At 72.1% G+C, this 57,450-nt stretch carries 49 protein-coding genes, 1 tRNA gene and 1 other RNA gene (2 of these 51 only partly in view); 31 read left to right on the top strand and 20 right to left on the bottom strand.

What is annotated here, in order from left to right; translation table 11 throughout:
- On the bottom strand, positions 1-331 hold the 5' portion of the coding sequence (locus ASD16_RS05200) for an RDD family protein (protein ID WP_055913712.1). It extends 170 nt beyond the left edge of the window; 331 of the gene's 501 nt are visible here — the first part of the coding sequence; its start codon is at positions 329-331; the stop codon falls past the left edge of the window.
- Positions 332-464: 133 nt separating this feature from the next.
- Here ASD16_RS05200 and ASD16_RS05195 point away from each other — a divergent pair, with 133 nt between their 5' ends.
- The 5 genes from ASD16_RS05195 (at position 465) to ASD16_RS05175 (ending at position 7,862) form a co-directional block, all read left to right on the top strand.
- Positions 465-2,639 carry a glutamine synthetase III gene (locus ASD16_RS05195; RefSeq protein ID WP_055913710.1) on the top strand — a complete coding sequence of 725 codons (2,175 nt, stop codon included), beginning with the start codon at positions 465-467 and terminating at the stop codon, positions 2,637-2,639.
- Positions 2,640-2,806: 167 nt separating this feature from the next.
- Positions 2,807-4,231 (top strand): type I glutamate--ammonia ligase, encoded by a 1,425-nt coding sequence (gene glnA / locus ASD16_RS05190; protein WP_055913707.1) that lies wholly within the window; start codon positions 2,807-2,809, stop codon positions 4,229-4,231.
- Positions 4,232-4,796: 565 nt separating this feature from the next.
- On the top strand, positions 4,797-6,653 hold the full coding sequence (locus ASD16_RS05185; RefSeq protein WP_055913704.1) for a carboxypeptidase-like regulatory domain-containing protein: 1,857 nt from the start codon (positions 4,797-4,799) through the stop codon (positions 6,651-6,653).
- Positions 6,654-6,793: 140 nt separating this feature from the next.
- Positions 6,794-7,003 carry a hypothetical protein gene (locus tag ASD16_RS05180; RefSeq protein ID WP_055913701.1) on the top strand — a complete coding sequence of 70 codons (210 nt, stop codon included), beginning with the start codon at positions 6,794-6,796 and terminating at the stop codon, positions 7,001-7,003.
- A 91-nt stretch (positions 7,004-7,094) separates the two neighbouring features.
- Entirely contained in the window at positions 7,095-7,862 is a 768-nt protein-coding gene (locus ASD16_RS05175) for a hypothetical protein (protein ID WP_055913698.1), read from the top strand.
- 10 nt (positions 7,863-7,872) lie between these two features.
- Here ASD16_RS05175 and ASD16_RS05170 read toward each other — a convergent pair whose 3' ends face one another.
- Positions 7,873-8,415 (bottom strand): NUDIX hydrolase, encoded by a 543-nt coding sequence (locus ASD16_RS05170; RefSeq protein ID WP_055913695.1) that lies wholly within the window; start codon positions 8,413-8,415, stop codon positions 7,873-7,875.
- Positions 8,416-8,519: 104 nt separating this feature from the next.
- Between ASD16_RS05170 and ASD16_RS05165 the strand changes: the two genes are divergently transcribed.
- Together ASD16_RS05165 and ASD16_RS05160 are read left to right on the top strand one after the other, a co-directional pair.
- Positions 8,520-10,502 carry a hypothetical protein gene (locus ASD16_RS05165; RefSeq protein WP_055913692.1) on the top strand — a complete coding sequence of 661 codons (1,983 nt, stop codon included), beginning with the start codon at positions 8,520-8,522 and terminating at the stop codon, positions 10,500-10,502.
- 117 nt (positions 10,503-10,619) lie between these two features.
- On the top strand, positions 10,620-12,164 hold the full coding sequence (locus tag ASD16_RS05160; RefSeq protein ID WP_082570599.1) for a DUF4153 domain-containing protein: 1,545 nt from the start codon (positions 10,620-10,622) through the stop codon (positions 12,162-12,164).
- Between the two features lie 7 nt (positions 12,165-12,171).
- Here the strand turns inward: ASD16_RS05160 and ASD16_RS05155 are convergent, their stop codons facing one another.
- On the bottom strand, positions 12,172-13,827 hold the full coding sequence (locus ASD16_RS05155; protein WP_200942845.1) for a hypothetical protein: 1,656 nt from the start codon (positions 13,825-13,827) through the stop codon (positions 12,172-12,174).
- Between the two features lie 171 nt (positions 13,828-13,998).
- Between ASD16_RS05155 and ASD16_RS05150 the strand changes: the two genes are divergently transcribed.
- Entirely contained in the window at positions 13,999-15,180 is a 1,182-nt protein-coding gene (locus ASD16_RS05150; RefSeq protein ID WP_055913689.1) for an AI-2E family transporter, read from the top strand.
- Here the strand turns inward: ASD16_RS05150 and ASD16_RS05145 are convergent.
- Complete coding sequence (locus ASD16_RS05145; protein WP_055913686.1) at positions 15,171-18,212, bottom strand: bifunctional [glutamine synthetase] adenylyltransferase/[glutamine synthetase]-adenylyl-L-tyrosine phosphorylase; 3,042 nt, start codon at positions 18,210-18,212, stop codon at positions 15,171-15,173. The two genes, ASD16_RS05150 and ASD16_RS05145, sit on opposite strands and share 10 nt — an antisense overlap.
- Positions 18,209-19,546 carry a type I glutamate--ammonia ligase gene (glnA, locus tag ASD16_RS05140; protein ID WP_055913683.1) on the bottom strand — a complete coding sequence of 446 codons (1,338 nt, stop codon included), beginning with the start codon at positions 19,544-19,546 and terminating at the stop codon, positions 18,209-18,211. Before glnA (ASD16_RS05140) ends, ASD16_RS05145 begins: the two co-directional genes overlap by 4 nt.
- Positions 19,547-19,627: 81 nt before the next feature.
- Here glnA (ASD16_RS05140) and ASD16_RS05135 point away from each other — a divergent pair, with 81 nt between their 5' ends.
- Genes ASD16_RS05135 through ASD16_RS05125 form a run of 3 tightly spaced genes read left to right on the top strand, consistent with a single transcriptional unit; the run spans position 19,628 to position 23,117 of the window.
- Positions 19,628-21,313, top strand: a complete 1,686-nt coding sequence (locus ASD16_RS05135; RefSeq protein ID WP_055913680.1) for an NAD+ synthase — start codon at positions 19,628-19,630, stop codon at positions 21,311-21,313.
- 23 nt (positions 21,314-21,336) lie between these two features.
- Positions 21,337-22,149: a 3-methyl-2-oxobutanoate hydroxymethyltransferase gene (panB, locus tag ASD16_RS05130; RefSeq protein WP_055913677.1), complete on the top strand. Its 813-nt coding sequence runs from the start codon at positions 21,337-21,339 to the stop codon at positions 22,147-22,149.
- Positions 22,146-23,117 carry an endonuclease/exonuclease/phosphatase family protein gene (locus tag ASD16_RS05125; protein ID WP_055913674.1) on the top strand — a complete coding sequence of 324 codons (972 nt, stop codon included), beginning with the start codon at positions 22,146-22,148 and terminating at the stop codon, positions 23,115-23,117. The genes panB and ASD16_RS05125 overlap by 4 nt, the downstream gene beginning before the upstream one ends.
- 69 nt (positions 23,118-23,186) lie before the next feature.
- On the opposite strand, the gene ASD16_RS21675 is transcribed toward ASD16_RS05125, so the two are convergent.
- Positions 23,187-23,360, bottom strand: coding sequence for an SPOR domain-containing protein (locus tag ASD16_RS21675; RefSeq protein WP_157453795.1), 174 nt, complete (start codon positions 23,358-23,360; stop codon positions 23,187-23,189).
- A gap of 80 nt (positions 23,361-23,440) precedes the next feature.
- Here ASD16_RS21675 and map point away from each other — a divergent pair, with 80 nt between their 5' ends.
- The 6 genes from map (at position 23,441) to ASD16_RS05095 (ending at position 27,570) form a co-directional block, all read left to right on the top strand.
- Positions 23,441-24,313: a type I methionyl aminopeptidase gene (map, locus tag ASD16_RS05120; RefSeq protein WP_055913670.1), complete on the top strand. Its 873-nt coding sequence runs from the start codon at positions 23,441-23,443 to the stop codon at positions 24,311-24,313.
- On the top strand, positions 24,310-25,086 hold the full coding sequence (gene ppgK / locus ASD16_RS05115) for a polyphosphate--glucose phosphotransferase (protein ID WP_055913667.1): 777 nt from the start codon (positions 24,310-24,312) through the stop codon (positions 25,084-25,086). Before map ends, ppgK begins: the two co-directional genes overlap by 4 nt.
- Positions 25,052-25,858: an MBL fold metallo-hydrolase gene (locus tag ASD16_RS05110; protein WP_055913664.1), complete on the top strand. Its 807-nt coding sequence runs from the start codon at positions 25,052-25,054 to the stop codon at positions 25,856-25,858. The genes ppgK and ASD16_RS05110 overlap by 35 nt, the downstream gene beginning before the upstream one ends.
- Before the next feature lie 5 nt (positions 25,859-25,863).
- A complete protein-coding gene (locus ASD16_RS05105) occupies positions 25,864-26,163 on the top strand; it encodes a DUF6191 domain-containing protein (protein ID WP_055913661.1) in 300 nt (99 codons plus the stop codon).
- A gap of 40 nt (positions 26,164-26,203) precedes the next feature.
- Positions 26,204-26,614, top strand: a complete 411-nt coding sequence (locus ASD16_RS05100; RefSeq protein ID WP_055913658.1) for a VOC family protein — start codon at positions 26,204-26,206, stop codon at positions 26,612-26,614.
- A 71-nt stretch (positions 26,615-26,685) separates the two neighbouring features.
- A complete protein-coding gene (locus tag ASD16_RS05095) occupies positions 26,686-27,570 on the top strand; it encodes a hypothetical protein (protein WP_055913656.1) in 885 nt (294 codons plus the stop codon).
- Here ASD16_RS05095 and ASD16_RS05090 read toward each other — a convergent pair.
- The gene (locus ASD16_RS05090; RefSeq protein ID WP_055913654.1) at positions 27,563-28,012 is read right to left on the bottom strand and encodes a GatB/YqeY domain-containing protein; all 450 of its coding nucleotides are present in this window, start codon (positions 28,010-28,012) and stop codon (positions 27,563-27,565) included. The genes ASD16_RS05095 and ASD16_RS05090 overlap by 8 nt on opposite strands.
- A gap of 259 nt (positions 28,013-28,271) precedes the next feature.
- Entirely contained in the window at positions 28,272-29,870 is a 1,599-nt protein-coding gene (locus ASD16_RS05085; protein ID WP_055913651.1) for a hypothetical protein, read from the bottom strand.
- A 428-nt stretch (positions 29,871-30,298) separates the two neighbouring features.
- Between ASD16_RS05085 and ASD16_RS05080 the strand changes: the two genes are divergently transcribed.
- Complete coding sequence (locus tag ASD16_RS05080) at positions 30,299-30,511, top strand: hypothetical protein (protein WP_055913648.1); 213 nt, start codon at positions 30,299-30,301, stop codon at positions 30,509-30,511.
- An 87-nt stretch (positions 30,512-30,598) separates the two neighbouring features.
- On the opposite strand, the gene rnpB is transcribed toward ASD16_RS05080, so the two are convergent.
- An RNA gene (gene rnpB, locus ASD16_RS08760) (RNase P RNA component class A) lies at positions 30,599-30,980 on the bottom strand.
- 70 nt (positions 30,981-31,050) lie between these two features.
- On the opposite strand from rnpB, the gene ASD16_RS22430 reads away from it, so the two are divergent.
- On the top strand, positions 31,051-31,341 hold the full coding sequence (locus ASD16_RS22430; RefSeq protein WP_082570597.1) for a LuxR C-terminal-related transcriptional regulator: 291 nt from the start codon (positions 31,051-31,053) through the stop codon (positions 31,339-31,341).
- On the opposite strand, the gene ASD16_RS05070 is transcribed toward ASD16_RS22430, so the two are convergent.
- Complete coding sequence (locus ASD16_RS05070) at positions 31,323-31,706, bottom strand: tautomerase family protein (RefSeq protein WP_055915735.1); 384 nt, start codon at positions 31,704-31,706, stop codon at positions 31,323-31,325. The genes ASD16_RS22430 and ASD16_RS05070 overlap by 19 nt on opposite strands.
- Positions 31,707-31,753: 47 nt before the next feature.
- On the opposite strand from ASD16_RS05070, the gene ASD16_RS05065 reads away from it, so the two are divergent.
- Complete coding sequence (locus ASD16_RS05065; RefSeq protein ID WP_055913645.1) at positions 31,754-32,533, top strand: YaaA family protein; 780 nt, start codon at positions 31,754-31,756, stop codon at positions 32,531-32,533.
- On the top strand, positions 32,534-33,703 hold the full coding sequence (locus ASD16_RS05060; RefSeq protein ID WP_055913642.1) for an SLC13 family permease: 1,170 nt from the start codon (positions 32,534-32,536) through the stop codon (positions 33,701-33,703). It begins immediately after the preceding gene.
- Positions 33,704-33,707: 4 nt separating this feature from the next.
- Here the strand turns inward: ASD16_RS05060 and ASD16_RS05055 are convergent, their stop codons facing one another.
- From ASD16_RS05055 to ASD16_RS05030, 6 genes are read right to left on the bottom strand one after another with little or no spacing between them, the layout of a single operon-like run.
- Positions 33,708-34,451: a histidine phosphatase family protein gene (locus ASD16_RS05055; RefSeq protein ID WP_235523111.1), complete on the bottom strand. Its 744-nt coding sequence runs from the start codon at positions 34,449-34,451 to the stop codon at positions 33,708-33,710.
- A gap of 45 nt (positions 34,452-34,496) precedes the next feature.
- Positions 34,497-35,243, bottom strand: coding sequence for a zinc ribbon domain-containing protein (locus ASD16_RS05050; protein ID WP_055913640.1), 747 nt, complete (start codon positions 35,241-35,243; stop codon positions 34,497-34,499).
- A 34-nt stretch (positions 35,244-35,277) separates the two neighbouring features.
- Positions 35,278-36,447, bottom strand: a complete 1,170-nt coding sequence (locus ASD16_RS05045) for a Nif3-like dinuclear metal center hexameric protein (protein ID WP_055915730.1) — start codon at positions 36,445-36,447, stop codon at positions 35,278-35,280.
- A 10-nt stretch (positions 36,448-36,457) separates the two neighbouring features.
- Complete coding sequence (locus ASD16_RS05040; protein WP_055913637.1) at positions 36,458-37,330, bottom strand: MOSC domain-containing protein; 873 nt, start codon at positions 37,328-37,330, stop codon at positions 36,458-36,460.
- Positions 37,331-37,388: 58 nt separating this feature from the next.
- Positions 37,389-39,944 carry a multicopper oxidase domain-containing protein gene (locus ASD16_RS05035; protein WP_055915728.1) on the bottom strand — a complete coding sequence of 852 codons (2,556 nt, stop codon included), beginning with the start codon at positions 39,942-39,944 and terminating at the stop codon, positions 37,389-37,391.
- A complete protein-coding gene (locus tag ASD16_RS05030) occupies positions 39,941-41,089 on the bottom strand; it encodes a hypothetical protein (RefSeq protein WP_200942842.1) in 1,149 nt (382 codons plus the stop codon). The genes ASD16_RS05035 and ASD16_RS05030 overlap by 4 nt, the downstream gene beginning before the upstream one ends.
- 106 nt (positions 41,090-41,195) lie before the next feature.
- Between ASD16_RS05030 and ASD16_RS05025 the strand changes: the two genes are divergently transcribed.
- The 7 genes from ASD16_RS05025 to ASD16_RS04995 all read left to right on the top strand — a co-directional run bounded on the left by ASD16_RS05025 (position 41,196) and on the right by ASD16_RS04995 (position 50,588).
- Positions 41,196-41,921 (top strand): metalloregulator ArsR/SmtB family transcription factor, encoded by a 726-nt coding sequence (locus ASD16_RS05025; protein WP_055913634.1) that lies wholly within the window; start codon positions 41,196-41,198, stop codon positions 41,919-41,921.
- A 112-nt stretch (positions 41,922-42,033) separates the two neighbouring features.
- A complete protein-coding gene (locus tag ASD16_RS05020) occupies positions 42,034-43,341 on the top strand; it encodes an MFS transporter (protein ID WP_055913631.1) in 1,308 nt (435 codons plus the stop codon).
- An 11-nt stretch (positions 43,342-43,352) separates the two neighbouring features.
- Positions 43,353-47,123, top strand: a complete 3,771-nt coding sequence (locus ASD16_RS05015; RefSeq protein WP_055915724.1) for a nitrate reductase subunit alpha — start codon at positions 43,353-43,355, stop codon at positions 47,121-47,123.
- A 13-nt stretch (positions 47,124-47,136) separates the two neighbouring features.
- A complete protein-coding gene (narH, locus tag ASD16_RS05010) occupies positions 47,137-48,822 on the top strand; it encodes a nitrate reductase subunit beta (protein WP_055913628.1) in 1,686 nt (561 codons plus the stop codon).
- On the top strand, positions 48,819-49,511 hold the full coding sequence (gene narJ / locus ASD16_RS05005) for a nitrate reductase molybdenum cofactor assembly chaperone (RefSeq protein WP_055913622.1): 693 nt from the start codon (positions 48,819-48,821) through the stop codon (positions 49,509-49,511). Before narH ends, narJ begins: the two co-directional genes overlap by 4 nt.
- Entirely contained in the window at positions 49,508-50,257 is a 750-nt protein-coding gene (gene narI, locus ASD16_RS05000; RefSeq protein WP_055913619.1) for a respiratory nitrate reductase subunit gamma, read from the top strand. Before narJ ends, narI begins: the two co-directional genes overlap by 4 nt.
- A gap of 28 nt (positions 50,258-50,285) precedes the next feature.
- Entirely contained in the window at positions 50,286-50,588 is a 303-nt protein-coding gene (locus ASD16_RS04995) for a DUF2249 domain-containing protein (protein WP_055913616.1), read from the top strand.
- A gap of 53 nt (positions 50,589-50,641) precedes the next feature.
- On the opposite strand, the gene ASD16_RS04990 is transcribed toward ASD16_RS04995, so the two are convergent.
- From ASD16_RS04990 to ASD16_RS04980, 3 genes are all read right to left on the bottom strand, one after another.
- Positions 50,642-50,715, bottom strand: a tRNA-Val gene (locus ASD16_RS04990).
- Between the two features lie 60 nt (positions 50,716-50,775).
- Positions 50,776-51,255, bottom strand: a complete 480-nt coding sequence (locus ASD16_RS04985) for a peroxiredoxin (RefSeq protein ID WP_055913613.1) — start codon at positions 51,253-51,255, stop codon at positions 50,776-50,778.
- Between the two features lie 54 nt (positions 51,256-51,309).
- Positions 51,310-51,732 carry a DUF3052 domain-containing protein gene (locus ASD16_RS04980; RefSeq protein WP_055913610.1) on the bottom strand — a complete coding sequence of 141 codons (423 nt, stop codon included), beginning with the start codon at positions 51,730-51,732 and terminating at the stop codon, positions 51,310-51,312.
- 321 nt (positions 51,733-52,053) lie between these two features.
- On the opposite strand from ASD16_RS04980, the gene aceE reads away from it, so the two are divergent.
- Positions 52,054-54,798 (top strand): pyruvate dehydrogenase (acetyl-transferring), homodimeric type, encoded by a 2,745-nt coding sequence (gene aceE, locus ASD16_RS04975; RefSeq protein WP_055913607.1) that lies wholly within the window; start codon positions 52,054-52,056, stop codon positions 54,796-54,798.
- A gap of 71 nt (positions 54,799-54,869) precedes the next feature.
- Here aceE and ASD16_RS04970 read toward each other — a convergent pair whose 3' ends face one another.
- Positions 54,870-55,556 (bottom strand): hypothetical protein, encoded by a 687-nt coding sequence (locus ASD16_RS04970; protein ID WP_055913604.1) that lies wholly within the window; start codon positions 55,554-55,556, stop codon positions 54,870-54,872.
- 134 nt (positions 55,557-55,690) lie between these two features.
- On the opposite strand from ASD16_RS04970, the gene ASD16_RS04965 reads away from it, so the two are divergent.
- Together ASD16_RS04965 and ASD16_RS04960 are read left to right on the top strand one after the other, a co-directional pair.
- Entirely contained in the window at positions 55,691-57,001 is a 1,311-nt protein-coding gene (locus ASD16_RS04965) for a CdaR family transcriptional regulator (RefSeq protein ID WP_082570595.1), read from the top strand.
- 111 nt (positions 57,002-57,112) lie between these two features.
- Positions 57,113-57,450 carry the 5' end (the start) of an ACP S-malonyltransferase gene (locus ASD16_RS04960; protein ID WP_055913601.1) on the top strand. It continues 640 nt past the right edge of the window, so only the first 338 of its 978 coding nucleotides appear in the window; its start codon is at positions 57,113-57,115; the stop codon falls past the right edge of the window.

Here is a 57,450-nt window from a genome sequence, read left to right as displayed (position 1 = left end):
ACACGCGACGCACCCGCAGCCCGACGAGCCGGTGCCCGAGGGTGTGACCGATCGAGCCGACGAGGAGGACGTTCTCCAGCGCGAAGATCCCGAGGGTGGCCAACGGGTTGCCGCGGCTCAGCAGGAACGCGTCCGGCACGCTCGCGAAGAACGCGCCCGAGATGGCCAGGCACGCCACCCAGTCGATGACCAGCGCCGCGACCCGTCGTCCCAGGGGCGCCAGCGCACCGGGTCCGGCCTCGGGCAGGCCCAGCCGAACGCCGCGGCCGCTGCCGGGTTCCGGTGCCGGTCCGCCACCGAGCCACGAGCTGAGGTCCCCACGATCTGCCACCCCAGAAGGGTAGGCGACCCGTGGGAGCGAGACGGCAACGCCCCGGAAACACCGGCGGTACCCGACGTTCGTACGGTGACCCCACCTGCTCCGCTGACCACACCGGGGCGCCAGTCCTGCCTGAGGGGTCTTCATGAGCGGCAACGCCGTGCGTCGCGAGGCGATCTGGAACGTCGAGGCCTACGTGCCGCCCGCCATCAGCTTCAACGGTGCGGAGGCGCCCGGCGAGATCTTCGGCCTGAACGTCTTCAGCAAGACGGTCATGCAGAAGCGGCTGCCCAAGTCGGTCTACAAGTCCGTGATCGCCACGATCGAGCACGGCGCCATGCTGGACCCGGACGTCGCCGACGCCGTCGCGTCCGCGATGAAGGACTGGGCGCTGGAGAAGGGCGCGACGCACTACGCGCACGTCTTCTACCCGCTCACCGGACTGACCGCCGAGAAGCACGACAGCTTCTTCGAGCCGGTCGGCGACGGGTCCTCGCTGGCCGAGTTCGCCGGCAAGACCCTCGTGCAGGGCGAGCCGGACGCGTCGAGCTTCCCGAACGGCGGGTTGCGCAACACGTTCGAGGCACGCGGGTACACGGGGTGGGACGTGACGAGCCCCGCCTACATCCTGGAGAACCCGAACGGGAACACCCTGTGCATCCCCACGGTCTTCGTGTCGATGACGGGTGAGGCCCTGGACCACAAGACCCCGCTGCTGCGCTCGCAGCAGGCGATGGGCGAGCACGCGGCGCGCATCCTGACGCTCTTCGGGCACGAGAACCAGAACGTCGTGGCGTTCTGCGGTCCCGAGCAGGAGTACTTCCTGGTGGACCGGCACTTCTTCCTCGCACGCCCGGACCTGCTGAACGCGGGCCGCACCCTGTTCGGCACCAAGCCGCCCAAGGGCCAGGAGTTCGACGACCACTACTTCGGGGCCATCCCGGACCGCGTGCTGGGCTTCATGATGGACACCGAGCGGGAGCTGTTCAAGCTCGGCATCCCGGCCAAGACGCGGCACAACGAGGTCGCCCCGGGGCAGTTCGAGATCGCGCCGATGTTCGAGCGCGGCAACCTCGCCGCCGACCACCAGCAGCTGCTCATGACCACGTTCAAGGCGATCGCCAAGAAGCACGGCATGGAGTGCCTGTTCCACGAGAAGCCGTTCGCCGGCGTCAACGGCTCCGGCAAGCACGTGAACTTCTCCCTGGGCAACGCCGACCTGGGCTCGTTGCTGGTGCCGGGCGACACCCCGCACGACAACGCGCAGTTCCTCGTGTTCTGCGCAGCCGTCATCCGCGCGGTGCACAAGTACGCCGGGCTGCTGCGCGCGTCCGTCGCCTCCGCCACGAACGACCACCGGCTGGGTGCCAACGAGGCTCCCCCGGCGATCATCTCGATCTTCCTCGGCGACCAGCTGGCGGACGTGTTCGAGCAGATCGCCAAGGGCGCCGCCTCGTCGTCCAAGGGCAAGGGCGTCATGCACATCGGTGTCGACACGCTGCCCGTGCTGCCGACGGACCCGGGCGACCGCAACCGCACCAGCCCGTTCGCGTTCACCGGCAACCGCTTCGAGTTCCGCGCACCGGGCTCGATGCAGACGGTCGCCGGCCCGATGACCACGATCAACACGATCATGGCCGACTCGCTCGACTACGCCGCCGGGGTGCTGGAGACCGCGGTCGCGGCGGGAACCGACTTCGACACCGCGGTGCAGGACCTGCTCACGCAGATCATCACGGACCACGGCAACGTCGTGTTCAACGGCGACGGCTACTCCGCGGAATGGCCGATCGAGGCGGAGCAGCGCGGCCTGGCCAACCTCAAGACGACGCTCGACGCCCTGCCCGAGCTCGTCACCGAGTCCGCGATGGAGCTGTTCGAGCGGTACGGCGTCTTCAACCACCGCGAGATGCACAGCCGCTACGAGATCGGCCTGGAGCAGTACGCGCTCACGATCGGGGTCGAGGCCCGCCTCTCCCTGGAGATCGGCACCACCGCGATCCTGCCGGCCGCGGTCAAGCACCAGACGGAGATCGCGCTGAACATCGGGGCGCTCAAGGCCGCCGGCGTCGAGGCGGACATCGCGCCGCTCGACGAGGTGAGCGCGCCGATCACCGCGCTCCGGGCCGGGCTGGCAACCCTGCGCGCCGCGCTCAAGTCCGACGTCGGCCACTCGGCACTCGCGGAGGCCGAGCACGCCCGGGACGTGCTGCTGCCGGCGATGGCCGACGTCCGCGCCGCCGCCGACGCGCTCGAGGAGCTGGTCGCCGACGAGCTGTGGCCGCTGCCGACCTACCAGGAGATGCTCTTCATCCTGTGATGAGACGGGCATGACCGACACCCACGCCCAGGGCATAGGGTCAACATTCGTTACACGAGGGACGGCCCCGTAACGCTGTCGAAACACTTGGTACACGACAGAGAAACCAGGCGCTCGTAACCTCGCCTTGCCCGACCCCACGGGTACCACCGACCGAGGAGCAGCGGATGTTCAGCAAGCCAGAGGAAGTCCTGGCGTTCATCAAGAGCGAGGACGTGAAGTTCGTCGACGTCCGCTTCTGTGACCTGCCCGGCACGATGCAGCACTTCAACGTCCCCGCGTACTCGCTGGAGCTGGACTTCTTCACCGAGGGCCAGATGTTCGACGGGTCCTCGATCCGCGGCTTCCAGGCGATCCACGAGTCGGACATGAAGCTCATCCCCGACATCAGCACCGCGTACCTGGACCCGTTCCGGGTCGAGAAGACGCTGAACATCAACTTCCACATCGTCGACCCGTACACCGACGAGCCCTACAGCCGCGACCCGCGTCAGGTCGCCGCGAAGGCCGAGGCGTACCTGAAGTCGACGGGCATCGCGGACACGGCCTTCTTCGCCCCCGAGGCCGAGTTCTACATCTTCGACGACGTCCGCTTCCACACGAAGCAGAACGAGTCGTTCTACTCCATCGACTCCTTCGAGGCGGCCTGGAACACCGGCCGCGAGGAGGAGGGTGGCAACCTCGGCCACAAGATCCCCTACAAGGGCGGCTACTTCCCCGTGCCCCCGGTCGACGGGTTCTCGGACATCCGCGACCAGATCAGCCTGCAGCTGGACGCCCTCGGCCTCGGTGTCGAGCGCGCCCACCACGAGGTCGGCACCGCGGGCCAGCAGGAGATCAACTACCGCTTCGACAAGCTCGCCATCTCCGGCGACAAGGTCATGCTCTTCAAGTACGTCGTGAAGAACGTGGCCCACGAGAACGGCAAGACGGCGACCTTCATGCCGAAGCCGCTCTTCGGCGACAACGGCTCGGGCATGCACGTCCACCAGTCCCTCTGGAAGGACGGCGAGCCGCTGTTCTTCGACGAGAAGGGCTACGGCGGCCTGTCCGACCTGGCGCGCTGGTACATCGGTGGCCTGCTCAAGCACGCGCCCTCGCTGCTGGCCTTCACCAACCCGACGGTGAACTCCTACCACCGCCTGGTCCCCGGCTTCGAGGCCCCCGTCAACCTGGTCTACTCGGCCCGCAACCGCTCCGCGTGCATCCGCATCCCGGTCACCGGTTCGAACCCGAAGGCCAAGCGCATCGAGTTCCGCGTGCCGGACCCGTCGTCGAACCCCTACCTGGCGTTCGCGGCCATGCTCATGGCCGGCATCGACGGCATCCAGAACCGGATCGAGCCGCCGGACCCGGTGGACAAGGACCTGTACGAGCTGCCCCCCGAGGAGCACGCCGCCATCCAGCAGGTTCCCGGCTCGCTCGGCGAGGTTCTCGACCGCCTCGAGGCCGACCACGACTTCCTCACGGCCGGCAACGTCTTCACGCCCGACCTGATCTCGACGTGGATCGACTACAAGCGCAACGCCGAGGTCGACCCGATCCGTCTGCGCCCGCACCCGCACGAGTTCGAGCTGTACTACGACGTCTGACAGTCACCGCTCATGGCTGCTCCCCTGAGCGTCTGACCAGCAGGAATGGCACCCCCGTCACCCCAGTGGTGGCGGGGGTGCCGCGCGTCTGCCACCCAGTCGGCATTGCGACCCCTCCCGCGGGGCCTCGAGGACGCTCCGCGTCCTGCACGGCCTACGCGCGCCGGGACGCTGATCGCGCGACCGGTGCGAGCTCACCCCGTCGTAGACGGCTGGCGTGCGCAGACCCACGCCTGTCCCGCGATCGCGACAAACCCGGCTCTCGTGAGGCAGTGACCTGCAGCGCCGGCATCCCGTGGCCCACGTCGCGGCGGGGATGCCTCGCTCACCGTGGGTCGATCGAAGGGAGGTCATGGTCGGGCGGTGACGGCGGGGCGGTCAGCGTCGGTCCGGATGCGACTATGCGACCGGCTCTGGCGTCGTCCTCGCGAGCGTCGTTCGCGTCGTTTCCACCCGCGGAGCCTGACGACCCGGGTCCACCCCAGGTATCTCGCTCCTGACGGAGCCCCTCCTCTCCTCGAGCGAGCACACCGACGTGCCTGCACGCATCAGGGGGAGAACGACCATGGCATACGAGATCCGCGGATCCCTGTGGGGAACGCTGTGTCACGACGTACGAGAGCCGCTCGCCGGCCTCGAGCTGCGCGCGTACCGGTCGAGGGGTGACCGGGCCACGGAGCAGGCGGTCGCGGCCGACAAGGAGACGTTCCACGAGGTCGCCGAGGGCGAGCGCACGGGAGCACCCCTCGCCGTGGCCCGCGTCGAGGACTCGGGGGCGTACGTCCTGACGATCGACGACAAGGAGTACGACGGCGGGCCGCTGGACCTCGACCTGTACGTCGAGAAGGCACCCCGGCCGCGGCAGGACCCGACCGCGAAGCCGCGACAGTTCGCCGTCACCACGCTGCAGCCGCGCTGGCGCCAGACCGAGGACCGGGTCATCGCGGCGTGGGAGTACGCGATCCCGAACCGGTTCTGGTGCTACATCCTGGCGCTCTTCGGCATCTGGACGATCAGCGGCCGGATCACGACCTGCGACGACAAGACACCGATCCCGGGCGCGGTCGTCCGTGCGTTCGACGCCGACTGGCTGCAGGACGACCCGCTCGGCACCGCGACCACCGACGGGACGGGCCACTACGTCATCACGTACCTGGCGTCCGACTTCCGGCGGACGCCGTTCTCCCCGTTCATCAACATCGAGCTGACCGAGGGCCCGGACGTCTACGCCAAGGTCGAGCTCGGCGGGCAGCCGATCGTCACCGAGACGCAGGCGGACGGTCGTAAGCCTGGCCGGCAGAACGTCGGGCACTGCTTCTGCCTGGACCTGTGCACGGACAAGGTGGTGGGCGGCCCCGAGACCGTGCCGCACTGGCAGCAGGTTGAGGTGTTCGACATCCACCCCGGCAACGGTCAGCCGGGCTCGACGTTCGACACGCTCGGGTACGCCGATCCTGCGGGTGGCGCGTACGTGTTCGGGGGTTCCGTCTCGCTGCGCGGCAACTGCCCGCTCACGGACGTCGGCACCGGCCACGCGCTGAAGTACCGGTTCCTGGTGGGCGAGTACACCTGGACGGGCGGCACGGAGGACCCCGCGAACCCGCCGACGGTCGCGCCGGCGAGCCTGACCCCGGTGACGACGCAGCTGACGGGCACGCACGTCGGTTACGTGTTCTACACCGACGGCAACGGCCAGGCGCAGTCGTCTGCCGTCGTCGTGACCGCGGCCGATCTCGACGCGGACGGCTTCGTGCAGGTCGACGGGCTCCCGGTCACCGTGCAGATGTACAACCCGCCGGGTTCGACCGCGGTGGTCAACGTGAGCGGGTCGAACTTCCTGCGCACGTTCGACCTGCTGGAGCTCAACACGGCGGCGTTCACGTCGCTGCACCCGCCGAAGAAGCCCGGTGGCCTCCCGATCACGCAGGCGGGCGAGACGCTCCCGACGGCCGAGCAGGAGCCCGTTCGCCGCTACCGGGTGGGCTTCGAGGTACGCGACGCGGTCACGAACTCCACGACCCACACCGACCAGCTCGACGCGATCATCTTCGACAACTCGGCGGTCATCGCCACGCTGGACCTCGAGGAGCTGCGGCTCGACGCCTGCAACCCGCTGTCCAGCGCGACCACGGTCCACCTGCTGTACACGGTGGACCACCCGCACCTGAGGAACTTCTCCGTGTCGATCACCAGCAACGGTTCGACGTCGCATGTGCCGCCGGAGACGCCGTCGGGGGCGTTCACCACGGGGGCCTACTCGTTCCGGGGCGGCGCGTCCGGCCCGCACAACGGCACGAACACAGGTGGCGTTCCCATCGACGTGTCGGGCGACCCCGCCTGCGCGTACGCGGTCAACCTCGGCTGGGTGACGCGTCGCTACACGGACACGGGTCAGTCGCTGCAGCGGCTGTACTGCCACTGACAGCGTTCCTCGGGGGCGTCCGGTCGTCCCGGGCGCCCCCGAGGCAGGACCAAAGGCCCGTCCGCGCCCTGACCGGACGGTGGACGATAGGTGGTACCGGCAATCCCGGCTCTGTCCGAATGCACCCACCAGGAGCGACCATGTCCGCCGTCCACCCGTCCCCCACCCCGAGCGACCGCGTCAAGCGTCTCGTCGAGACCGTCCGGTGGGCACCTGCGCCGGTCTGGGGCGAGTCGACCGGTGAGCACACGCGGTACTCGGTCTACCTGGCGGGGAGCATGCTCGCCTGGGCCGTGGCCGGCCTGGTGATGGCGGCGCTGATCGGCACGGCGCTCAGCCTCGTCGTCTGACGCGGAGCACGCCCCAGCCGAGATGCCGGGGTGCCGCACGTCACAGCGACACGCGGCGCGCGCATCACGCGCCGACCGGCAGGGTGGCTGCATGGCACCCTCGCGCCCCACTCGTGCGGCAGCTGCGCTCGCGTCGCTCGTCCCCGTCCTGCTTCTCGTCGCTTCCTGCGGGTCGGGCGCTGACCCGGACCAGCCGACCAGCGCGTCCACGAGTGCATCTCCGACCCCGACGCCCGAGGCTGTCGCGCCGTCCCCGTCGGTCACGGTGACCTCGGAGCTCCCCACCGCAGCTCCCGCTCAGCTCGTCACGGCCGGAGCGGTCGCAGAGGACGCGCCGGCGCAGGCCGCGGGAGTCGGCAGCGCGACGGTGACCTACACCCGTGGCGGTGAGTTCGCCGTCGTCATCGTCCTCGACTGCACCGCGTGCGCGGGCGGCATGTCGCCGACGGTGCTCACGGGTCCGGGCAGGGGGACCCCGTACGGCGAGGCTGCCGGCCCGCTCGCAGGGTCGTACCTCATGGACGTCTTCCAGGGCAGCGACCCCGAGCAGTCGGTGTGGTTGCAGGCGGACGGTCCTTGGTCGATCCGGTTCGAGAGCTGGAACGACCTCCCGGGTACGACCGGGCCACTGAGCGGCACCGGGTCCACCGTGCTGCGCATGTTCGACCAGGGCGCCCACGCCGAGGTGACCTGGGCGCCAGCAGGGCCGGACGACGACTTCTCCGGCCGCTTCTTCGGTGTCGGCGACCAGCAGCTGTTCGGCAACGACGAAGCGTTCACCGAGGTGGTGGACCTGCCGATGCCCGGAGTCTTCGCCATCCGCACGGACGGCACCTGGACCGTGACCCCGCAGCCCTGACGCGCGGTGCTCATGTGATCCGGCGCAGGGCGATCGCCGCGTACAGGAGTGCGGCCACCGTCTCGCCGTCCGTGATCGTGCCGTCCGCGACCATGGCCAGGACCTCGGCCCAGGGAACGGTCCGGACCGCGGTGATGCCTTCGACGGCGTGCTCGGTCTGCTCGCCCGAGGGGCGCAGGTCGCGGGCGAGGAAGACGTGCTCCGGCGCGTTGCTGATCCCGTTGAGCGCGAACATGAATCCGACGCGCTCCCAGGAGTCCGCGACCAGGCCTGTCTCCTCCCGCAGCTCACGTTGCGCGGCGAGGAGCAGGTCCTCGCCGTCGGAGCCGCCCGCGGGGACCTCGAGCGACACTCCGGTGGTGTAGCGGTCCACCTCCACGAGCACCACCTCGTCGTCGGCGGTCACCGGGACGATGAACACCGCCGGGTTGCGGACCTCCACCACGCCGTAGATGCCCGCGCTGCCGTCCGGGCGGTCGACGGCGTCCTCCCGCACCCGGATCCAGGGGTTCTCGTACACGGTGGTCGAGCTGCGCGTGCGCCAGAGCGTCATGAGAGAAGCCTTTCAGACCGCCAGAGGGATTGCGCTTACCGGACATCCTGTGACACCGTACGGAAACCGGTTTCTCACCCATCTGTCGGAGACAAGGACGTCTCATGCGAGCTCGTCGTTCCCTGGTCGTCACCCTCGCCGCAGGAGCCCTCCTGCTCCCCTCGACGACCGCGAGTGCCACTCCCCCGCCCCCGTCCGTCGACCTCGGCCGTGAGGTCCTGCCACCCGGCGACGGCTGGGCCTCGTACGAGGGTCCGACGGTCCCCGACGGCAAGCCGACAGTCGCCACCGGCACCACCGGCGGCGCCGCCGCGGACGCCTCCCAGGTGTATGTCGTCGACACGTGGCAGGAGCTGCGGGACGCCCTCGCCGGCAAGGCGGGCGGCAGCCAGACGGACGCGCGCACCAACACCGTCCCGCGGATCATCTACGTCACCGGGACCATCACGGCCTTCGACCCGGCGACCTGCGACGGCTTCGCCCAGCAGGTCACGGTGTCCGACACCGGCAAGCCGTTCCGCATGGCCGACTACATCGCGTACTACGACCCGACCGGGCCGTGGGGCAAGGTCAAGCCGAGCGGGCCGCTCGAGAACGCCCGCATCGCCGCCGCGGCGATCCAGGCGACGAGGACGCTCCAGCACGTGGGCTCGAACGTCACGCTGGTCGGCGTCGGCGACGACGCGCAGATCGTCGGAGCCAGCATCCGGATCCGCGACGCGCACAACGTGATCGTCCGGAACCTGACCGTCGCCGACGCGTACGACTGCTTCCCCGTCTGGGACCCGACCGACACCGCCGTCGGCAACTGGAACTCCGCGTACGACAACGTCTCGGTGTGGACGTCGACGAGCGTCTGGGTCGACCACAACACGTTCGACGACGGCGCCCACCCGCACTCCGCGCTGCCGGTCGTGTTCGGTCGGCCGTTCGAGACGCACGACGGACTGCTCGACATCACGCACGGCTCCGACCTGGTGACCGTCAGCTACAACGAGTTCGAGGAGCACGACAAGACCGAGCTCATCGGCTCGTCGGACTCGCGGCTCCAGGACCGGGGCCAGCACCGCGTCACGCTGCACCACAACCACTGGACCGACATCGGCCAGCGTGCGCCCCGCGTGCGGTTCGGCGACGTGCACCTCTACGACAACCTCTACACGCAGACCACCGAGGGGCTGTTCCAGTACTACTGGGGTGCCGGCATCGAGTCGAGCATCTACGCCGAGAACAACGCGTTCGAGCTGGCGCCCGGCGTCGACCCGGCCCGCATCATCACGCGCTGGGCAGGCACGCAGCTGTTCGAGACCGGCTCGACCGTGAACGGACAGCCGACCGACATCCTCGCCGCGTTCAACGCGACCGCGCCGGTCCCGCTGGCCGCGACGGCGCGGTGGAACCCGGCCGACGTATACGACTACACGCTCGACCCGGTCGAGGACGTGCCTGCGATCGTCCGCGCCGAGGCGGGCGCGGGGGTGCTCGCCTCCGGGACCCCCGTGGCCACGGCCGCACCCGGCGTCGCGGTGCTCTCCGACGACAACGGCCAGGGCACCGGTCTGTTCGACGGCTCCTTCACGGTCACGGCCAACCTCTACTGGGGCCAGAACGCCACGGTCGCCAAGCTCTACGAGAACGGCGTGCTCGTCGACGCCGAGTGGCTCACCGGTACGACACCGCGCCGCCAGACGGTGGCGTTCCCGATCACCGGCAAGGTGAACGGGTCCTACACCTACGTCGTCGAGCTGCTCAACCCGTACGGCAGCAGCACGTCACGTCCGCGCACCGTCGTCGTCAAGGACGCGTCACCCGCGCTCGCGGTCCTGTCCGACGACAACCGCGACGGTGACGGCTCGTTCACCGTCACGACGAACCTGTGGTGGGGCACCAACGCGACCCACTACGCGCTGTACCGCGACGGGGTGCTGGTCGACGAGCAGGAGCTCACGGCCGCGACCCCGCGCCGCCAGACGGTCCGGACGGCGGTGACCGGCCTCGCGCCGGGCACCTACCGGTTCGTCGCGGTGCTCAGCAACGACGCCGGGAGCACGCCGACGGCAGAGCGGGTGGTGACGGTGCTGCGCTGACCTGTGCGCACGCTGGGAGTCAGTTGTGGAGGGACCCGGCAGCACTGCACACAACGTGCACGGGACCCGCGCGCAAGTCCCTGACGTGCAGGAACGCACGGTCCTACCGTGTCGTCCATGAGCGACACCGGAGCACCGACGCCCCCGACTCCCCCAGCTCTCCACGGCCCGCCACCCACCTGGGTGGCGGGCCGCGGCGTGCCCGTCCCGCGCGAGGCCGGCCGGCTCGCGCGGGTGCTGACCGCGTTCTGGGCGGAGCGACGACGACCGGTCCCCGTGAGCACGCTCGTCCTGTGCGGTGTCGTGGGCGTCCTCGGCGGCGTGCTGCTCGTCGGCCACCAGCCCGGCCTCGGTGCCGCGCTGATCGGCCTGCTCGTCTGGGCTGCGGCCGCCCCTGCCCTGATCCGTCGGCGGGACGTCAACGACCTGATCACCGCGGCGCTGTCGATCACGCTCTTCGCAGTGGTCGCCCTGCGTGACGCAGGCTGGGTCGTCGTGCTCTGCGCGTTGGTCGCCGCCTGGACCGGAGTGGTCGCTGTGACGTCCGCCCGGTCCGCACCGGCGGCCGTGCTCGCGCCGCTGACCTGGGCGGCGGGCAACGTCCGGGCGATGCCGTGGGTGGCGAAGGGCATCGAGACGCTCGCCGGCTCGCGTCGCGGACAGCTCCTCGTCGCGCTGCGCAGCGTCGGGATCACCGTCGGCCTGCTGGTGGTGTTCGGCCTGCTGTTCGCCAGCGCCGACCGCATCTTCGCCCGGATGATGCCGCGCGTCGACGCGGAGCTGCTCCCGGGACAGGTCGTCGTCGGCGTGCTCGTGGCCGTCGTCGTCGCGACCCTCGCGCACCTCGCCCTGGCACCACCCAGCTGGTCCGACGCCCGGCTGGCACCGCGCCCGCCCGCGAAGCGCGGCGAGTGGCTCCTCCCGGTGCTCGCCCTCGACGCGCTGGTCCTGCTGTTCGTGACGGTCCAGGTCGGCGCGCTGCTCGGCGGCCACCGCCACGTGCTGGAGACCGAAGGCCTCACGTATGCGGAGTACGCGCGAGAGGGGTTCGCCCAGCTGGTGGCGGTCACCGCCCTCACCCTCGTCGTCGTGGCGGTCGCCGCGCGACGCGCACCCCGTGAGACCCCGCGGGACCGCCTGGTGTCCCGGCTGGCGCTCGGTGCGCTGTGCGTGGGAACCCTGGGCGTCGTGGCGTCCGCGCTGCGGCGGATGGACCTGTACGTGGACGCGTTCGGGCTCACGCGGCTGCGGGTCTTCGTGACCGTCACGGAGATCGCGCTCGCCGCCGTCTTCGTGCTGCTGCTCGTCGCGGGGATCCGGTGGCGCGGCGGATGGCTGCCGAGAGCCGCGCTCCAGGTGGTGGCCGTCGCGATGCTGGGCCTCGCACTCATCAACCCGGACGCGCAGATCGTCCGGCACAACACCACGGCCGACCTGGTCACGACTCTCGACGCCGACTACCTCGCGGGCCTGTCCGCCGACGCGGTCCCGGCCTACGACGCGATCGAGGGCGACCCCGCCCTGCGCCGGTGCCTGCTCGCGTCAGCCAGCGTCGCGCCGGCCACGGGGATCGGTGGCTGGAACCTCAGCCGGGAACGCGCCACGCAGGTCCTGGCGACCGAGCAGCCCGACACCGACGCGTGGTGCAACTCGGACCGCTGACGCGCGGTCAGACCAGGACCGGTTCCTCCTCCTCGACCGGCGCGAGCGATCGTGGACGGCTGGCCAGGGTCACCAGGCCGAGCACGACGAGCGCGACGACGAACACGCCGACCACGTACGCCGGGGTGAGCCGGTCGGCCAGGACCAGCGCGAGAGCGGCCAGGGAGATCACCACGACCCGGATGAGGATGCGCTGCTGGTCGAGCCACACACCGACCGGTCCGGTGCTGATCCCCCGGCGCTCGCCCGCGGTGCGCAGCCAGGTCGAGGCGTGGGACGACGAGGCGCGCAGCTGCCTGGCAGCCGTCGTGCCGCCCGCGACGAACGCGATGATCGCCAGGAGCAGACCGAGCACCAGGCCGACCCGCAGCTCGATGCGCAGCAGCGAGACGAACTGGTCGTAGATCGAGACCGCCGTGTCCACGCGTTGCACGGTCGGTGGCAGCGAGCTCGCGTACAACGATCGACCGACGGTCAGCGCGAGCCCGAGCAGCAGCATCGCGCCCGCCAGGGAGAGGCCCGCGACCACCAGCGCGCGCGACCGGTGCTGCGCGGCCAGCACCCCCGCGGCGAGCAGGGCCAGGGACAGGTACGGCAGCAGACCGCCGACGATGTCGATCAGCCGGTACGCGCTCTGCAACCGGACCAGGTCCGCGCTGGACGCGATCGGGAAGGTCACGTTGATCGTCGGGATGCGGCTCACCAGAGTGAAGCCCGCCTCCTCCAGCGAGGTCTTGACCTGCTCGATGATCGGCGTGACGTCGAGCGTCAGGGTTCCGCTGTCGCTGATCTGCGCGAGTGCGTCGGGGTCGCCGCGCAGCGTCGCGACGATCTGCTCGTGGGCGGCCCGATTGGCCTCCTCCCAGACGTTCTCGAACGCGTCCGAGCTGACGATCTTGGTGACGTTCTTGCGGATGAACCCGGTGATCGCGTCCTGCAGCGGCGCCTGCAGCGAGGTGACCGCCTGGCCGACCAGGGGTGGCAGGTCGAGCCCGGCCACCGCGTCGGTGGCCTGGGTGGTCAGCTCCTCGACGTTCAGCGCGTCGACCACGGCGATCGTGATCCGGTTCGCCACCGCCGACTGCACCAGCGGGTCCTCGGCGATCGGCGCCACGGTGTCGACGTAGCGGTCGGTGTCGACGACCAGCCCGCGCGCCCAGCTGCCCACGACGGCGATGGGAGCGAGCAGGGCGCCGATGAGGATGAGGACCACCGCGGCGGTCGAGCGGCCCACCTTGCGGCGCGGACGCGGTGCCGGCGGGGCGGGCGGCGGGACGGTCGCCGTCGCGCGCAGCCGTGCGTTCTCCGTCTCGAGGAGCTGGAGACGTGCCAGCAGGACGGCACGATCCTCGCTCGGTGAGGATGCGGGGACCTCGACCTCGATGCTCGTCGGGATCTCCGCGGTGTCGTTCGCCGAGCCGGTCGGGATCTCGGCCGTGTCGTTCTGGTCCTCCGGAGACGCGACCGCGTCCGCCGGCCCCGTGTCGTCCGGGACCTCCTCGGGGTTCACGTAGGGAGACTCGGTGTCCGGTGTCGCCGCGGCGACGTCCGGGGCGGGTGTGTCCACCAACGCGTCCGGGGAGCCGGCCTGCGGCTTCGCTCCGGTTCCGCGCGGTTTGCGGGGCGACGGCTTGTTCTCGACCACGAAATGCCCTCCCGACATGTCGGACATGCTGCGACCTGCTGAGCATGGCAGTTGCGCTGCTCAGAGCGCGAGAGGCGGTCGGCACGGACCCGGCGCGGGATCACCGTCGCGTGCCGTGGCGACGGGTACCGTGCCACCGAGACGAACGCCGCCCGCGAGCCCGCTCGCCTGCCCGCACGGGGGACACCGATGCCGAACAGCCCTGCGACCCGTCCGGTCCGCGTCGCCACGCGCGACCCCCGCAAGCCTCCGGCCTGGCTCCCCCGCGCGCTCCTGATGACCGGGTTCGCGGTCTTCCTCGGGCTCGCGACCTGGCGGGCGCTGTCACTGCTCGGCAACGTCATCTTCATCGTGGTGATCTCGTGGTTCCTGGCGCTCGCGATGGAGCCGCTGATCCGGTGGCTTGTGGCGCGCGGTCTGCGGCGCACGCGCGCCACGGGGCTGGTGATGATCGCCTCCCTGGTGGGGATCCTCGCGGTGGTCGCGCTGTTCGGCGGACTCTTCGTCACGCAGGTCATCGAGCTCGTCCAGTCGCTGCCGGAGTACTACGCGCAGTTCGCCGACTGGGTCACGCAGCGGTTCCCGGTCGAGATGCCGGAGGCCGACGACCTGCTCATCGGGCTGAGCGAGAACTGGCAGCAGCTGGCACCCGGCCTCATCGGCCTCGGCTCGTCGATCGTCGGCGGGCTCTTCACCGCCAGCGCCGTGCTGCTCGTCGTGTACTACATGGCGAGCGCGGGCCCCAGGCTCCGGGCGGCGATCTGCCGGCTGCTGGCCCCCGCCCGGCAGCGCGAGGTGCTGCGCCTGTGGGAGGTCTCGCAGGAGAAGGTCGCCGACTTCATCAACTCCCGCATCGTGCTGGCGGCCCTGTCGACGTTCTTCACGTTCGTGTTCCTGACGATCCTGAGCATCCCCTACGCGCTGCCGCTCGCGGCGTTCACCGGCGTGGTCTCGCAGTTCGTCCCGACCATCGGCACGTACATCGGCGGTGCGCTGCCCATCGCGGTGGCGCTCGCCGTCGACCCCGTCAAGGGTCTGCTCACGCTGGCGTTCATCGTCGGGTACCAGCAGGTCGAGAACCTGATCTTCTCGCCCAAGGTCTCGTCGCGGTCCCTCGAGATCAACCCAGCGATCTCGTTCCTCGCGGTGATCGCGTTCGGCGCCGTGTTCGGACCGATCGGCGCGTTCCTCGCGCTGCCCGTCGCGGCGACGATCCAAGCGGTCTCCTCGACGTACATCCGACGGCACGACCTCGTCGACGACGAGCTGCTCCAGGAGGACGAGCAGGCGCGTCGGCGACGTGGCTGGGTCGACGTACCCGAGGACGAGGACGACAACCCCTCGGACCGCCCCGCGGACGCTCAGCCGTAGAAGACGCGCTCCACGACGGCACGCGCACGTCGCGCTGTCCGCAGGTAGTCCTGCTCCAGCTCACCACCGGACCCGGCGGGGTAGCCGATCACGCGGGCCAGCCCGGCGAGCGCCTGCCGGTCGTGCGGCAGGACGTCCGCGTGCGCTCCCCCACGACCGCTCCACAGCACGTTGGCGTCCCGCAGCCGGCTCGCCAGGAGCCACGCCTCGCTCAGCACGCGCGCGTCATCGCCGTCGAGGAGCCCCGCCTCCGTCGCCGCCTCGAGGGCACCGAGCGTCGCCGTGGTGCGCAGGGCCGGCACCGCGTGGGCGTGCTGGAGCTGGAGGAGCTGGGCCGTCCACTCGACGTCCGAGATGCCCCCGCGTCCGAGCTTGAGGTGCCGGGCGGGCTCGACACCCCGTGGCAGACGCTCGGACTCGACCCGCGCCTTGATCCGGCGCACCTCGCGCTCCACGGCCGGCTCGACGCCGCCGACCGGGTACCGCAACGGGTCGATGAGCCGCAGGAACCGCTCGCCGAGCTCGTCGTCACCGGCCACCGGGCGGGCCCGCAGCAGCGCCTGGCTCTCCCACGGAGAGGACCAGCGTTCGTAGTACTCGGCGTAGGAGTCGAACGACCGGACCAGCGGACCGTTGCGGCCCTCCGGACGGAGGTCGGCGTCGACCTCGAGGGTCGGCTCCGGTCCGACGGTCCCGAGCAGCGTGCGCAGCTTCGTCGTGACCAGGAGCGCGAACTCCTGCGCCGCACGGGCGTCGGCCCCCTCGACGGGATCGTGCACGAACAGCACGTCGGCGTCGGAGGAGTAGCCCATCTCCGCGCCGCCCCACCGGCCCATCGCGACGACCAGCAGCCGGGTCGGGCTCTCCGCCAGACCCTTGTCCGCACGCGCCTCCCACTCCGCCACGCGCAGGGCGCCGACCAGGACGACGTCGGCGGCGACGCTCAGGCTGCGCGACGCCCGCTCCCCGGTGACGACACCCAGGACGTCCGCGGCGGCCGTCCGCGCGAGCTCGCGGCGGCGCAGCCCCCGCAGGGCGGTGACCGCCGGCACCGGCTCGTCGGACCGTGTGAGGATCGCGTCCGCCTCGGCGGTCAGGCGCTCGAACGTGCGCGGCACGAGGTCGGCGTCGTCGGCCAGCCACGTGACGGACTCCGGTGACCTCGTGAGGGCGTCCGCGACGTAACGGGAGGTCGACAGCACCCGGGCGAGCCGGCGAGCCGCCGTGCCCGAGTCACGGAGCAGCTTGAGGTACCAGTGCGTGGTGCCCAGCTCGTCGGACAGGCGTCGGAACGCCAGCAGGCCGCCGTCGGGGTCGGCGCCGTCCGCGAACCACCCGAGCATCACGGGGAGCAGCTGGCGCTGGATCGACGCGCGGCGCGACACCCCCTCGGTGAGCGCCGCGATGTGGCGCATGGCGCCCGCCGGGTCGGTGTAGCCGATGGCCGCGAGCCGGGCCTTGGCGGCCGCCGGCGCCAGGCTGGCCTCCGCGGTCGAGAGCTGGGCCGTGGCGGGCAGGAGCGGCCGGTAGAACAGCTCCTCGTGCAGGCCACGGACCTCGCGGCGCGTGGCACGCCAGCGTTCGAGCAGCCCGTCGGCACCCTCGGCCCGCATCCCGACCGAGCGGGCGAGCCTGCGCAGGTCCGGCTCGGCCGTCGGCAGGAGGTGCGTGCGGCGCAGCCGGTGGAGCTGGATCCGGTGCTCCAGCACGCGCAGGAGGCGGTAGCAGACGGCGAGCTGCGCCGCGTGGTTGCGCCCGACGTAGCCGCCCGCGGCCAGCGCGGCGAGCGCGGTCAACGTGCTCGAGCTGCGGATCGACTCGTCCGCGCGACCGTGCACCAGCTGAAGGAGCTGCACCGTGAACTCCACGTCCCGCAGGCCGCCGACCCCGAGCTTGAGCTGCCGGTCCGCCTCCGCGGCGGGCACGTTCCCCTCCACCCGCCGGCGCATCGCCTGCGAGTCCTCCACGAAGTGCTCGCGCGTCACGGCGCTCCACACGAACGGCTGCGTCATCTCGACGTACTCGCGCCCGAGCGCCTCGTCGCCCGCGAGCGGTCGCGCCTTGAGCAGCGCCTGGAACTCCCACGTCTTGGCCCAGCGCTCGTAGTACGCCTTGTGGCTCGCGAGCGTGCGGACCAGGGGCCCGTCCTTGCCCTCCGGCCGCAGCGCGGCGTCGACCGGCCACAGCGCCGGCTCACCCGACGGTGTCGAGCACACCCGCGCCAGACCGGCCGCAAGCCGCGACGCCGCGGCGAGCGCCTCGGCCTCGTCGACACCGTCGACCGGCTCGGCCACGTAGATGACGTCGACGTCGCTCACGTAGTTGAGCTCACGCCCACCGCCCTTGCCCATGCCGATGACCGCGAGCCGGACGCCGAGACCGTGGTCGTCGAGGTCGGCGCGTGCCAGCGCGAGCGCCGACTCCAGCGCGGCACCCGCCAGGTCGGCCAGCGCCGCCGCGACCCCCGGGAGTCGGCTCAGCGGGTCGGAGCTGGTGAGGTCGGTCGCGGCGATGCGCAGCAGGCGCGTCCGGTAGGCCAGCCGCATCGCGTCCGTCCCCGCGGCACCCGCGCGCGTGGCCACCGGCACGTCCGCGTCCGGATCGGCACCGACCGCGCGCAGGAGCTCGGCCCGGACCTCGGCCACGGGGACGCCGGTCCCCAGCGTGTCGTCGAGGAGCACCCGCAACGTCTCCGGGTGCGCGACGAGCGTGTCCCCCAGGGCCACCGACGCGCCGACGACCGCGAGCAGCCGCGCGCGCGGCGGACCGTCCTCCTCGAGGATGCCCCGCAGCACCCCGACCAGGTCGGGGTCCCCGACCACGGCGCCGGCGAGCTTCGCCAGCGCCAGCAGCGCCTGGTCCGGGTCCGCCACGTCCGCGAGCGGAGGGATCAGCACGTCCGCGGGCGTCTCGATCACCTGGAGCAGCGCGGCGTCCGCGAGCAGGCGCTCGGAACGGCCGGCGTCGGACACGCCGACCCGGGTGAGCCGACCGGCCAGCGTCGACCCGCGCCCGGACGAGGTCGAGCTCACAGCACCGGGAGGAACCGCCGCAGCTCGTACGGCGTCACCTGCGAGCGGTAGGCCTCCCACTCCTGGCGCTTGTTGCGCAGGAAGTAGTCGAACACGTGCTCGCCCAGCGTCTCCGCGACGAGCTCCGACTTCTCCATGATCGAGATCGCCGCGTCCAGCGAGGTCGGCAGCGGCTCGATGCCCAGCGCGCGGCGCTCCGAGTCGGTGAGCTCCCAGACGTCGTCCTCGGCGCCCTCGGGCAGCTCGTAGCCCTCCTCGACGCCCTTGAGGCCGGCGGTGAGCAGCAGCGCGTACGCGAGGTACGGGTTGGTGGCGGAGTCGACCGCGCGGTACTCGATGCGGCTCGAGTTGCCCTTGCCCGGCTTGTACATGGGCACGCGGACGAGCGCGGAGCGGTTGTTGTGACCCCAGCAGACATAGCTCGGCGCCTCGGCACCGCCCCAGAGCCGCTTGTAGGAGTTCACGAACTGGTTGGTGACCGCCGTGATCTCGGCGGCGTGCCTGAGCAGCCCGGCGATGAACGAGCGCGCGGTCTTGGACAGCTCCAGGTGTCCGCCCGGCTCGTGGAAGGCGTTGCGGTCGCCCTGGAACAGCGACAGGTGCGTGTGCATGCCGGAGCCGGGCTGGTCGGCCAGCGGCTTGGGCATGAAGCTGGCGAAGACGCCCTGCTCGAGCGCGACCTCCTTGACCACCGTGCGGAACGTCATGATGTTGTCCGCGGTGGTCAGGGCGTCGGCGTAGCGCAGGTCGATCTCGTTCTGGCCCGGCCCGGCCTCGTGGTGGGAGAACTCCACCGAGATGCCCATCGACTCGAGCATCGTGATCGCGGCGCGGCGGAAGTCGTGCGCGGTGCCGCGCGGCACGTGGTCGAAGTAGCCACCCTGGTCGACGGGCACCAGCGGCAGCGTCGGGTCCGCGGGCGCGTCGAACAGGTAGAACTCGACCTCGGGGTGCGTGTAGAAGGTGAAACCCTGGTCGGCCGCCTTCGACAGCGCCCGCTTGAGCACCGTGCGGGAGTCCGCGAGCGACGGCTCACCGTCCGGGGTGAGCAGGTCGCAGAACATGCGGGCGGTCCCGTGCCGCTCGCCGCGCCACGGCAGGATCTGGAACGTCGACGGGTCGGGCTTGGCGATCATGTCCGCCTCGTACACCCGGGTCAGGCCCTCGATGGCGCTGCCGTCGAACCCGATCCCCTCGGAGAAGGCGGCCTCGAGCTCCGCGGGTGCCACCGCCACCGACTTCAGGATCCCGAGCACGTCGGTGAACCAGAGACGGATGAAGCGGATGTCCCGCTCCTCGACCGTGCGGAGCACGAACTCCTGCTGCCTGTCCATGCGGTACATCCTGCCTGATGAACGGTCCGGTGCAGGGCCAGTGTCCGAGGTGGGTCGCACGAGATGGTTAGGCTCGTCCACATGCCTTCCCCCCGCATCGCCCTCGCGCAGATCGACACGCGTGTGGGCGACGTCGACGCGAACGCCCAGGCCGTCCTCGAGTGGGCCCGGACGGCCGCCCAGGCGGGCGCCGACCTGGTGGTCTTCCCCGAGATGACGTTGACCGGCTACCCCATCGAGGACCTTGCGCTGCGCGCGTCGTTCCGCCGCGGGGCCGAGGCCGCGCTGCAGCGCACAGCCGCCGCCCTGGCCGACCAGGGGCTCGGGGACCTGGCGGTCCTCGTCGGCACGGTCGGCGAGAAGTCGGTGACCCCGGTGCACGAGCCCGGAGCACCCGAGGGGCCGCGACGCCCGACCAACCAGGCGGTCCTGCTCCAGCACGGCCAGGTGCAGGTGCGGTACGACAAGCACCACCTGCCCAACTACGGCGTCTTCGACGAGTACCGGATCTTCGCGGCCGGCGACGACGTCTGCGTGATCGACGTCGCGGGCCGCCGGGTGGGCGTCGTGATCTGCGAGGACATCTGGCAGGACGGCGGCCCCGTCTCGCAGATGGACGAGAACGAGGTCTCCCTGCTGGTGGTGCTCAACGCGTCGCCGTACGAGGAGGGCAAGGGGTATCAGCGCGTCGAGCTGGCCGCCCGCCGCGCGCACGAGGTCGAGGCACCCGTCGCGTACGTGAACCTCGTGGGTGCGCAGGACGACCTCGTGTTCGACGGCGGGTCGTTCGTCATCGCCACCGACGGCACGGTGCTCGCACGCGCGCCGCAGTTCGTCGAGCACCTGCTGGTGTGGGACCTGCTCGGCGACGACGACGCCCCCGCGACCGGCGTCGTCGCACCGCCGCTCGCGCCCGACGAGGAGGTCTACCGCGCCCTGGTGACCGGGCTGCGCGGCTACGTGACGAAGAACGGGTTCCGGTCCGTCGTGTTCGGGATGTCCGGCGGCATCGACTCGGCGCTCGTCGCCGCGATCGCCGCGGACGCCATCGGGGGCGAGAACGTCGTCGGCGTGTCGATGCCGTCGGTGTACTCCTCGGAGCACAGCAAGGACGACGCGGCCGACCTGGCCAAGCGGATCGGCGCGGACTTCCGGGTGCAGCCGATCGGTCCGATGGTCGACGCGTTCGAGAGCCAGCTCGCCCTGGAGGGCCTCGCCGCGGAGAACCTGCAGGCCCGGATCCGCGGCGTGATCCTCATGGCGATCTCCAACTCGGAGGGCCACCTGGTGCTCGCGCCCGGCAACAAGACCGAGCTCGCGGTCGGGTACTCCACGATCTACGGCGACGCCGTCGGCGGCTTCGGACCGATCAAGGACATCGACAAGTCGCGGGTGTGGGCACTGGCGCGGTGGCGCAACAACGCGGCCCTGGACGGCGTGTTCGGTCCCGACGAGCTGCCACCGATCCCGGAGTCCTCGATCACCAAACCGCCGTCGGCGGAGCTGCGACCGGGGCAGGTCGACCAGGACTCGCTCCCGCCGTACGAGATCCTCGACGAGGTCCTCGACGCCTACGTCGAGAACGCCGAAGGGCGTGCGGAGCTGCTCGCCCGCGGGTTCGACCCCGCCGTCGTCGACAAGGTCCTCGCCCTCGTCGACCGCGCCGAGTGGAAGCGACGCCAGTACCCGCCAGGCACCAAGGTGACCGCGCTGGCGTTCGGCCGTGACCGTCGGCTGCCCATCACCACCCAGTGGCGCGAGCCGTGACCACCCCGACAGGAGCTCCGCGTATGAGTCCCACCCCGAAGCGCGTGCGCGTGCACCACCTGCGCGAGGCGAAGGAGCGTGGCGAGCGGCTGACCATGCTCACCGCCTACGACGCCGTCACCGCGCGGATCTTCGACGACGCCGGCATCGACATGCTGCTGGTCGGCGACTCGATCGGGAACACCATGCACGGGCACACGACGACGCTGCCGGTGACGGTCGACGACCTGATCCCCCCGGCACGGGCGGTCGCCGGGGCCGCCAGACGCGCGTTCGTCGTCGCCGACCTGCCGTTCGGGTCCTACGAGGCCGGACCCGAGCAGGCGCTGACCACCTCCGTCCGCATGATGAAGGAGACCGGCGTCGCGGCCGTGAAGTTCGAGGGCGGCAAGCGGGTCGCCGCGCAGATCAAGGCGATCACCGACGCCGGCATCCCCGTCGTCGGGCACCTGGGCTACACGCCGCAGTCGGAGAACCTGCTCGGTGGCCCGCGTGTGCAGGGCCGCGGCGACCTCGCGGCCGAGCTGCTCTGCGAGGACGCCGTGGCCATCCAGGAGGCCGGAGCGGTCGCCGTGGTCCTCGAGATGGTGCCCGCCCCGGTGGCCGCACGCGTCACCGAGATCCTGCACATCCCGACGATCGGCATCGGCGCCGGCACGCAGTGCGACGGCCAGGTGCTGGTCTGGGTGGACATGGCGGGGATGACGGACTGGTCCCCGCGGTTCGCCAAGCGGTTCGGCGAGGTGGGTGCGGCACTCAAGGCGGCGGCCACGGCGTACGCCGACGAGGTGCGCGGCGGCACGTTCCCGGACGCGGACCACCAGTTCGACACGTGAGGACGGGCGCTCGCGTCCTCCTCTGGGTCGTCGCCGCTCTCGTCGGCGGTGCGCTCGTCGCGCTGGCGGTCCCCGTCGCGTCGGGCGTCTACCCGGTCGCCCAGCTGGTCTCGTTCCGCGCGCTGCTCGGGGTGGGCGCCGCCGGCGCGGTCGCGGTGCTCGTGGCCGTCCCGTGGTCGCGCCGCCGGCTGCTCCCGCTGACCCTGGCGTTCGCGCTCGGTGCCGCGGCGCAGGCCGCCGTGCTCGTCGTGCGGTCGTCCCCGCAGGAGTCGGCGTCGACAGTGTCGCGGGACGAGGTCGTGGTCCTGTCCTTCAACACGCTCGACACGGTGGGCGCCGACGTGCTCGCCGACCTCGCCCTGGCGCAGGACGCCGACGTCGTCGTCCTGCCGGAGACGTCGGCGACCGTCGCCCGGTCGACGGCGGAGCGGCTCGAGGTCGCCGGACGCCCGATGCAGGTGCTGACCGCGGACGGGAACACCACGTTCATCGCCGGAACCGCCTTGCTCGTCTCCCCCGGCGTCGGCACCTACGCGGTCGCCGAGCCGTTGCCGACGCGCCTCGGCTCCCTGGTCGCGAACCCTGTCGAGCCGACGGGCTCGCCGGTCCTCGTGGCCGCGCACCCGATGTCCCCCATCAGCCGCGGGTCGATGGCGTCGTGGCGCACGGAGACGCGCCTGATCGCCGACACGTGCGCGGCGACTCCCGGCGCGATCGTCGCGGGCGACCTGAACGCGACGCTCGACCACCCCGGGCTCCGCGAGCTGGAACCGTGCGTGGACGCCGCACGGGCCGCCGGCGTCGCCTCGTCCGGGACGTGGCCGGCGGACGTCCCCACGGCGTTCGCCGCTCCTATCGACCACGTCCTCGTGGACGGACGCGTCTGGCGCGTCACCGGCTTCGAGGTCCTTCCGCCGACGGGCAGGAGCGACCACCGGCCGATCGTGGCGACTCTCGCGCGGCGATGACCGCGGCCCGTCCATGGGTCACGTGCCGACCAACCCTGCAGTCCACCGCTCGCGGTGGTGCACCACGGCTCAGGACTGCTCCTCGTCCTGCGCGTCCCAGTCCTGGTTGCGCTTGCGCGCCTTCTCCAGCGCGTGCGTCGCCTCCTCACGGGTCGCATACGGCCCCATGAGCTTGGTCCAGTCGCTCTGCCGGCCCTCCTCGACCTCGTGGGTCTCGGTGTTGAACCAGTACTTGTCCGCCACGGCGGTCTCCCTTCCTCGGGGCACCGGTACCGATGCCTCCTGACCGGCCGCGATGCCCTCCTGTCCGTAGACTGCCAGGTATGCCGCCCGTCCACGCGCCACGATCCGCCTTGGTCCCGGGCACGCTGAGCCCTCGCCGGCCCGTCCCGTCCACGATCGACCGCCCCGAGTACGTCGGCCGGCCGGGTCCTGCGCGGTGGACGGGCAGCAACGTCCTCGACGCCGACATGATCGAGCGCGTCCGCGTCGCCGCACGCCTCGCCGCCCAGGCTCTCGAGCTCGTCGGCAGCCACGTCGCCCCCGGCGTGACGACGGACGAGCTGGACGTCATCGGGCACGACTTCCTGGTCGACAACGGCGCGTACCCGTCGACCCTCGGCTACCGCGGCTTCCCCAAGTCACTGTGCACGTCGGTGAACGAGGTCATCTGCCACGGCATCCCGGACTCGACGGTGATCGAGGACGGCGACATCGTGAACATCGACGTCACCGCGTACATCGGCGGCGTGCACGGCGACAACAACGCGACCTTCCTGGCCGGGGACGTCGACGAGGAGTCGCGTCTGCTGGTCGAGCGCACGCAGGAGTCGCTCGCCCGCGCGATCAAGGCGGTGGTCCCCGGTCGCGAGATCAACGTGGTCGGCCGCGTGATCGAGAAGTACGCCGCACGGTTCGGCTACGGCGTCGTCCGTGACTACACCGGGCACGGCGTCGGCCCCGCCTTCCACACCGGGCTGGTGGTCCCCCACTACGACGCCGCCCCCGCCTACGACACGATCATCGAGCCGGGGATGGTGTTCACCATCGAACCGATGCTCAACCTCGGCACCCCGGACTGGGTCATGTGGGACGACGACTGGACCGTCCTGACGGCCGACGGCCGACGCAGCGCGCAGTTCGAGCACACCCTGCTGGTCACCGACACCGGAGCGGAGATCCTGACCCTGCCATGAGCGACCACAAGCACAAGAAGTCCGTCGAGACGGCGTTCGGCATCGACATCGGCGGGAGCGGGATCAAGGGCGCACCCGTCTCGCTGTCCGACGGGCAGTTCGCCGCCGACCGGCTGCGCATCCCGACCCCGCAGCCCTCCACCCCCGACGCCGTCGCGGCGACGGTCGCGAAGGTCGTCGACTCGTTCCACCTGGGCAAGGACGTGCCGATCGGCGTCACGTTCCCCGCGGTGATCCTGCACGGCGTCGCGCAGTCCGCGGCGAACGTCGACAAGTCGTGGATCGGCACCGACGTCGAGAAGGCGGTGCACGACGCGACGGGCCGCCGGGTGCTCGCCGTCAACGACGCCGACGCCGCCGGGTTCGCCGAGGTGCAGTACGGCGCTGCCAAGGGCGTGCAGGGTGTGGTGCTCGTCGTGACGCTGGGCACCGGCATCGGCTCGGCGCTGATCGTGGACGGGCACCTGGTGCCGAACACCGAGCTCGGGCACCTGGAGATCGACGGGCACGACGCCGAGTCGCGCGCCGCCGAGAGCGTGCGGGACCGGGACGACCTCGACTGGGCGCAGTGGGCGGAGCGCCTGCAGCGCTACTTCACCGTCGTGGAGAACCTGTTCTGGCCCGACCTGTTCGTCGTCGGCGGCGGCGTGAGCAAGCATCACAAGGACTTCCTGCCGCTGCTCGACATCCGCACGAAGATCGTCCCTGCCGAGCTGCGCAACGCGGCGGGCATCGTCGGTGCCGCCGCGCTGGCGGCCCAGGCTCACGGCTGACGTCCCGCGCGACCTCGTGCAGGTCGCCCCCGGGGTGCACGTCGCGACGAGCGCCGTGTACACGACGACGTCGACCGTCGTCGTCGCTGCGGACGGAACGTGCCTGGTCGTCGACCCCGCGGTGACCGCCCGGGAGGTGGACGACCTCGCGGCGACGATCCGCGCGCGCGGCTGGACGCCCGTGGCCGTCTGGTCGACGCACGCGCACTGGGACCACGTGCTCGACGGTCCCGGGCTCGCGCACCTGCCCCGCTGGTCGGCCGACGTTCCGACCACCGACCGCGAGACGCTCGCCGCGGAACGGGACGCCGACCCCGAGCTCGCCGGCAGCGGTGCACCCCCGGCACCCATCGCCGCGGCGGCTACCCGTTACCCCCAGCGGTCGCCCGGCGTGCTCGACTGGCCCGGCCCGACCGTGCAGGTCCTCGTCCACGCGGCGCACGCGCGGCCCCACACCGCCCTGTTCCTGCCCGACGCCGGCGTGCTCGTGGCGGGCGACATGCTCTCCGACATGGAGATCCCGTTGCTGGACCTCTCGGCGGACGACCCCGTCGACGACTACGTGCGTGGGCTCGCACTGCTCGAGTCGACCGGGGCCGATCTCGTGATCCCCGGTCACGGGCACGTCGGAACGGACCTGAGCCGACGCGCCGCCGCGGACCGCTCCTACCTCTCCGCACTCGTCGCGGGCGACGACACGATGGACGAGCGATGCGCCCTGCCCTGGACCGCCGCCGCCCACGGAGCCCAGCGGGCGGCCGTGGGACGATGAGCGGCATGGGGTGGCTCATCGCCGGTGCGGTCGTCACGCTCGCGCTCATGCTCGTCGCGGTCGACCGGATGATGGCCCGCGGCTGGTTCGACCACCGCCGCCCACGGGAGCGGCGTCCGACCGGAGGCGTCGGTGGCACCGGGGCGTTCGGTGCGCTCGTCGACGTGTTCCAGCCCAACCGCGAGTACCTCACCGCCGAGCAGGACCGCCAGCAGCTGGACATCCAGCAGACCGGTGACGCGGCAGGGCGGATCGACCTCGACTCCGGCGTCGTCCGCCTCGACCAGGGTCCGTCGCCGAAGTAACCGGTCGCGAGTGTCGGTGGTCGCCCCTAACCTGCCGTGCATGACGCCTGTGGTCTCCCACCTGACGATCGACGCCGCCGACCCGTACGCCCTGGCCCGCTGGTGGGGCGACGTCCTCGGGTGGTCCTTCGTCTGGGACGCCGCGGAGGGCGACGAGGAGGTCGCCATCCAGCCCGCCGATGGTGCCGCGACCGGGTGGCTGTTCATCCAGGTCCCCGACGCCAAGGTCGCCAAGAACCGCCTGCACGCCGACCTGCGTCCGCCCAACGGCTCGGACCAGGCCACCGAGCTCGACCGCCTGCTCTCGCTCGGCGCCACGCGGGTCGACATCGGGCAGGGAGACGTCCCCTGGCACGTGCTCGCGGACCCCGAGGGCAACGAGTTCTGCCTCCTGCGCAGCACCCCCGACCAGCTCGCCGCCGCCCTCGCCGCACAGGCGTCCGGCACCTGATCGTTCCCCCACACGGGTGATGGAGGATCCTCAGGGTCGAATTCGGACGAATCGGTCGGTACCTTCCCTGAATGATCAGCGTCGAACTACCGCTCGTGGGGGACGTCGTCTGGCAGGACTGGGAGCAGTGGGCACCGCTCGCCATCTCCGTCCTGACACTCATCGCCGCTCTCGGCGCCTGGATCGTCGCTGGCAGGGCCGCCCGCCGCTCCAAGCGGCTGGCTGAGGCCACCACCAAGCAGACGAAGGTCTTCGACGAACAGGTCTCCATCGCTCGGGACGCCATCGCGCTCGCGCAGCAGGAGGCCCAGAGCGCGCGCGCCGACGCCGACCGGCAGCGCGCCGAGTCGTACCGGATGCGCCGGATGCTCGAAGAGGCGCGGCTCGACGTGCTGGCCCCCACGATCGTCGCCCGAGCCTTCCCCGAGGGCTCCGGCACGCCCGGCAGGCCCGCCCTCGAGTACTGCCAGCTCACCACCGGTGGACAGGACCGGTGGCGCCAGCTGACCGGCCAGCTCCAGGTCGGGCGCGACGAGACCTACGCGTTCCGCACCGCCTTGACCATCTGGTTCGAGAACGTGTCCGACGGCGTCGCCCAGGTCAACGTCATCGAACCCGCCGGCGGCGAGCTGGACCTGCTGCCCGGGCACCCGCTCGTCGTGCCCGCACGGGAGTCGCGCAGCGTCACCTGGATGCGGCTGTGGACGTCGCGGGACCTCGACAGCGACGCCCGGATCCAGGACCCCGCCGCGTGGCTGTTCAACCTGACCTTCACGGTCACCGACCTGGGTGTGCACGTACGCGACACCTACGCGTTCGACGGCGATCTGCGGTTCTTCGACCGGGACGGCTCATGGCTCGTCGTCATGCCCGAGCCGCCCCTGCCGTGGACCTCCGACGTCGCGTCGATGCTGTCGGGCCGCACCTACGAGTCGCTCCCCGCCTCCGTCAGCTGAGCGCGGCGCGCACCAGCGTCGACAGCTTCTTGCCGTCCGCCGACGCCCCGGCACGCGCGGACGCCTCCTTCATCACCGCACCCATGTCCCGCACCGACGTGGCGCCGACGTCCGCGATCACCGACGTCACCAGCGCCTGCAGCTCCTCGTCGGACAGCTGCGCGGGCAGGTACGTCTCGATGAGGTCCGCCTCGGCGGTCTCCGTCGCCGCACGCTCCGGCGCCCCCGCGTCCGTGTAGATCTGCGCCGAGTCGCGACGCTTCTTGACCTCGCGCGCCAGGATCTTCAGCACGTCGTCCTCCGACAGCTCCTTCTCGACCGCACCGGCCTTCGCCTCGAAGCGCACCGCCCCGATGATCTGGCGCAGGACGCCCGTGCGCTCCGTGTCGCGCGCCTTCATGGCGGTGGTCAGGTCGGACGTCAGCTGGTCGAGGGTGCTCATGGGAGCCATCGTGCCTTGCGGGCGCCACCTGGCGCAGTCGGAATGCGCAGGGGGCGCCGCTGCCGCGTGCCGGTGCGAGGACGTCCGACGACCGCGACGACCTCCGGGTCAGAGGTGCGGACCTCTCAGCAGGTCCCGCACCCCGACCGGAGGTCGTCGCGGTCCACGTTCGCTCACGCGCGTGGTCTCACTCCGTCGGCCGGAGCTCCCGGGGAGTCCTCCGGATCGAGCACACCGATGACGGTGCGCTCGACCGCCGTCATCGGGTCGCGCGCCGACGGATCGCCGTCAGGCTCAGGCCGGACAGCGCGAGGAGCAGAGCAGCCCCCAGCGTGATCGCCACGCCGTCGCTCCCGGTCGCCGCGAGCTCACCCGCGGCGGGCGTGCCCGCAGCAAGCACCTCGGAGTCGAAGGCCTCCTCGACGACGTCGTTCGCGACGAGGACCTCGTCGACCTCAGGCGTGCCGGCCGGAGCAGCGGGCGGGTCCACGAGCGGCGCTGCGGGCGGGTCCACGAGCGGAGCCACGTAGCCGAACGGCTGAGTGGTGCAGCCGTAGTCCTGGCTGCCGACGACAGCCCACTGGCCCTCGTTGACGTAGATCTTGAGCGACCCGACGTTCGGGTCGACCAGAAGGTCGGCCGCCAGGTCGTCCGACTCGTAGAAGCCGCCCTTCAGCGAGTCGTCCGGGAGGATGCCCTGCTGGGCGGTCCAGAAGCGACCGTCGCTGTCGTAGTGCAGCTGCTTCGTCAGCTCTCCTCCTTCGAGGATCACGCCGCCCCACCAGTCTCCCGACGACGAGACCAGGTCGGTGCCCAGGCTCGCGGCGATGTCGGACAGCTGCGTCCCGGCCGGCAGGTCGAGACGAGCCCATGCCGAGCCGGTCCCGACGGTGCCGTCCAGACCGAGACCCCCCTCGACGTACGCGGATCCGCTGTTGGGCTTCAGGACCCAACCATTCGGCTCGAGGTTCGTGGCGAGGGGCAGGACGTCCGGCCGCACGCAGGTCGGGACCGTGATGCCGGCAGACGACAACGCGCACTGCTCGTCGGTGAAAGCGTCCGGCATCCGGAAGTCGAGCACCTTGGTGTGGTCCCGACCGAAGGAGTAGCCGGGGTCGGCCGCCAGCGTGATCTGGTACTGACCGGCGAGCGGTCCGGGGTAGTCGCCCGAGTAGAACTGACCGAACTCGGCCGGGGTCATCGGGACGGTGTCGAACGCGGCGCCGGTGATGCGCGCGCCCTCCCACGTCAGGCTCGCCGCACCGTCCCGGTCCGCACAGGACGGGGCGGCAGTGACGCGGAAGTCAGCCGAGGCTGCTGCACACGTCACAGCGGGGATGGCGTCGTGACCCTCGACGTCCACGACGCGGATCGTCGGCTCGCCCTGCGCCGGAACCTCGGCCTCGACCCACGCGGGCTCGTCCACGACGGTGACCGTCTTGGTCGTCCAGTAGAAGTACGCGCCAGTGTCGGCGGGGTTACTCGCGACCCAGACGGTGCCGAGCGGGTCGCCCTCCTTGTAGTTCGACGTGTTCGGGGTCCACCTGCCCTGGGCAGGCGTCGGCCAGGTCGGCTCGACGGCCGACTCATCCACCGGCCCCTGCGGGTTCCACGAGTAGCGCTGGTCGGCGACCGTCGCCTCGTGGGTCTCGGCGGGGTGGTCGACGGCAGGCTTGCCCGGCACGTAGTCCGGGTTCGGGACGTCCTTGTACGTGGTCTCGACGCGAGGGGATCCCTCGGACGGGACGCAGACGTCCGGCAGCGAAGCGGCTGGGAGCTCGCCGGCAATCGCCGCGCCCCCCGTGCCGAGCACGAGCGCGAGGCTCACCCCCAGCACGATCCCGGTCTTTCTGAGCATGTCGTTCCCTTCAGCGGTCCGCTCGGTGCGGACGATCGACGCTGCCCAGGACGCGGTACGAGCTCGCGAGCAGCCGTGGTGACGTGGGGTTCGTCGATGAGCGTCCGGCTCCGCGAGGAGCCCACGGGCGTCCGACTCAGCGACCAAGGCGCGAGTCGACGACAACGCTCTGCCGACGTGTTCCGACCAGCGCCGGAACCTCGGCGCTGGATCACGTCAAGTCTGACGCGCCTGCGCAGGCGTCGTCTGGGACCTAGGTCCGGGGAGGGGTCGACGGACTCACCGCGGACCGTTGAGCGAGTCTGCGGGCGTCTTCGCACGTCAGACCACTCAGAGCGCGTGGCGCGCAGCGAGGACCAGGCGGGATCACCACTCACCGGAAGAGCGATATCCCACACAACGATGAGCACCCGATGCGACGATCAGTCATGGCCGACCCCAAGCCCAACGCCAAGACGACCGTGCTGCCGCTCTGGACGCCGTCGCTCCCAGCACTCTGGGTGCTCACCGGCTTCGCGGTAGCCGTCGTCGTCTTCGCGATCCTCACACGGACGGTCTGGGTCTGGCTCACCGCCACGTCGGTCGTCATGACGACCACGACGATCTGGTTCCGCCGACGCGGTGCGAAGCGCGAGTCCTGACGATCGCCGCTCCCGAAGGGGACGTCCTTCACATGCTCGGCTCCGAGACGAGTCGCGGAACGTTTCCGCAGGTCAGCGGCCTAGTAGCGGATGAGTCAGTCGATACGCCGGGTTCTGTCCTCGCGCGCGGTTGCCCGCACTGCGCGAGTGGCGGCCATCCCTCTACGACGCACGTTGCCGTACGCCTCCAGCGGCCTACCCGGGAGCTCGGGCGAGCAGCCCTCGAACGCTCCCTGTCTGACCTTGCTCCGGGTGGGGTTTACCTAGCCGCACCGGTCGCCCGGCACGCTGGTGGTCTCTTACACCACCGTTTCACCCTTACCCGACCGGCGGACCGGTCGGGCGGTCTGTTCTCTGTGGCACTGTCCCGCGGGTCACCCCGGGTGGGTGTTACCCACCACCCTGCTCTGCGGAGCCCGGACGTTCCTCGGCGAGCCCGAGGGCTCGACGCGGCCGCCTGACTGACTCATCCGCGGGCGCCAGCATACTCGGCGGCAGCTGCCACCCATCCATCCGAGGTTCGGCACCGAACCAGGGGTATGGAGACTGCACACGGACTGACCCGGCGCGAGCGTGTGATCCTCGCGCACCTGGCCCTACCCCTGACGCTGAGCGAGATCGCCGCGTCCCTGTACGTCACCCGGAACACGGTGAAGTCGCAGGTCCGCTCGATCTACATGAAGCTCGAGGTGGCCGATCGCGTGTCGGCCCTGGCCGTCGGTCGAGCACGAGGGCTCGTGCCGGCAGACCTCGGGCTGCCCGAGGTGGAGCAGTCGCGCCGGCGGCTGATGGAGGTGCCGCGGCCGTCGGTTCAGACGTCCACGCGGTAGGTCAGGGACAGCTCGTCGCCGGAGACGCCACGGATCCCCCAGTTCTCCGGTGGGCTCTCGATGATGATGATCTCGAGGTCGTCGGCAGCCAGCCCGAGGGTCGGTGCGACGTCGTCGTAGAACGCGGCGATCAGGGCGCGGCGAGCCTCGCGCGAGCGGCCGGTGAAGCAGAGGATCTCGATCACGAGGTAGTCCTTGCTGCGGGGTGCCACCAGGTCGTCGGCGTCGAGGAGCAGGAAGCGGTGGAACCGCTTGCTCTCCGGGAGGCCCCAGGTCCCGGTGATCGCGCGGTGCACCGCGTCCGACAGCGATCCCCGGCGGTCCTGCCAGACGTCGCGCCGGCCGTAGATCTTCACGTGCGCCATCTGGTCCTCCTCGCGCTGCACCGTCGCGCGGAGCCTACAGTTCAGGCGTGCTCGTGCTCCTGCCGCCCTCCGAGGGCAAGACGCCGCCGCGCGCCCGCGGTCCTCAGCTCGACCTCGACAGCCTGTCGTCGCCCGGCCTGATCCCCGTGCGGGAGAAGGTGCTGGACGCGCTCATCGAGGTCAGTGCGTCGGCCGACGCCATGCAGGTGCTGGGCGTCGGCGCGAGCCTCGACGCCGAGGTCGCGCGGAACGTGCACCTGCGCACCGCCCCGACGCGCGAGGCGAAGCACGTGTACTCGGGCGTCCTCTACGCCGCCGCCGGTCTGGACCGGCTCACCCCGACGGGCCGGGCGCGCGCGGCGGAGAGCGTGCGGATCGTCTCGGGGCTCTGGGGTCTCGTCGCGCCGGACGACCTGATCCCCGCCTACCGCCTGTCCATGGGCACCGACCTGCCGGGCATCGGGCCGCTGGCCGGTGCGTGGCGCGGTGCGCTCGGGGTCGAGCTCCAGGCGCGTGCCGACGGTGAGCTGGTGGTCGACTGCCGGTCCGCGACGTACCTGGCCGCGTGGCACCCGCCGCGGTCGGCCGACTGGGTGCAGGTGCGGGTACTGCGCGAGCTCGACGGTCAGCGGTCGGTCGTCTCGCACAACGCCAAGCACACGCGCGGCGTGCTCACCCGTCATCTGCTGACCCGGCGCGGACGCGCGCCCCAGGACGCGGAGGCGCTCGCCCGGGTTGCCCGCGAGCTCGTCGGCACCGCCCTGCTGGCGGTCGAGCTCGGCGCGCCGACGCGGGGTGCGCGCACGCTCGAGCTCGTCGTGGCCTGAGTGGCACGCCGTCGGCACGTGCCGTGGTGGCTCGTCGCGGTCGCCGTGACCGTGCTGGTGCTGGTCACGGGTGCACTCCCCGCGGACGACGCACGGGAGCTCGCCGAGCGGACGCTGCCGATCCTGGTGTTCGTCGCGGCACTGACCGTCGTCGCCGAGATGTGCGCCGGCGCGGGCCTGTTCGACGCAGCCGCCGGGCTGGCGTCACGGGTGGCGGGCGGTCGTCGCTGGGCGTTGTGGGGGCTCGTCGTCGTCCTGGCGACCGTGAGCACGGCCGTCCTCTCGCTGGACACGACCGCCGTGCTGCTCACGCCGGTCGTGATCGCCCTCGCCCGGCACACCCGCACCCCGCCGCTGCCGTTCGCGCTCGCGGTGCTGGCGCTGGCCAACACCGCGTCGCTCGTCCTGCCGGTCTCCAACCTCACCAACCTGCTGGCCGACCACCTGCTGCGCGCGGACGGCGTCGGCTACCTCGGCCTGATGTGGGCGCCGGCGCTGGCGGCGATCCTGGTCACTGTCGTCGTCCTCGCGGTGCGCGACCGGCGGTCGCTGGGCGGGTCCTATGACCCCGGGCCGCCGCACCCGGTGCGCGACCGGCTCCTGCTGGTGGTGTGCGCGGTGGCGGTCGGCGTGCTCGCGGTCGCGTTCGTCGTCGGCGCACCGACGGCACCCACCGCGATCGTGGTGGCCGTGGTGCTGCTGGGAGTGACGCTCGCCCGGCACCAGAAGCTCCCCGTGGCCGCGCGGGACCTGGTGCCGTGGCGGACGCTGCTCGTCGTCCTCGGGCTCTTCGTCGTCGTCGCGACGGCCCACGCCCAAGGCCTCGGGGCGCTGCTCGCTCAGGTCGCCGGCACCGGCAACGGTCCGGGCGCGCTCCTCCAGGTGGCCGCCACGGGCGCGCTGGCGGCCAACGCGATGAACAACCTGCCCGCCTACCTGGCGCTCGAGCCGGCCGCCGGGACCGACCCGATGCGCCTCGCCGCGCTGCTGATCGGCACGGGCGTCGGCCCGCTGATCACGCCGTGGGGCTCGCTCGCGACGGTCCTGTGGTGGCAGCGGTGCCGCACGGTGATGCTCGACGTCCCCGCCGGCACGATCGTGCGTCAGGGACTCCTGCTCGCCCCGCTGACGGTCGTGGCAGCCACCCTCGCGCTCGTTGCCACGAGCTGACCGGTCAGGACGACCAGCCCTCGCTCGGCACACCCACCACGGCGATCTCGTCGCGACGGTCCGCGAAGAGACGCACGATGCTCACCGACGCGGGCGCGACCCGGAGCTGGCTCCACGACGACGGCTGCGCGCCCATCGTCACGCCCAGGGCCGCGCGGATCGAGACGGCGTGGCTCACGACGACGACGGTCCGGTCGACGCCCTCGGCCAGCAAGGCGTCGAGGCCGGTCTGCAGCCGACGGCCCACGTCCTCGATCGACTCGCCGCCCGGCGGCCGCAGGTCCGCCTTCGTGTGCCACGGCTCCAGCTGACCGGGCCACCGCTCCTCGATCTGCTCGGCGGTCAGCCCCTGCCACTCCCCGAAGTTCGCCTCCTGGAACGTGGCATCCGTCCGGACCGGCAGCCCGAGCCGCTCGGCGATGATGGCGCCGGTCTGCTGCGTGCGGACCATGGGCGAGACGATGATCTCGCTCGGGTACGGGATGTCGCCCCACAGGTCCCGCCCGACGCGGTCGACCAGGTCGGCGGCGTCACGCGCCTGCCGCAGACCGGTCTCGTCGAGGGGCGGACCGGGCTCACCGGACCCCGAGTACCCGCGCGAGACGGTCATCGTCGTCTGGCCGTGCCGGACGAGCACGACCGTCACCGGCTGCTCCTCGTCGAACCGGACACCCGCCCCGGACGGACGCGGTGCCCGTCCCGCGGGGTCGGCAGCGGTGGTCTTCAGCGGTTCAGCGGCGTCGCTCACGACTCGCAGTCTGTCGCTCCCCCGCCGGACGCGCGACTCCCCGGCTCAGCCCTTCGCGGGCTCGGGGAGGCGCACGAGGATGCGGCCGCACTCCTCGCAGCGCGCCACCTGGTCCTCCGGGGACTTGACGATCGCCTCGACGTCCAGCGGGTTGAGCTCGAGCCGGCAGCTCTCGCACCGTCGCCCGCGCAGGGCACCGGCACCCTTGCCGCCCAGCTGGGCGCGCAGGCGTTCGTAGAGCGTCACCAGCCCGGCGTCCAGGCCGTCGACGGCCGTCGCGCGCTCGGCGCGGACCGTCTCCGCCTCGGCGTCGAGCGCGGCATACGCGGCGTCACGCTCCGCCTCGACCCCGGCACGCTTCTCGGCGAGCGACTCGTGCGCGGTCGTGACCTCGGCGAGCGCCTTCTCGTGGGCCTCGAGCCGCTCCATGACGTCGAGCTCGACCTCCTCGAGCTCCGCCTGACGCCGCCCGAGGGTGACGAGCTCGCTCTGCAGCGCCTGGAGGTCCTTGGGGCTGCCGGTGCCCGAGTCGAGCCGGGCCTGGTCGCGCGCGGCACGCACCCGCACCTGCTCGACGTCCGCCTCCGCCTTGCGCAGCTCACGCTGCAGGTCGCTGACAGCCGTCTGGGACGTGACCAGGGCGGTGTGCAGGTCGGTGACCTGCGAGCCCAGCTCGGTCAGCCGCGCGAGCTCCGGCAGCGTGCGCTTCTTGTGGGCGATCTGGTCCAGGCGGGTGTCGAGGGCCTGGACGTCGAGCAGTCGGCGCTGGTCCGCTGCGGGTGCAGTCGTCACGGGTGTCCTTCCGGCGGTGCTGTGGTGTGAGGCTTCATGCGGTTTCCGGGCTCGCGACGCGTCCCGTCCACGGGTCGGTGCTCACCGTGCTGACGCGGGTCTCCACCGTAGTGCCCGCGGCGGCGGCGTCCTGCTCCAGGGCGTGGGCCGCGAGGGCGAGCCACGGCCACTCGGAGGCGAAGTGGGCGACGTCGACGAGGTAGGGCGTGGCTGAGCCCTCGTGGTCCGCGCGCTCGCGCAGCTCGGAGGTCGGGTGGTGGCGCAGGTCGGCCGTCACGTAGGCGTCTGCGCCCGAGGCGCGGACGGCGTCGAAGAACGAGTCGCCCGACCCACCGACCACCGCGACGCGCTCGACCCGACCGTCGGGATCGCCCGCGAACCGCACGCCCTGGACGGTCGCCGGCAGCGCGGCGGCGACGGTGGCCGCGAACGCGCGCAGCGTCGTCGGTCCCGCCAGCGTGCCGACGCGGCCGGTGCCGGTCGAGCCGGGCCACGGGGCGAGCTCGAGCACGTCGAAGGCCGGCTCCTCGTACGGGTGGGCGGTGCGCATGGCCGCGACGACCGACGAGCGCAGGCGGCGCGGGGCCACCATCTCGACGCGCGCCTCGACCACGTGCGACGCCTCGCCGGCCGAGCCGATGGTGGGCGACGCGGCGTCGGACGGGGTGAACGTGCCCTGGCCGGTCGACGTCCACGCGCAGCGCGTGTACTCGCCGATCGCTCCCGCGCCCGCGGCTGCGAGCGCGTCGACCAGGCGTTCGGCGTCCGCGACGGGGACGAACACCACGTGCTTGTCCAGGGCCTCGGCGGGTACGGGATCGAGAGGCACCGTGTCGACGAGGCCGAGCGCCGCGGCCAGGGCGTCGTTGACTCCCCCGGTCGCCGCGTCGGCGTTGGTGTGCGCGGTGTACAGGGCGGTGCCGGAGCGGACGAGCGTGTGCAGGAGGGCGCCCTTGAACGTCGTGGCCGCGATGGAGTGCACCGGCCGCAGGAGCAGCGGGTGGTGCGTCACCACGAGGTCGGCGCCCCAGGTTGTCGCCTCGTCGACGACGGTGGCCACGGGGTCGACGGCGAACAGGACGCGGCGGACGGGCTGGGTCGGGTCGCCGGTGACCAGGCCGACCGCGTCCCACGACTCGGCCGTGGACGGCGGGTAGCGGCGCTCGAGCAGCCGGACGACGTCCGCCAGGGCCGGTGAGGTCACGTGGCGCACGCTACCGGTCCGACGTCTCGACGCGGTCGCCGACCGTGACGACGCCGCCCCGCACCGGGACCATCTGGATGCCGAACCAGACCTCGCCGTCGCGCCGCCGGTGCCGGGCCAGCGACGCGAGGGGTTCCTTGCCCTTGGCCTGCGTGTCCGGGTCGATCGTGGTCAGGACGCACCGCCCGCAGTGGTCGGCGAACCTCAGCTCGACGTCCCCGACCACCAGCGTCGCCCAGCCGTCCTCGACGAAGGGCTCCAGGTCGCCGTCGACCACCAGGTTGGGCCGGAACCGTCGCATGTCGAGAGCGGTGCGGGGAGCGGGCGCCTCGTCGCCCTTCTCGACGGCGCGGGCGACCCGTTCGTCGTGCAGCTCGGCGGCCCACGCGTCGAGGCGGCGGAGCGACGCCGTCGAGGTCACGTGCACCGGTCCGGTGTCGGTGAGGGCGAGCGGGTCCGCGAGCGTCCCGCCGTGCTTCTCCGCCATCCCCCGGCGGGCCGGGTCGTCCAGCCAGACGAGGCTCGCGCGCTGCCCGAGGAGCTCCGAGACCCACGCGTCGGCCTCGTCGCCCGCACGCGTCGCGGTGTCGAGGCGCGTGAGCTGCACGGGAACGTCGGGCGGCCCCGCCGGTTCGGCCACGTCGAGCGTCGGCAGACCATCGGCTCGCAGGCGCACCCCGCCGTCGTACGACGTCGCCCGGGCGGCGAGCATGCGCGGGTGGCTGCGGGCGGTGAGCGTCGAGCCGTGCTCGTCGACGACCATCCAGCGGCGGTCGCCTCGCGGGCCTGCGATCTCGAGCTCCATCGACGTCATCGGGGCGCCGGCGAACGACTTCACCGGGAAGAGGGTGAGCGCCGAGACGACGAGGGCTGGCTCCGACATGGTCGGACCCTAACAATCGCTGCGTCCGGGTGGAGTCGCCCCCGCGCCGACGGGGCCGTCAGTCCTCAGTGACCAGCACCCGCCCGAGCGCACCCGCCTCGGCGTCGGCCATCGCGTGGGTCACGAAGGCGTAGGTGCCCGGCTCGGGGAACGTCAGCTCGACGAACCCGCCCTGGGCGGGCGCGAGGTCGAGCACCTGCGCGCCACCCGTGCCCGTCGAGCCGCCGTCCCTCAGCACCCAGTCGCCCTCACGGTAGACGGTGTCGAACTGGCCACCGACGACGTGGAACGCGCTCGACAGGTACGGCCCGGCGTCGAGGACCCAGAAGCGCACACGCTCACCCGCCTCGGCCTCCAGCGGTCGGTCGCGGTACTGGTTCGCGTACCCGTTGAACACGACGAGGTCGGGCGTCCGCGCGACCACCTTCGCCGCGTCGGCGACGTCCCCCTGCGCACCCAGGTAGAGCTCGGACTGCACGAGCACGTACTCGCGGTCCACGTCGGGCAGGCCGGGCGGGTCGATGATGACCGCGCCGAACATCCCGTTGGCGATGTGCAGCGACATCGGCATCGTCGAGCAGTGGTACATCCAGATCCCGGACCGCGTCGCCGTGAACTCGTACGTGAGCGACTCCCCCGGCTGGATCGTCCGCATCACGTCGTCGGGCGCGAGCGCGCCGGCGTGGAAGTCGATCGAGTGGCCGAGGGACCCGTCGTTGACGAGGGTGATCTCGAACCGGTCCCCGACGCGGCCGCGCAGCACCGGTCCCGGCGCCTGGCCGCCGAACGTCCACAGCCGCTGCGTCACGCCGGGTGCCACCTCGCGCACGACCTCCGACACCGTGAGCGTCACGCGATGCGTCGTGGAGCCGGGTTCGGCGGGGGCCACGGCAGCCTCGTGCGGGGTGAACGACGGCTCCGGGGTCGCCATCAGGTCGGGTCCGGCAGTGTGCTCAGGATGCTCCGCGTGCTCGGCAGCCGCGGTCGGCGCACCCGTCGCGACGATCGTCAGGGTCATCCCCATCTGGCGGTGACCGGCCACGGGGCACCACCCGTCGAGGTCGCCGCCGACGACACCCACGTCGACCGTGCCCTGCTCGCCGGGCGACAGACGGCCCGACCCGGCACCCGTCTCGACGACGAGCTCGTGGACGTCGTCGTCCTCGTTCGTCACCTCGAGCACGAGCGTGTCGCCCACCGGGACCTGCACGGTCGACGGGCTGAAGCGCATGTCGAGCGCGCGCACGGCGACGGTCGTGGTGCGCCCCGTCGCAACGGTCGGATCGGTCGGCGTGCTGGACCCGATGCCCGCGGCCGCGGGGTCGACGGCGACCCCCAGCGCGACGACCATCGCGAGCAGACCGGTCGCGACGACGGCTGCCCCGCTGCGCGACGAGCCGGTCGCGGACACCGGGACCCCCTCGTGGCGGAGTGCGGCGCGCACCGCGCGGCCGGCGAGTGCCAGGAACGCGACGAGCGCGCCGAGCACGACGAACGACGCGAGGACCCGCACGGCGCTGGGCACCGGTGCGGCGAACAGCACGAGGCCACCGTTGACCAGCACCACCCGCAGCAGTGCCTCGCGGTCGAGCTCTGCCGCGGTCCGTCGTGCGGTGGCCGGTCCGCCCCCGAGGACCACGGGCAGCAGGTACGAGAGGGAGCCGACGAGGATCTGCGCGGCGAACCCCACCGCGAAGGGAGCCACCAGGACGCGGAGGTCGTCGGCAGCCGCGACCCACCCCGGGGCGGCCACGACGAGGGCCCCGAACGCCACCGTGCACGCCACGAGCCACGCGACCGCGGCGGCGAGGGTCCAGGCGGCGTAGGTGCGCGGCGGCGACGTGCGCGCCTGGGCCACCATGACGCTGCCGCCGATCGCGGTGCCGAGGGCCACGACGACCGCGCCGAGCCCGACGAGCACCCGCCATCCGCTCGCTGCACCCGCGGTGACGAGCACCAGGCCGAGGAGCACGACGGGCAGCGCCCTGCGGCCCGCGCTCTCCTGCGCCGGCTCGATCCGGGCGTGCAGCACCGTCGGCCACAGGACCACGAGGGTGCCGAGCACGGTGAGCCCGACCCAGCCCAGGAGCGCGAGGGCGACGTGCCCGACGTACAACCGGGCGTGGACGACGTCGCTCACGTGCCCGCGCGCCATCAGGACGCCGCACGCGACCGCGACGGGCAGCACCAGCCCCGCCGCCACGTAGTACCGGACCGCGTGGCTGAACCTCGACGGGAGCGCGGCGCGCGACTGCACGACCATGATGCCCACCTGCGCGAGCGCGGCTGCGGCCACGAGCACCGCACCCGCGACGACGAGCCACCCGGTCGACCCGACGACGCCGATCACCACGGCAAGGGCGCCGACGGTGTGCACGGCGAGCCGCACGGTGAGCCCGAGGCGCCCGCCCCACGCAGGCCGGCGCAGGAGGGTGTCCGCGAAGTGCTGGCTCCAGACGAGGATCGCCGTGCTCACGGCGCCGAGCAGGAGCAGATGGACGAGCAGCCACGGGGCGGCCGGCACGGCCCGGTGGGCCAGCGCGAGCAGGGCTGCTGCCACGAGCCACGCGCCGACGAGCGCGTTCGCGCGCAGGTGCCAGGATGCGCGGCTCATCGCAGCGCCGCCTCTCGGACCAGCGGTTCGACCGGCACGGCGGCGACCGTCGGACGAGCCGGCGGCCCGGCGGCGACGCTCCACACCGCCACCCCGAGGAACGCGAGGACGGCCACGACGTTCGCGACACCGCCCACGCGGACGGCGGCCACGCTCCCCCACCCGTCCCCGACCACGAGCCGGAAGGCGAGCGAGACGTGCAGCAGGAGCAGCGGGGCGAGCATCACCGGCCGGTACGGCAGCGGCCGCCGCAGCACGGCGGGCAGGATCACGGGCGCGTGCGCCATGACCATCGACATGACGAAGCCGAGGAACACGGCGTGCAGCACGGCGTCGTAGGCGCGTCCGTCCGTCACCGCTCCGCCGAGCAGCCACACCCCTCCCGCGACGCCCAGCCACGCGAACCCCGCGAGCATCGCGAGGGCCATGAAACGCGGCAGTCCCGTGCTGCGGACCGTCCGGCGGGCCACGTCGTGACGCGCGAGGAGGACCGCCAGCGAGACGAGCGCCAGGCCGAGCACGGCACCCCCCGCTCGCGGGTGCAGCAGGGCCACGGCCGACCCCCCGAGGAGCGCGAGCCCGGCGCCGACGATCCCCGCGCGGACGGATGCCGGTGGCGCGGCGACACGCATGAGCTCGATGCGCTCGCCGACGACGGTGAGCACGAGGAACGCGACGAACCACGGCGTGACCACGGGCACCGGGACCCCCGCGAGGATCAGCAGAGCGGATCCCACCGCCGCGGCTGCCCCTGCGCCCTGGACGGCGATCGCCGGCGCCGGCTGCCGGCGCCACACGACGACGTAGGTCCCGACGAGCGCGACCGTCCCCGCGAGGTGCAGCGCGTGCCCGACGGCGAGAGGGGCGGTGCTCAGCAGCGCGAGCGAACCGGCCGCGAGCAGCAGCGGCGAGGAGAAGGCGAGGCGTCGGCGCACCGCGACGGCCCGCTCCAGCGCGACGAGGGTGCCGACGACACCGAGGACCATGAGCTGGCCGTGCACGTCGGCGAGCCGGTCGAGACGGATCGGTGCGGGCACGCCCAGGAGCAGCAGCGCACCGTCGAGCCCGGCCAGCATGGCGAGCCCGGCGGGCGCGAGCAGCACGAGCCGCAGCGGGGGACGGCCCGTGCCGCCAGGGTTTTGCACGGCTCCGACGCTAGTTATCCACGCCGTGCGTCGTCCCGGGACGAACGTCCTGCCGACGGGACCTCCGACCCATGACCACGGCACGGTCCCGACCGATACTTCTTCCATGTCCGTCCGCCGCACCCCGGCCGCACGCACGCTGGCGTCCGGCAGCCGCGTGGACCTGCTGCACCTGCTGCAGGACGGTGGCGAGCACACGATCGGCGAGCTCGCCGTGGCGACGGGGCTGCACGAGAACACCACGCGCGAGCACCTGCAGCGGCTGGTCTCCGACGGCTTCGCGCAGCGCCATCCCGAGCGGCGCACCGTGCGGGGGCGTCCGCGGATGGTCTACCGCGCGGTGTCGGCGGACGACCTGCGTACCGACCCGCGCGAGCAGGACCGGATCGAGGAGTCGATCGCGCGGGTCGCCCTGACCCGCATCCTGCTCGAGGGATACGGGCGCGAGGTCGCCTCGCCGACGGCCGCGGCACAGGCAGCCGGCCGGGCGATGATCGTCGACCAGGACCTGCCGCCCATCTCCCCGACGACGAGCACGGTGGGTGCCGACCGCCAGCTCGACGCGCTCGAGGGTCACCTGGAACGGCTCGGCTTCGACCCGGAGCTCGACCGCACGCAGCTGGCGTTCCACCTGTACCGGTGCCCGTTCCTCGACCTGGCGAAGGCACGGCCCGAGGTCGTGTGCAACGTGCACCTCGGCCTCGCGCAGGGTGTGCTCGACGCCGTGCCCGGGCCGGTCGCGGCCCGCGAGCTCCTGCCGTTCGTCGGGCCGGAGCACTGCGTCCTGCAGCTGCGTCGCGACGACGTGGAGAGCCCGGCCGAGCCCCTGTGAGCCGTTCGGATTTTCCACGGTCTTTTCCCGCGCACGGCCCCTGACACCGCGGACATGCTCGCCGTGAACCCGAGCTGCGGGCTCACGGAACGGATGACCGCGGGAGGTCCCGATGTCCAGCCTCACCCTGCGCGGGCCAGATCTGTCGCACTGGGACCCGGAGAACGAGTCCACCTGGGACCGACGGCTGGCGTGGCGCACGCTGTGGATCACGACGTACAACCTGACGCTGGCGTTCTGCGTCTGGTATCTCGTCAGCGCGATCGCGCCGCGGCTCAACGACATCGGGTACGACCTGACGACGGGTCAGCTCTACTGGCTCGCGGCGATCCCGGGGCTCTCGGCCGGGCTCGCGCGGCTCGTCTACATGTTCCTGCCGCCGGTCGTCGGGACGCGCACCCTGGTCGGTGGCTCGGCGACGCTGCTCCTGCTGCCGATGGTGGGCTGGGTGCTCGCCGTGCGGGACCCGGGCACGCCGTACGCGATGCTGCTGCTCCTGGCGGCAGCGTCGGGCATCGGCGGCGGTGCGTTCGCGGGGTTCATGCCGTCGACCAGCTACTTCTTCCCGCGCCGCATGGCGGGCACCGCGCTGGGCCTGCAGGCCGGCATCGGCAACTTCGGGGTCAGCCTCATCCAGCTGCTCGTGCCGTGGGTCGTGGGCTTCGGCCTGCTCGGGACCGCGGCGCTCACCCCGCAGCAGCGTGCCGACGGCTCCTCGATCTGGCTGCACAACGCCGGTCTGGTGCTCATCCCGTGGGTGCTGCTCGGCATGGTCCTCGCGGCGGTCTGGCTGCGCCGCGTCCCGGTCACGGCGAACTTCCGGCAGCAGCTCGACATCTTCGGTGAGAAGCACACCTGGTACATGACGGCCGTCTACCTCATGACGTTCGGCGCCTTCTCCGGCTTCGCGGCCCAGCTCGGCCTGCTCATCAAGAACATGTACGAGGGCATGGAGGGCGCGCCCGACCCGCTGAAGTACGTCTTCCTGGGCCCGCTGCTGGGCTCGATCACCCGGGCGGCCTGGGGTCCGCTGTGCGACCGGTTCGGCGGTGCGGTGTGGTCGCTCGTGGCCGGCATCGGCATGACGGCCGCGACGGTGTTCACCGCCTGCTTCCTGGCACCGACCGACACCAGCACGTTCGGCCTGTTCCTCGGCGGCATGCTCACGATCTTCACGTTCGCCGGTATCGGGAACGCCGGCACGTTCAAGCAGATGCCCATGATCTTCGAGCGCCGCCGCGCGGGCGGCGTCATCGGGTTCACCTCGGCCATCGCCGCGTTCGGTCCGTTCCTCGTCGGCGTCGGGCTCTCGCTCGTCGCACCCCAGGCGTTCTTCATCGGGGCCGCCGTGTACTTCGCGCTCTGCACCGTCCTGGTGTGGCGCCAGTACGCCCGCCCCGGCGCACCCCGCCCCAGCTGAAGGAGGCCGTCGTGACCGCACGCACCGACAAGCCCGGCACCGACAACGCGGCCGTCGACGCGCTCCTGGCCCTCGGGTCCCGCCTGCGGCCGGGCACGATGTCGCCGGACAAGCGTGCGCTGTTCCTGGAGGGCGGTCGCGAGGGCGACGCGTTCTACCGGGACCGCTGGAGCCACGACAAGGTGGTCCGTTCGACGCACGGCGTGAACTGCACGGGGTCGTGCTCGTGGAAGGTGTACGTCAAGGACGGGATCATCACCTGGGAGACCCAGCAGACCGACTACCCCTCGGTCGGTCCCGACTCCCCCGAGTACGAGCCCCGCGGCTGCCCGCGTGGGGCTGCCTTCTCCTGGTACACGTACTCACCCACGCGCGTGCGCTACCCGTACGTACGCGGTGCGCTGCTCCGGGCGTACCGGGCCGCCAAGCAGCGCACGGGCGACCCGGTGCTCGCCTGGGCCGAGGTCACCGGCGACCCCGAGACGGCACGCTCGTACAAGTCGGCGCGCGGCAAGGGCGGGCTGATCCGCGCCACCTGGGACGAGGCCTCGGAGATCGTCGCGGCCGCGCACGTGCACACCATCAAGACGTACGGCCCGGACCGCGTCGCAGGGTTCTCCCCGATCCCCGCGATGTCGATGGTGTCGCACGGCTCGGGTGCGCGGTTCGTCTCGATGCTCGGCGGCACGATGCTGTCGTTCTACGACTGGTACGCGGACCTGCCCGTCGCGTCGCCGCAGGTGTTCGGCGACCAGACGGACGTCCCGGAGTCCGCCGACTGGTGGAACGCGAGCTACCTGATGATGTGGGGCTCGAACGTGCCGGTCACGCGCACGCCCGACGCGCACTTCATGACCGAGGCGCGCTACCGCGGCCAGAAGGTCGTCACGGTCTCCCCCGACTACGCCGACAACACGAAGTTCGCCGACGAGTGGCTCGCTCCGCACCCGGGCACCGACGGCGCGCTGGCCACCGCGATGGGGCACGTGATCCTGCGGGAGTTCCTCGTCGAGCGGCGCACCGCACGGTTCGCCGAGTACATGTCGACGTACACCGACGCGACGCACCTGATCACGCTGCGGCAGCGCGGCGACGCGTGGGTGCCCGACAAGTTCCTCACGGCCGACCAGGTCGACGGGCCGGTCGCCGGACCCGACGGCGTCCCGCGCGACACCCACGGCAGGGACGCCGCGTTCATGACCGTCGTGCTCGACGCCGACGGCTCCCCGCGCGTGCCGAACGGGACCCTCGGGCACCGGTTCGACGCGGCGCAGGCCGGCTCCTGGAACCTGGACCTGGGCACGATCCGGCCGGTGATGTCCGTGGCGGACCTCGACACCCACGACGGAACGGCCGTCGCCGTGGACCTGCCGCGGTTCGACGTGGCGCCCGAAGGACCGGGCGGCGAGCACACCGGCGGTGCAGGCGTGGTGCGCCGCGGCGTGCCCGTGACCCGCATCGGCGACGCGCTGGTCACGACGGTGTTCGACCTCCTGCTCGCCCAGTACGGGGTCGGCCGCGTCGGTCTGCCCGGCACCTGGCCGACCGGCTACGACGACCCGAGCACGCCCGGGACGCCGGCCTGGCAGGAGGAGATCACCGGCGTGCCCGCCGCGGCGGCCGAGCGCATCGGGCGCGAGTTCGCGGAGAACGCCGAGGCGTCGGGCGGCCGCTCGATGATCCTCATGGGCGCGGGCACCAACCACTGGTTCCACTCCGACACGATCTACCGCACGTTCCTCGCGCTCGTCACGATGACCGGCTGCCAGGGCGTCAACGGCGGCGGCTGGGCGCACTACGTGGGCCAGGAGAAGTGCCGGCCCGTCACCGGCTGGGCGCAGTACGCGTTCGGCCTCGACTGGGTCCGACCGCCACGGCAGATGATCGGCACCGCGTTCTGGTACCTGGCCACGGACCAGTGGCGCTACGACGGGCTGCCCGCCGACGCGCTCGCATCGCCGCTGGCCGAGGGCCTGTTCGCGGGCAGGACCACCGCCGACTGCCTGGTCGAGTCCGCGAAGCGCGGGTGGATGCCCAGCTATCCGACGTTCAACCGCAACCCGCTCGAGCTGATCGACGAGGCTCGCGCCGCGGGCAAGGACCCGGCGGCGCACGTCGTCGACGAGCTCCGCGAGGGCCGGCTGAAGTTCGCCGTCGAGGACCCTGACGACCCGGTGAACTTCCCTCGGGTGCTGACGGTCTGGCGGGCCAACATCCTCGGGTCGTCGGGCAAGGGGAACGAGTACTTCCTGCGCCACCTGCTCGGCACCGACTCGGCCGTCATGGCCGAGGAGTCGGGCCCGGACCGTCGCCCGAACACGATGACCTGGCACGACGAGGCGCCGCGCGGCAAGCTCGACCTGCTCGTCACCAGCGACTTCCGCATGACGTCGACGACCCTGTTCTCCGACGTGGTGCTGCCTGCCGCCACCTGGTACGAGAAGCACGACCTGTCCACGACGGACATGCATCCGTTCGTGCACTCGTTCAACCCGGCCATCGCCCCGCCGTGGCAGACCCGCACGGACTTCGACATCTTCGTCACGCTCGCGAAGGCGGTCTCGAAGCTCTCGGTCGGGCACCTCGGCAAGCGCGAGGACCTCGTCGCCGTGCCGCTCCTGCACGACACCCCGGACGAGATGACCACCCCGCACGGCACCGTCAGGGACGTCGAGGACCTGGTCCCCGGCGTGACGATGCCCAGGCTCGTGGTCGTCGAGCGGGACTACCCCGCGCTGGCCGACCGCCTCACGTCGCTCGGCCCGCTGACCGCGACGGCCGGCATGGTGACCAAGGGCGTGAAGTTCATGCCGGACACCGAGGTCGCCGAGCTCGGCCGGCTCAACGGGGTCGTCACCGACGGCCCTGCCGCGGGCCGGCCCCGGCTCGCGACCGCCCAGCACGTCTGCGAGACGATCCTCGCGCTCTCGGGCACGACCAACGGTCGCCTCGCGGTGCAGGGTTTCGAGGACGTCGAGAAGCAGTCGGGCACCGAGCTCGCGTGGCTCGCCCGCGAGCACGAGGGCAAGCGGATCACGTTCCCCGACGTGCAGGCGCGTCCCGTGCCCGTGATCACCTCGCCCGAGTGGTCCGGCTCGGAGCACGGCGGCCGTCGGTACACCGCGTTCGCGATCAACGTCGAGCAGCTCAAGCCGTGGCACACCCTCACGGGCCGGCAGCACTTCTTCCTCGACCACGACTGGATGAGCGAGCTCGGCGAGAACCTGCCCGTCTACCGGCCGCCACTGGACCTGGGCCGGTTGTTCGGTGACAAGCGCCTCGGCTCGACGGACCCCTCGGGAGCACCGGGGTCCGAGGGCCACGCCGAGGTGACGGTGCGCTACCTGACCCCGCACTCCAAGTGGTCGATCCACTCCGAGTACCAGGACAACCTCTTCATGCTCTCGCTGTCCCGCGGCGGTCCGACCATCTGGATGTCCCCGCAGGACGCCACGACGATCGGTGTCCGCGACAACGAGTGGATCGAGGCCTACAACCGCAACGGCGTCGTCGTCGCCCGCGCGATCGTCAGCCACCGGATGCCCGCGGGCACGGTCTTCATGTACCACGCCAAGGACCGCACCGTGGATGTCCCCCGGTCCGAGACCTCCGGCCTGCGTGGCGGCATCCACAACTCGCTGACCCGCGTCCTGCTCAAGCCGTCGCACCTGATCGGCGGGTACGCGCAGCTGTCGTTCGCGTTCAACTACCTCGGCCCCACGGGCAACCAGCGCGACGAGGTCACCACGATCCGCCGTCGCTCGCAGGACGTGACGTACTGATGGGGAGCATCGCATGAAGGTCATGGCGCAGATGGCGATGGTGATGAACCTCGACAAGTGCATCGGGTGCCACACCTGCTCGGTCACGTGCAAGCAGGCGTGGACCAACCGCACGGGCGTCGAGTACGTCTGGTTCAACAACGTCGAGACCCGGCCCGGCGTCGGCTACCCGCGCGGGTACGAGGACCAGGAGAAGTGGGGCGGCGGCTGGGTCCGGAACAAGCGCGGGCGCCTCAAGCTCCGGTCGGGCGGCCGGTTCACCAAGCTCGCACACATCTTCTCGAACCCCCGGCTGCCGGAGATCCAGGACTACTACGAGCCGTGGACCTACGAGTACGACACCCTGCTCTCGGCGCCGCAGGGCGAGCACACCCCCGTCGCGCGTCCCATGTCGCTGCTCACGGGCAAGGCGATGCAGATCCACTGGTCGGCGAACTGGGACGACAACCTCGGCGGGTCGATGGAGACCATGCAGGACGACCCGGTCCTGAAGCAGATGAGCGAGAGCGTCACGGCCGAGCTCGAGCAGGCGTTCATGTTCTACCTGCCGCGCATCTGCGAGCACTGCCTGAACCCGTCCTGCGTCGCGTCGTGCCCGTCGGGCGCGATGTACAAGCGGGCCGAGGACGGCATCGTGCTCGTCGACCAGGACCAGTGCCGCGGCTGGCGCATGTGCGTGTCCGGCTGCCCGTACAAGAAGGTCTACTTCAACCACAAGACCGGCAAGGCCGAGAAGTGCACGATGTGCTACCCGCGTCTCGAGGTGGGGCTGCCGACCGTCTGCTCGGAGACGTGCGTCGGCCGCCTGCGCTACCTCGGGCTGGTGCTGTACGACGCCGACCGCGTCCTGGAGGCCGCCTCGGTGGAGGACCCCGCCGAGCTGCTGGCCGCCCAGCGGTCCGTGCTGCTGGACCCGCACGACCCCGAGGTCATCGCCGGTGCCGAGCGCGAGGGCATCCCTCGCGACTGGATCGACGCCGCCCAGCGCTCCCCCATCTGGTCCCTGATCAGCACCTACGAGGTGGCGCTGCCGCTGCACCCGGAGTACCGGACCATGCCGATGGTCTGGTACATCCCGCCGCTGTCGCCGGTGGTCGACGTCGTCACGGGGTCGGGCAACGACGGCGAGGACGCCCGGACGCTGTTCGCCGCCATCGACCGGCTCCGGATCCCCGTGGAGTACCTGGCCGGCCTGTTCACGGCGGGCGAGACGGCGCCGGTCACGGCCGTGCTCCAGCGCCTCGCCGCGATGCGCGCGCACATGCGCAACGTGAACCTGGGGACCGAGCAGGACCCCCGCATCGCCGCGTCGGTCGGCATGACCGCCGCACAGATCGAGGGCATGTATCGCCTGCTCGCCATCGCGAAGTACGAGGACCGCTACGTGATCCCCGCCGCGCACGCCGAGAGCGCCGCCGCCCTCGAGGAGACCGCGACGGGCTGCTCGCTCGACGTCGACGGCGGCCCCGGCATGGGCGGCGGCGGGCGGTTCGGCTCGTCGTCGGGACGCCCGGTGCGTGCCGCCGTCGAGACGTTCCACGCGCTGCGCAACCGGCAGACCGCGGACAAGGCCGCGGGGCCGTCGCAGCCCACGCGCGTCAACCTGCTGAACTGGGACGGCAACGGGGCCCCACCCGGGCTGTTCCCGCCGGAGCCCGGCCACGACGGCTACGGCGACGGACCGGAGGCCGGCGCATGAGGCGCCGAGCGGGCGCGGGCCGCGCGCCGTCTCTGCCGTTCCTCGACCCCGTCGACGCGCACCCGCGGCAGCGCGTGATCGCGCACCTGGCGGCGTCGCTGCTGCTCGAGTACCCGACGGCGGAGCTGCGCGAGCGGCACGGGCTGCTGCGCGACACGACCGGGATCCTGTCCGACGACGTCGCGGCGGCGTTCGCGCGGTACCTCGACGCGGTCGAGCCGCACGACCTCGACACCCAGCAGGCGCACTACGTGGAGACGTTCGACCTGCGCCGTCGGTGCGCGCTCTACCTGACGTACTACGCGGCGGGTGACACGCGGCGCCGCGGCATGGCGCTCGTGACGTTCGTCGAGGCCTACCGCGCGTGCGGCTGGGAGCCGCCGGACGACGAGCTGCCCGACCACCTGCCGACCGTCCTCGAGCTGTCGGGGCGTGAGCCGGGACCGGTCGCCGACACCCTGCTGGGCACCCACCGTGCCGGGATCGAGCTCCTGCGCTCCGCCCTGCACCACGCGGGCACCCCGTACGCGCACCTGCTCGACGCGGTGTGCCTCACGCTGCCCCCGATCGACGACGCCACCGCGGCGCGGTTCGCCGACCTGGTCGCGAGCGGCCCGCCGTCGGAGACCGTCGGCCTGTCCGCACCGCTGCTCCCGTTCCCCACCGTCCGTTCGGAGGTACCGGCATGACGACGCGCGACATCCTGCTGTGGGTGGTGCTCCCGTACGTCGCCGGGGCCGTGTTCGTCGTCGGCCACCTGTGGCGGTACCGGTACGACCGTTTCGGCTGGACCACCCGCTCGTCGCAGGTCTACGAGTCGCGCCTGCTGCGGGCCGGGTCGCCGATGTTCCACATCGGGATCCTCATGGTGATCGGCGGGCACGTCGTCGGTCTGCTGATCCCCCGGACGTGGCTCGAGGCCGTCGGCGTCACGGAGCACGCGTACCACCTGGTCGCCACCTGGGCCGGCACCATCGCCGCGGTGCTCACGCTCGCCGGGCTCGCGATCCTCGTCTACCGCCGCCGGACCGTCGGACCCGTCTTCCTGGCCACGACCCGCATGGACAAGCTCATGTACGTGGTACTCGGCGCGACCCTGGCGTTCGGCACCGCCGCCACCGTCATGTTCCAGGTGCTCGGCGACGCCTACGACTACCGCGGCTCGGTGTCGCCGTGGGTGCGCGGGCTGCTGACGTTCCAGCCCGACCCCGCCCTGATGGCCGACGTGCCCGTGGCGTTCCAGCTGCACATCCTGTGCGCCCTCGCGCTGTTCGGCCTCTGGCCGTTCACGCGGCTGGTGCACGTGTTCTCCGCGCCGCTCGGCTACGTCACGCGGCCCTACATCGTCTACCGGACCCGCGACGACGACCGCCTGGGCAACCGCGCCCCACGACGCGGCTGGGAGCGCGTCGAGCGCCCCGGCGCACCCCGCTGACCCGCATCACCCACCCCGAGGAGAGACCATGACCGCCGAGCACGTCGAGATCCTGCCCACCGCCCCCGAGCCCGCCGGCCACTCCTGCGGCTGCGGCGGCCACGACGAGGCCGACCCGGTGCTCGACGTCCGCCCGATCCCGCACGCCATCCGGCACGCGACCGTCTTCGGCGCGTTCGAGGCGATCCCGCCCGGCGGGTCGCTCGTCCTCGTCGCCCCGCACCTGCCCCGCCCGCTCATCGCGCAGCTGCGCGAGCGCGCCGTAATCGACGTCGAGGTGCTGGTGGACGGTCCGGACGCCTGGCACGTCCGCCTGACCCGCCTGGGGTGACGTCACCGAGCCCAGCGTCGCCGTCGCAGTGCCGCGGCGGCGACGCTGTGGTGTGGGCCCGGCCGGTTTCGAACCGGCGACCTCCGCGGTGTAAGCGCGGCGCTCTGACCAGCTGAGCTACAGGCCCCAGAGCCGCCCGGTGCGCGGGCGGCTCGACGGTCGCCAAGGATACCGGCGCGGGCCGTCGTCAGGCGGCGAGGTCCGCCAGCGCCGCGCGGTAGGACCCGAAGTCGCGAGCCCGCCCGGGAGGGTTGACCAGGCTCCAGCGCAGCACACCCTCGGCGTCGACCAGGAAGCTGCCGCGCACCGCGAAGCCCCGGGTGTCGTCGAAGACGCCGTACGCGCGTGCCACCTCGCCGTGCGGCCAGAAGTCGGAGAGCAGGTCGAACCCGAAGCCCTCCTGGGCCGCCCACGCGCGCAGCGAGTGGCCCGGGTCGCACGACACGACCAGGACGTGGACGCCGGCCTCCTCGAACTCCTTGATGTTGTCCCGCAGCTCGCACAGCTCACCGGTGCACGTACCGGAGAACGCGAACGGGACGAAGACGATCACCACGGGGCCGCCCCCCAGCCCGCTGAGGGTCACGGGCGTGCCGTGGGTGTCGGGGAGCGAGAACTCCGGGGCGGGTGCGCCGATCGGGGGCGTGGTGCGGGCGGTGGAGTCCATGGCGCGGACTGTAACAACGACCGTCGAGCCGTGCGATCCGTGGGCCGGCGACGGTCAGCGGCCGCGGCCGCGCGCGCCGAGCCGGGTGGCGGACCAGTCGGGTGCGATCGAGAAGGTGCTCATGGCGTGCAGCCCGGAGGTCGTCGCCGCCTCCTCGATGTCGCTGTGGGACACGTGCCCGGGACGGCCGGCCTTGGGCGTGAGGACCCAGATGGGGCCGCCGTCGTCCAGCACGGTCATGGCGTCGACGAGCGCGTCGGTGAGGTCACCGTCGCCGTCGCGGAACCAGATGACGGCGCCGTCGGTGACATCGTCGTACTCCTCGTCGACCAGCTCCGTGCCGGTGACGGTCTCCAGGCTGGCGCGCAGCTCGTCGTCCACGTCGTCGTCGTAGCCGAACTCCTGGACCACCTGGCCCGAGGTGAAGCCCAAGCGGGCGGCCGTCTGCGACGCGCCTTCGTCCGCGGTGGATGACACGTCCGGACCGCTCCCTCCGTCTCGGCGACCCCGTCCGGGAGCGCCTGATCATTGCCGCACACGCTAGCCCACCGCACCCGGGCGGGCGCACGCAAGACCTGCACGGATGATGGTGTCGCGCGGTCGCGCGGCCCACTGTCGCGGACGTCACGTGGACGTTCCTGGTACTCGGTGTGACTTTCGGGCCCGTGGGGTCAGAGAATGGGTCGACTACCCGCACCCGTCGTCGCCGCCCACACCGGCGCGCGCGCTGGGGTCGGGCCAGATGCGCCGCCGATGCCGACCGGGCTCGTGCGCGCGGACGAGAGGCAAGGAGCGCTGGTGGCTTCGATCGACGAGACAGGACCGCTCATCGGTGGCCTGCTCAGCCAGGTGCCGGACATCGATCCGGACGAGACCGGCGAGTGGGTGGAGTCCCTCGACGGGCTCATCGACGAGAAGGGCGGCCCTCGCGCGCGCTATGTGCTGCTGAGCATGCTGCGGCACGCGCGACAGCGGAACGTGGCCATCCCGGCCTCGCTCAACACGCCCTACGTCAACACCATCGCGGTGCACGACGAGCCCTACTTCCCGGGGGACGAGGCGCTGGAGCGCCGCTACCGCTCGTGGATCCGCTGGAACGCCGCGGTGATGGTCACACGGGCGCAGCGACCCGGCATCGGCGTCGGCGGGCACATCTCCTCGTACGCGTCGGTCGCGACGCTCACCGAGGTGGGCCTCAACCACTTCTTCCGTGGCAAGGACCACCCGGGCGGCGGTGACCAGGTCTACTTCCAGGGCCACGCCTCCCCCGGCGTCTACGCCCGCGCCTACCTCGAGGGCCGGCTCTCGGCCCACCAGCTGGACGGGTTCCGCCAGGAGCTGTCCCACCCGGGCGGCGGCCTGCCGTCCTACCCGCACCCGCGCCTCGCACCGGACCTGTGGGAGTTCCCGACGGTCTCGATGGGCCTCGGCCCGGCGTCCGCCATCTACCAGGCGTGGACCAACCGCTACCTGCACCTGCGGGGCATCAAGGACACCAGCCAGCAGGACGTCTGGGCGTTCCTCGGCGACGGTGAGATGGACGAGCCCGAGTCGCGCGGCATGCTCCAGCTGGCCGGCCAGCAGGGTCTGGACAACCTGACGTTCGTCGTCAACTGCAACCTGCAGCGGCTCGACGGCCCCGTCCGCGGCAACGGCAAGATCATCCAGGAGCTCGAGGCGCAGTTCCGCGGCGCCGGCTGGAACGTCATCAAGGTGATCTGGGGCCGCGAGTGGGACGCGCTGCTCAACGCCGACAAGGACCGCGCGCTCGTCAACCTGATGAACACGACGCCCGACGGCGACTTCCAGACGTACCGCGCCGAGAGCGGCGCGTTCATCCGCGAGCACTTCTTCGGCCGCGACCCGCGGACCAAGCAGCTCGTCGAGAAGATGTCCGACGACGAGATCTGGGCGCTCAAGCGCGGCGGGCACGACTACCGCAAGATCTACGCCGCCTACAAGGCCGCCCGCGAGCACACGGGGCAGCCGACGGTCATCCTGGCCCACACCATCAAGGGCTACGGCCTGGGGTCCGGGTTCGCGGGCCGCAACGCCACGCACCAGATGAAGAAGCTCAAGTCCGACGACCTCAAGACGCTGCGCGACTCGCTGCACATCCCGATCACGGACGAGCAGATCGACGAGAACCCGTACGTCCCGCCGTACTTCCACCCGGGGGCCGACGACGAGGGCATCCAGTACCTGCTCGAGCGTCGCCGCCAGCTGGGCGGCTTCGTGCCGGAGCGCCGCACGACGCACAAGCCGCTCGTGCTGCCCGAGGACAAGGTCTACGAGGGTCTGGCCAAGGGTTCGGGGCACCAGGAGGTCGCCACGACCATGGCCCTCGTGCGCCTGTTCAAGGACCTGGTGCGGGACAAGGAGTTCGGCCACCGCCTGGTGCCGATCATCCCCGACGAGGCCCGCACCTTCGGTCTGGACTCGATCTTCCCGAGCGCCAAGATCTTCAACACGAACGGCCAGAACTACATGGCCGTGGACCGCGAGCTCATGCTCTCCTACAAGGAGTCCGAGACCGGCCAGATCATGCACACGGGCATCAACGAGGCCGGTTCCGCCTCGGCGTTCCAGGCCGTCGGCACGTCCTACGCGACGCACGGCGAGCCCCTGATCCCGTTCTACTTCTACTACTCGATGTTCGGGTTCCAGCGCACGGGCGACCAGTTCTGGGCCGCCGGTGACCAGATGGCCCGCGGGTTCCTCATCGGCGCCACCGCCGGCCGCACCACCCTGACGGGTGAGGGTCTGCAGCACGCCGACGGCCACTCGCCGCTGCTGGCCGGCACCATGTCCCACGTCGTCCACTACGACCCGGCCTACGGGTACGAGATCCGGCACATCGTCAAGGACGGCATCGAGCGGATGTACGGCGAGGGTCACGACCGTGACCGCGACGTCATCTACTACCTGACCGTCTACAACGAGCCGATGCAGCAGCCGGCCGAGCCTGAGGGCGTCGACGTCGAGGGCATCCTGCGCGGCATCCACCTGGTCGCGCCGGCCGAGGGTGACGGGCCGCGCGCCCAGATCCTGGCGTCGGGCGTCGCGGTGCCGTGGGCGCTCGAGGCCAAGAAGCTCCTGGCCGAGGACTGGGGCGTCCAGGCCGCGGTGTGGTCGGTGACCAGCTGGAACGAGCTGCGTCGCGACGGCCTGGCCGCGGACCAGCACGCCTACCTGCACCCCGGTGAGGAGGAGCGGGTGCCGTACCTGACGGCCAAGCTCCAGGGCGCCGAGGGTCCGTTCGTCGCGACGACGGACTTCGACCACCTCGTCGCCGACCAGGTGCGCGCGTGGGTCCCGGGGACGTACGCCACGCTCGGCGCCGACGGCTTCGGCTTCTCGGACACCCGCGCCGCGGCCCGTCGCCACTTCAAGATCGACGGACCGTCGACCGTGGTGCGCGTGCTCCAGCAGCTCGCCCGCTCCGGCGCGGTGGCCCCCGAGGCCCCGGCGCAGGCGATCGAGCGCTACCGGCTGTACGACGTCACCGCCGGCACGTCCGGCAACACGGGCGGCGACAGCTGACCTGAGGGAAGACGCAACGAAGGCCCGGCCTCTTCGGAGGCCGGGCCTTCGTGCTGTCGTCGTACGGGAGGTCAGGTGCCGGGGATCGACTGCTCGGCGTGCGCGACGTCGCGGGCCAGCTCGCCCTTGAGGTCGGCGACCGCCCGCGGGTTCGGGTACAGGTCCAGGGCGGCGATGTGCTGCTTGGCCTCCAGCGGACGACCGGCCTCGATGGACGCCAGCACCAGCTGGCGGGCGACCTCGGGGTCGTGCTCGCGAGGCCGCCAGTGGCCGACCCCGAGCCCGAGCGCGTCCACCGGGAGCCCGGCCTCGCGCAGGAGGGCGAGCGCCTCGACGAGCGCCTTGCCCGACGGGTCGCGCTCGGCGGCCGTGGTCAGCCGGCGCAGCGTGCCCTCGTGGTCGTCGTGCACGGACAGGCGCGCCACCTCGATGAGTGCGTACCAGGCCCGCGGGTTGCCGGCGAGCTCCTCGCCGAGCGCCCAGACGGCAAGGTCGGCGGCGCGCTGCCGCTCGGTGTCGGTGGTCTCCGCGGAGAGCGGGTCGTGGTCGGGGCTGGCCTCGGCGGCTCGGCGACGGACGATCTCCGCGAGGGCCACGAAGGCCCTCTCGTTGTTCGGGTCGTCGCTGAGCATGGAGCGCAGCGCGTCCTCGTGGAGCGTGTCGCCGCGCCGCGCAGCCTTGGTCGGACGGCGCGCGCCGACCCGCGAGGCCGAGGACGGCCGTCGCATGAGCTGACGCAGACGGGGCAGAAGAGCCATGACGAGACCCTATCCGCTGGGGGCGGACCACACCCTTTTGACGACGTACCTCACAATCCGGTCCCGCCGCCGCGCCGGGCGTGCCCGACCCGGTTTTGTCGACTTCCCACAAGGCCGGACCCTATGCTCGGCGCATGTCCAGCACCCTGCGCGGGAAGGGCTCCGCCCCCGACGTCGCGCCCGATCGGCCCGACCCGGCGGACCCGTCGCCGTCGGCGGGCCGACCCCGCCGCTCAGCGCCCGCACGCCTGCGCGCGCCTGTGCTCGAGGCGCGCGGCGGCCCGGAGACCCAGCGGCGGGTGCGCGACAGCGCCGGTCTGCTGGCCGCCGCGGCCATGCGCCGGCTCGACGAGGACCTCGAGTGGTACCGCGCACTGCCCGCCGAGGACCGCTCGTGGGTGGGCCTCGTGGCCCAGGCGGGCATCACGGCGTTCGTCACCTGGTTCGCGGAGCCCACCCGCCCGCCGCACGGGGTCGGTGACATCTTCGCCGCCGCCCCGCCCGAGCTGACGCGCTCCATCTCGCTGCAGCACACCCTTCAGCTGGTCCGCGTCGTCGTCGACGTGGTCGAGACCCACAGCGACCGCCTGGCCGCCCCGGGCGACGAGCGGGAGGTCCGTGAGGCGGTGCTGCGCTACTCGCGGGAGGTCGCGTTCTCCGCGGCGGAGGTCTACGCCCGCGCCGCCGAGGTCCGCGGGGCCTGGGACGCGCGCCTCGAGGCCCTCGTGGTCGACGCCCTCGTGCGCGGTGACGTCGACGACGCCCTGCGCTCACGGATCGCCGCGCTGGGCTGGAGCGGACGGGGATCCACGCTGGTCATGGTCGGGACGACGACGTCCGCGCTCGACGACGTCCGCGCCGCCGAGCTCCGTCGCGCGACCCGCCGCGCCGCCGACGACGCCCTCGTCGGCATCCAGGGCGACCGCCTCGTGGTGTTCCTGGGCGGCGAGGGCGACCTGGCGGCGGCCGCCGTGACACTGCTCCCCCGGTTCGGTCCCGGACCCGTGGTCATCGGACCGGTGGTCGGCGACCTCACCGACTCGGCGCGGTCCGCGCGCGCCGCGCTGTCCGGGCTGGTCGCCGCCCCCGCGTGGGAGCAGGCCCCCCGCCCGGTGCAGGCCGACGAGCTCCTGCCCGAGCGTGTGCTCATCGGGGACGTCACCGCGCGACGCACGCTCGTCGCGCAGGCGTACGCACCGCTGGCGGCCAGCCAGGGGTCCCTGCTCGAGACCCTGTCGGCCTACCTCGGCACCGGTCGCTCGCTCGAGGCGGCCGCCCGCACGCTCTACGTGCACCCCAACACGGTCCGCTACCGCCTGCGCAGGGTGGCCGACGTGACGGGCTGGGACCCCCTGGACGCCCGCGAGTCTTACGTGCTGCAGACCGCGCTGGCACTCGGGCGGCTCGACGCCGTGGAGCCTGCTCCCACGGTCGGCGCCCGCTGACCCATGCACGTCGACGCGCCCGACGCGTTGTAGGAGTCGCACAAGGGCGCCCGACAAGGTTGGTGCACGCCGTGAGCCGGGTCGGCCCGCTGCGCCAGGCAGAGTGGTCGGGTGCTCGTCGTCGTCTGCCCCGGTCAGGGCGCCCAGTCCCCCGGCATGCTCGCCCCGTGGCTCGAGCTGCCCTCCGTCGCCGAGTCGATCGCGCGGGCCTCCCGCACGACCGGCCTCGATCTCGTCGCCCACGGCACCACGTCGGACGCCGACACCATCCGGGACACCGCCGTCGCGCAGCCGCTGCTCGTCGCGTCCGCGCTGGCCAGCCTGCGGGCCGTCCTCGATCTCGGCCCGGACGACGCCCTCGACATCGCCGCACAGCGCGTGGTCGGCGCCACCGCGGGGCACTCCGTCGGCGAGCTCGCCGCGGCGGCGATCGCGGGCGTCCTCACCGA

Origin of the sequence: Cellulomonas sp. Root485 (genome assembly GCF_001426705.1) — a bacterium.
In the GTDB taxonomy this organism is placed as follows: domain Bacteria; phylum Actinomycetota; class Actinomycetes; order Actinomycetales; family Cellulomonadaceae; genus Cellulomonas.
Note: the sequence above shows the minus strand (reverse complement) of the source record. Positions and strands in the feature narration are given on the sequence as shown.

Excerpts from the sequence above, each read along its gene's own strand:
- ASD16_RS05195 (WP_055913710.1), top strand. The coding sequence starts at position 465 with ATGAGCGGCAACGCCGTGCGTCGCGAGGCGATCTGGAACGTCGAGGCC.
- glnA (WP_055913707.1), top strand. The coding sequence starts at position 2,807 with ATGTTCAGCAAGCCAGAGGAAGTCCTGGCGTTCATCAAGAGCGAGGAC.
- ASD16_RS05185 (WP_055913704.1), top strand. The coding sequence starts at position 4,797 with ATGGCATACGAGATCCGCGGATCCCTGTGGGGAACGCTGTGTCACGAC.
- ASD16_RS05180 (WP_055913701.1), top strand. The coding sequence starts at position 6,794 with ATGTCCGCCGTCCACCCGTCCCCCACCCCGAGCGACCGCGTCAAGCGT.
- ASD16_RS05175 (WP_055913698.1), top strand. The coding sequence starts at position 7,095 with ATGGCACCCTCGCGCCCCACTCGTGCGGCAGCTGCGCTCGCGTCGCTC.
- ASD16_RS05170 (WP_055913695.1), bottom strand. The coding sequence starts at position 8,415 with ATGACGCTCTGGCGCACGCGCAGCTCGACCACCGTGTACGAGAACCCC.
- ASD16_RS05165 (WP_055913692.1), top strand. The coding sequence starts at position 8,520 with ATGCGAGCTCGTCGTTCCCTGGTCGTCACCCTCGCCGCAGGAGCCCTC.
- ASD16_RS05160 (WP_082570599.1), top strand. The coding sequence starts at position 10,620 with ATGAGCGACACCGGAGCACCGACGCCCCCGACTCCCCCAGCTCTCCAC.
- ASD16_RS05155 (WP_200942845.1), bottom strand. The coding sequence starts at position 13,827 with ATGTCGGGAGGGCATTTCGTGGTCGAGAACAAGCCGTCGCCCCGCAAA.
- ASD16_RS05150 (WP_055913689.1), top strand. The coding sequence starts at position 13,999 with ATGCCGAACAGCCCTGCGACCCGTCCGGTCCGCGTCGCCACGCGCGAC.
- glnA (WP_055913683.1), bottom strand. The coding sequence starts at position 19,546 with ATGGACAGGCAGCAGGAGTTCGTGCTCCGCACGGTCGAGGAGCGGGAC.
- ASD16_RS05135 (WP_055913680.1), top strand. The coding sequence starts at position 19,628 with ATGCCTTCCCCCCGCATCGCCCTCGCGCAGATCGACACGCGTGTGGGC.
- panB (WP_055913677.1), top strand. The coding sequence starts at position 21,337 with ATGAGTCCCACCCCGAAGCGCGTGCGCGTGCACCACCTGCGCGAGGCG.
- map (WP_055913670.1), top strand. The coding sequence starts at position 23,441 with ATGCCGCCCGTCCACGCGCCACGATCCGCCTTGGTCCCGGGCACGCTG.
- ppgK (WP_055913667.1), top strand. The coding sequence starts at position 24,310 with ATGAGCGACCACAAGCACAAGAAGTCCGTCGAGACGGCGTTCGGCATC.
- ASD16_RS05105 (WP_055913661.1), top strand. The coding sequence starts at position 25,864 with ATGGGGTGGCTCATCGCCGGTGCGGTCGTCACGCTCGCGCTCATGCTC.
- ASD16_RS05100 (WP_055913658.1), top strand. The coding sequence starts at position 26,204 with ATGACGCCTGTGGTCTCCCACCTGACGATCGACGCCGCCGACCCGTAC.
- ASD16_RS05095 (WP_055913656.1), top strand. The coding sequence starts at position 26,686 with ATGATCAGCGTCGAACTACCGCTCGTGGGGGACGTCGTCTGGCAGGAC.
- ASD16_RS05090 (WP_055913654.1), bottom strand. The coding sequence starts at position 28,012 with ATGAGCACCCTCGACCAGCTGACGTCCGACCTGACCACCGCCATGAAG.
- ASD16_RS05085 (WP_055913651.1), bottom strand. The coding sequence starts at position 29,870 with ATGCTCAGAAAGACCGGGATCGTGCTGGGGGTGAGCCTCGCGCTCGTG.
- ASD16_RS05080 (WP_055913648.1), top strand. The coding sequence starts at position 30,299 with ATGGCCGACCCCAAGCCCAACGCCAAGACGACCGTGCTGCCGCTCTGG.
- ASD16_RS22430 (WP_082570597.1), top strand. The coding sequence starts at position 31,051 with ATGGAGACTGCACACGGACTGACCCGGCGCGAGCGTGTGATCCTCGCG.
- ASD16_RS05070 (WP_055915735.1), bottom strand. The coding sequence starts at position 31,706 with ATGGCGCACGTGAAGATCTACGGCCGGCGCGACGTCTGGCAGGACCGC.
- ASD16_RS05040 (WP_055913637.1), bottom strand. The coding sequence starts at position 37,330 with ATGTCGGAGCCAGCCCTCGTCGTCTCGGCGCTCACCCTCTTCCCGGTG.
- ASD16_RS05035 (WP_055915728.1), bottom strand. The coding sequence starts at position 39,944 with ATGAGCCGCGCATCCTGGCACCTGCGCGCGAACGCGCTCGTCGGCGCG.
- ASD16_RS05025 (WP_055913634.1), top strand. The coding sequence starts at position 41,196 with ATGTCCGTCCGCCGCACCCCGGCCGCACGCACGCTGGCGTCCGGCAGC.
- ASD16_RS05020 (WP_055913631.1), top strand. The coding sequence starts at position 42,034 with ATGTCCAGCCTCACCCTGCGCGGGCCAGATCTGTCGCACTGGGACCCG.
- narH (WP_055913628.1), top strand. The coding sequence starts at position 47,137 with ATGAAGGTCATGGCGCAGATGGCGATGGTGATGAACCTCGACAAGTGC.
- narJ (WP_055913622.1), top strand. The coding sequence starts at position 48,819 with ATGAGGCGCCGAGCGGGCGCGGGCCGCGCGCCGTCTCTGCCGTTCCTC.
- narI (WP_055913619.1), top strand. The coding sequence starts at position 49,508 with ATGACGACGCGCGACATCCTGCTGTGGGTGGTGCTCCCGTACGTCGCC.
- ASD16_RS04995 (WP_055913616.1), top strand. The coding sequence starts at position 50,286 with ATGACCGCCGAGCACGTCGAGATCCTGCCCACCGCCCCCGAGCCCGCC.
- ASD16_RS04985 (WP_055913613.1), bottom strand. The coding sequence starts at position 51,255 with ATGGACTCCACCGCCCGCACCACGCCCCCGATCGGCGCACCCGCCCCG.
- ASD16_RS04970 (WP_055913604.1), bottom strand. The coding sequence starts at position 55,556 with ATGGCTCTTCTGCCCCGTCTGCGTCAGCTCATGCGACGGCCGTCCTCG.
- ASD16_RS04965 (WP_082570595.1), top strand. The coding sequence starts at position 55,691 with ATGTCCAGCACCCTGCGCGGGAAGGGCTCCGCCCCCGACGTCGCGCCC.